At 75.0% G+C, this 44,963-nt stretch carries 26 protein-coding genes and 1 pseudogene; 19 read left to right on the forward strand and 8 right to left on the reverse strand.

Going from position 1 to position 44,963, the window contains the following annotated elements; translation table 11 throughout:
- The 3 genes from AB0399_RS30040 to AB0399_RS30050 form a co-directional block, all read right to left on the reverse strand.
- Window positions 1-752, reverse strand: a 752-nt coding sequence (locus AB0399_RS30040) for a (Fe-S)-binding protein (protein WP_366413495.1), incomplete at its 3' end; no start/stop codon positions are given.
- A 175-nt stretch (window positions 753-927) separates the two neighbouring features.
- A complete protein-coding gene (locus AB0399_RS30045; protein WP_366413487.1) occupies window positions 928-2,154 on the reverse strand; it encodes an NAD(P)-binding domain-containing protein in 1,227 nt (408 codons plus the stop codon).
- A 169-nt stretch (window positions 2,155-2,323) separates the two neighbouring features.
- Window positions 2,324-3,103 (reverse strand): glycoside hydrolase family 3 N-terminal domain-containing protein, encoded by a 780-nt coding sequence (locus tag AB0399_RS30050; protein WP_366413488.1) that lies wholly within the window; start codon window positions 3,101-3,103, stop codon window positions 2,324-2,326.
- A gap of 211 nt (window positions 3,104-3,314) precedes the next feature.
- On the opposite strand from AB0399_RS30050, the gene AB0399_RS30055 reads away from it, so the two are divergent.
- The 5 genes from AB0399_RS30055 to mftF all read left to right on the forward strand — a co-directional run bounded on the left by AB0399_RS30055 (window position 3,315) and on the right by mftF (window position 8,444).
- The gene (locus AB0399_RS30055; protein ID WP_329362550.1) at window positions 3,315-3,737 is read left to right on the forward strand and encodes a secondary thiamine-phosphate synthase enzyme YjbQ; all 423 of its coding nucleotides are present in this window, start codon (window positions 3,315-3,317) and stop codon (window positions 3,735-3,737) included.
- A gap of 420 nt (window positions 3,738-4,157) precedes the next feature.
- Window positions 4,158-5,351: a pre-mycofactocin synthase MftD gene (gene mftD, locus AB0399_RS30060; RefSeq protein ID WP_329362547.1), complete on the forward strand. Its 1,194-nt coding sequence runs from the start codon at window positions 4,158-4,160 to the stop codon at window positions 5,349-5,351.
- Window positions 5,348-6,091, forward strand: a complete 744-nt coding sequence (mftE, locus tag AB0399_RS30065; RefSeq protein WP_366413489.1) for a mycofactocin biosynthesis peptidyl-dipeptidase MftE — start codon at window positions 5,348-5,350, stop codon at window positions 6,089-6,091. Before mftD ends, mftE begins: the two co-directional genes overlap by 4 nt.
- Complete coding sequence (locus AB0399_RS30070) at window positions 6,088-6,891, forward strand: mycofactocin-coupled SDR family oxidoreductase (RefSeq protein WP_328472125.1); 804 nt, start codon at window positions 6,088-6,090, stop codon at window positions 6,889-6,891. The genes mftE and AB0399_RS30070 overlap by 4 nt, the downstream gene beginning before the upstream one ends.
- Window positions 6,888-8,444, forward strand: coding sequence for a mycofactocin biosynthesis glycosyltransferase MftF (gene mftF, locus AB0399_RS30075; protein WP_366413490.1), 1,557 nt, complete (start codon window positions 6,888-6,890; stop codon window positions 8,442-8,444). The genes AB0399_RS30070 and mftF overlap by 4 nt, the downstream gene beginning before the upstream one ends.
- 96 nt (window positions 8,445-8,540) lie before the next feature.
- Here the strand turns inward: mftF and mftC are convergent, their stop codons facing one another.
- From mftC to mftA, 3 genes are read right to left on the reverse strand one after another with little or no spacing between them, the layout of a single operon-like run.
- Window positions 8,541-9,707, reverse strand: a complete 1,167-nt coding sequence (gene mftC / locus AB0399_RS30080; protein ID WP_328472129.1) for a mycofactocin radical SAM maturase — start codon at window positions 9,705-9,707, stop codon at window positions 8,541-8,543.
- Window positions 9,704-10,051: a mycofactocin biosynthesis chaperone MftB gene (gene mftB, locus AB0399_RS30085; RefSeq protein WP_329362538.1), complete on the reverse strand. Its 348-nt coding sequence runs from the start codon at window positions 10,049-10,051 to the stop codon at window positions 9,704-9,706. The genes mftC and mftB overlap by 4 nt, the downstream gene beginning before the upstream one ends.
- 24 nt (window positions 10,052-10,075) lie before the next feature.
- On the reverse strand, window positions 10,076-10,255 hold the full coding sequence (gene mftA, locus AB0399_RS30090) for a mycofactocin precursor MftA (protein WP_329362536.1): 180 nt from the start codon (window positions 10,253-10,255) through the stop codon (window positions 10,076-10,078).
- A 534-nt stretch (window positions 10,256-10,789) separates the two neighbouring features.
- On the opposite strand from mftA, the gene AB0399_RS30095 reads away from it, so the two are divergent.
- From AB0399_RS30095 to AB0399_RS30110, 4 genes are all read left to right on the forward strand, one after another.
- Complete coding sequence (locus AB0399_RS30095) at window positions 10,790-11,638, forward strand: mycofactocin-coupled SDR family oxidoreductase (protein WP_328472135.1); 849 nt, start codon at window positions 10,790-10,792, stop codon at window positions 11,636-11,638.
- Window positions 11,639-11,640: 2 nt separating this feature from the next.
- Window positions 11,641-12,972 carry a lysine 2,3-aminomutase gene (locus AB0399_RS30100; protein WP_366413496.1) on the forward strand — a complete coding sequence of 444 codons (1,332 nt, stop codon included), beginning with the start codon at window positions 11,641-11,643 and terminating at the stop codon, window positions 12,970-12,972.
- 58 nt (window positions 12,973-13,030) lie between these two features.
- Window positions 13,031-14,287: a pyridoxal phosphate-dependent aminotransferase gene (locus AB0399_RS30105; RefSeq protein WP_366413491.1), complete on the forward strand. Its 1,257-nt coding sequence runs from the start codon at window positions 13,031-13,033 to the stop codon at window positions 14,285-14,287.
- A gap of 166 nt (window positions 14,288-14,453) precedes the next feature.
- Complete coding sequence (locus AB0399_RS30110) at window positions 14,454-15,320, forward strand: ACP S-malonyltransferase (RefSeq protein ID WP_328474771.1); 867 nt, start codon at window positions 14,454-14,456, stop codon at window positions 15,318-15,320.
- Window positions 15,321-15,418: 98 nt separating this feature from the next.
- Here the strand turns inward: AB0399_RS30110 and AB0399_RS30115 are convergent, their stop codons facing one another.
- Window positions 15,419-15,670 carry a phosphopantetheine-binding protein gene (locus AB0399_RS30115; protein WP_328472139.1) on the reverse strand — a complete coding sequence of 84 codons (252 nt, stop codon included), beginning with the start codon at window positions 15,668-15,670 and terminating at the stop codon, window positions 15,419-15,421.
- 123 nt (window positions 15,671-15,793) lie between these two features.
- Here AB0399_RS30115 and AB0399_RS30120 point away from each other — a divergent pair, with 123 nt between their 5' ends.
- Entirely contained in the window at window positions 15,794-17,308 is a 1,515-nt protein-coding gene (locus tag AB0399_RS30120) for an AMP-binding protein (protein WP_366413492.1), read from the forward strand.
- 115 nt (window positions 17,309-17,423) lie between these two features.
- Here the strand turns inward: AB0399_RS30120 and AB0399_RS30125 are convergent, their stop codons facing one another.
- On the reverse strand, window positions 17,424-18,980 hold the full coding sequence (locus AB0399_RS30125; protein WP_329362527.1) for an AMP-binding protein: 1,557 nt from the start codon (window positions 18,978-18,980) through the stop codon (window positions 17,424-17,426).
- Between the two features lie 212 nt (window positions 18,981-19,192).
- Between AB0399_RS30125 and AB0399_RS30130 the strand changes: the two genes are divergently transcribed.
- From AB0399_RS30130 to AB0399_RS30170, 9 genes and pseudogenes are all read left to right on the forward strand, one after another.
- On the forward strand, window positions 19,193-36,133 hold the full coding sequence (locus AB0399_RS30130; RefSeq protein ID WP_366413493.1) for an SDR family NAD(P)-dependent oxidoreductase: 16,941 nt from the start codon (window positions 19,193-19,195) through the stop codon (window positions 36,131-36,133).
- An 11-nt stretch (window positions 36,134-36,144) separates the two neighbouring features.
- Window positions 36,145-37,476 (forward strand): annotated as a pseudogene (locus AB0399_RS30135) (beta-ketoacyl synthase N-terminal-like domain-containing protein); the annotation flags it as partial.
- A gap of 59 nt (window positions 37,477-37,535) precedes the next feature.
- The gene (locus tag AB0399_RS30140) at window positions 37,536-38,126 is read left to right on the forward strand and encodes a flavin reductase family protein (RefSeq protein WP_366413494.1); all 591 of its coding nucleotides are present in this window, start codon (window positions 37,536-37,538) and stop codon (window positions 38,124-38,126) included.
- Window positions 38,127-38,216: 90 nt separating this feature from the next.
- On the forward strand, window positions 38,217-39,479 hold the full coding sequence (locus AB0399_RS30145; RefSeq protein WP_329362521.1) for an LLM class flavin-dependent oxidoreductase: 1,263 nt from the start codon (window positions 38,217-38,219) through the stop codon (window positions 39,477-39,479).
- Window positions 39,480-39,543: 64 nt separating this feature from the next.
- Window positions 39,544-40,314 carry an alpha/beta fold hydrolase gene (locus AB0399_RS30150; RefSeq protein ID WP_329362520.1) on the forward strand — a complete coding sequence of 257 codons (771 nt, stop codon included), beginning with the start codon at window positions 39,544-39,546 and terminating at the stop codon, window positions 40,312-40,314.
- Window positions 40,311-41,552, forward strand: a complete 1,242-nt coding sequence (locus AB0399_RS30155) for a cytochrome P450 (RefSeq protein ID WP_329362518.1) — start codon at window positions 40,311-40,313, stop codon at window positions 41,550-41,552. The genes AB0399_RS30150 and AB0399_RS30155 overlap by 4 nt, the downstream gene beginning before the upstream one ends.
- Before the next feature lie 14 nt (window positions 41,553-41,566).
- Window positions 41,567-41,764 (forward strand): ferredoxin, encoded by a 198-nt coding sequence (locus AB0399_RS30160; protein WP_328472155.1) that lies wholly within the window; start codon window positions 41,567-41,569, stop codon window positions 41,762-41,764.
- Window positions 41,765-41,843: 79 nt separating this feature from the next.
- Window positions 41,844-42,974, forward strand: coding sequence for a polysaccharide pyruvyl transferase family protein (locus AB0399_RS30165; RefSeq protein ID WP_329362516.1), 1,131 nt, complete (start codon window positions 41,844-41,846; stop codon window positions 42,972-42,974).
- Between the two features lie 245 nt (window positions 42,975-43,219).
- Complete coding sequence (locus tag AB0399_RS30170) at window positions 43,220-44,860, forward strand: MFS transporter (RefSeq protein ID WP_329362513.1); 1,641 nt, start codon at window positions 43,220-43,222, stop codon at window positions 44,858-44,860.
- The last annotated feature ends 103 nt before the right edge of the window (window positions 44,861-44,963 follow it).

A 44,963-nucleotide genomic window follows, 5' to 3' on the forward strand; every position in this document is an offset into this window, starting at 1 on the left:
CGGTAGGGGTGTTGTTCGGTGGAGGCGAGGATTTCGGCGAGGTGGAGGGTGTGGAGGGGGGCGTGGTCGCGGCGGAGGATGCCGTCGAGGTGGAGCAGGCAGGAGTTGTCGGCGCCGCACAGGACGCGGGCGCCGGTGTCGAGGGCGTGGCGGACTTTGTCCTGGCCCATGGCGACGGAGACGTCGGGGTTCTTGACGGCGAAGGTGCCGCCGAAGCCGCAGCATTCCTCGGCGCCTTCCAGCTCCCTGAGTTCCAGGCCCTTGACGGCTTGGAGGAGTTTGCGGGGGCGTTCGCCGAGGCCGAGCATGCGCAGGCCGTGGCAGGAGGGGTGGTAGGTGACGGTGTGGGGGAAGTAGGCGCCCACGTCGGTTACTTCGAGCACGTCCACCAGGAACTCGGTCAGTTCGTAGGTCTTCGGCACGGCCGCGGCCGCCGCGGCGGCCAGCCCGTCGTCCCGGCCCTCGGCGGCGGCCCGCTCCGCGATCCGCGGGTAGTTGTCGCGGACCATCGCCGCGCACGAGCCCGACGGGGTGACCACGTAGTCGTAGCCGTCGAAGGCGTCGGCGTACCGGCGGACCAGGGGTTCGGTCTCGTGGCGGTAGCCGGTGTTGAACTGGGGCTGCCCGCAACAGGTCTGGGCCGCGGGGAAGTCCACCTCCACGCCCAACCGCTCCAGCAGGGTCACCACGGCCCGGCCGGTGTCCGGGTAAAGGAGGTCGTTGACACAGGTCACGAAGAGGGCGACCCGCAGGGCGCCTTCGTGCCGCACCCCGCCGCCGCTCGGCTGTCGATCACGCATGCGCTCATACTGCCCCAAGCGTGCACAGCAGGGGAAGTATACATCCGATGTCTGTTGGGCGAGTTGGCGCTGAACTGGCCTGTGAGCTGCACCCGGACGCGGTTGCGGGTGACGCCGGCGGGCCGCGTCAGCGGGCGGCCACGGGCATCGGTGCGGGGGCGGGCGAGGCAGCTTCGGGCGACGTGGCGTCGGCGGACTCGGCTCCGGACGGCGGGCCGTCGGAGGACTCGGTGTCGGGCGCGGCGCCGGTGCCCGCGAGCAGCGCGCGGATCTCGCGGACCGCGCTGCGCCCGGCCCGGTTCGCGCCGATCGTGCTCGCCGAGGGCCCGTAGCCGAGCAGGTGCACCCGCGGGTCCTTCACCACGCGGGTGCCCTCCAGCCGGACCCCGCCGCCCGGTTCACGCAGCCGCAGCGGGGCGAGGTGGTCCAGGGCCGCCCGGAACCCGGTCGCCCACAGGATGACGTCGGCGTCCAGCGTGCGGCCGTCGGCCCAGGCGACGCCGTGCGGAGTGATCCGGTCGAACATCGGCTCGCGCCGCAGGATGCCGCGGGCCCGCGCGTCCCGGACCGCCTCGGTCGCCGCGAGACCGGTCACGCTCACCACGCTCTGCGGCGGCAGCCCCCGCCGTACCCTGTCCTCCACCCGGGCCACCACCGAGCGGCCCCACTCCTCGTCGAACGCCATGTCGCGGAAGACCGGCGGCCGACGGGTCACCCACGTGGTGCGCGCCGCGCCGCCCGCCTCGTGCAGCTCCATCAGCAGCTGCACCGCAGACGTGCCGCCGCCCACCACCACGACGTGCAGCCCCGCGAACTCCGCCGCCCCCCGGTAGCCCGCGGTGTGCAGCTGCCGCCCCAGGAAGCTCTCCTGACCCGGGTAGTACGGCAGGAAGGGCCGGTCCCACGTGCCCGTCGCGTTCAGCAGCGCCCGCACCGACCACGTGCCCCGGTCCGTCTCCACCCGCAGCCGCCCGCCGGCGCCCTCGCGTACCGCCGACACGTCCACCGGGCGCAGCACCCGCAGGTCGAACGCCTCCTCGTACCGGCGGAAGTACTCCCCGACGACCTGCGACGACGGCTGCTGCGGGTCGCCGCCCTCCAGCTCCATCCCCGGCAGCGCGTGCACCCGGTGCGCCTTCCCGTACGTCAGCGAGGGCCACCTGAACTGCCAGGCGCCCCCGGGGCCGGGGGAGTGGTCGAGCACCACGAAGTCCGTGCCGGCCCGCAGCCCCGCCCGGCCCAGGAAGTACGCCGCCGACAGCCCCGCCTGCCCCGCACCCACCACGGCGACGTCCGCGTCCACCACCGCGGATTCGCCTGCTTTCGGCCGTCGCCCCGCGCCCGAGTCCTTCATGCCTCTGCCAACCAGCGCCGCCGCCCATTGCTTCCCCCGCCGCCCCTGCTTCTCCCGTCGCGCCCGGCGGGGAAGGGGCGGGGGCGCCGTGACGGCACGCGTAGAGGTCGGCGGAGGAGGCGGGGTGCCCTGGGCCCCGGGTCGTGTCGGGCGGGTCGGGGCGGGCGGCTCAGGCCCCGCAGGGCTGGGCGAGCGGGTTGGAGGCCCACCGCCGCAAGCGGGCGACGCGTTCCGCCGCTTCTTCCAGGCGGGAAAGCGGGAGGTCGCCGTCGGAGACCGCACGGGCGGTGGCCGCGTGGATCGCGTCGCGCACCCCGGGCCCGCTGGCCGGGCCGAGCCGGATGAGGTCGACCCCGGCGATCCAGGCGAGGACGGCGGCGCCCGGCACCCCCCACCCGTCGACGATGGACGGCGCGTCGAGGGTGTCGCTCAGCACGACGCCGGTGTAGCCGAGTTCGCCGCGCAGCACCCCGGTGATCGCGTGGCTGTGGAGCGCCGCGGGCACGGCGGCCGAGATCGCCCGTACCCCCGCGGCCGTGCCCTCCGCGAAGGGAAGCAGGTTTCCGGCGCCGGTGAAGGGCCCCAACGCCGCCGCCACGCCGTATGTCTGAAGGTCCGTCACGAACGCTCGGGTCTCGCCGGGCCGCGCGCCCGGCCGCACCCCGAGGTGGAGATTCGCCCCGGCGGCCATCGACGCCGCGGCGGCGGCGCCACCTCCCACGGCGGCGCCGACCGGTCCGCAGTGGGCGGTCAGCGCGTCCGGCAGGGCGGCCCGTACCGCGTCGGCGGCGGCCCGGGCGGCGGCGGGCTCGTACGCGTGGACGGCGGCGCCCGGCGTGCCCCGTTCCAGCCCGCGCAGAATCCACTCCGGCAGAGGGGAGCCGCCGCCGTTCACGGACGGCAGCAGGCAGGAGTCGACCAGCACGGCGAGCCGGTGCAGCGTCTTCACGTCTGGGGTCCCCCTCCGGGGCGCGGCAGTCGGCGAACCCCCCGAATGGTACAGACCAATCTGCGGCCGGGGCAATGATCCCCATCACCCGCGACGTTCACCCGCGACGCTCGCCCGCAACGTTCCGCCCCGCGCCGCGGACCGCCGGTCGGCTCCTGAGGCCGGACGCGGCATCCGGACGGGCGGGCCGCCATGGGCCACCATGGAAGGCATGGCCGAACGCTTTGGAACCCGTGTCCTCGACATCCACACCGGCGACCGTGAGATCGTCCACGACCTGACCGACGCCTGCACCGGCTTCCTGCGGGGGACGGCGCAGGGGCGGGACGGGCTGCTCAACGTCTTCGTACCGCACGCCACCGCGGGCATCGCGGTCATCGAGACCGGCGCGGGCAGCGACGAGGACCTGCTCGCCCTGCTCGGCGACCTGCTGCCTGCCGACGACCGGTGGCGGCACCGGCACGGCCCGCGCGGCCACGGCCGCGACCACGTGCTGCCCGCGCTGGTGCCGCCGCACGCGACGCTGCCGGTGATCGGCGGCCGGCTGGAGCTGGGCACCTGGCAGTCCGTCGTGCTGGTGGACACCAACGTCTCCAACACCGACCGCCAGGTCCGCCTGAGCTTCCTGGGCTGAGCGAACCGCGGTCCGGACGGAGCCGCGGGCCCGACGAATCCGCGGTCCGGACGGAGCTGCGGGCCCGACGAATCCGCGGGCCCCCACTGAGCCGCGGGCCCCACGAATCCGAGGCCCCCACGAATCCGCGGTCCCGGCGAAGCCCTGCCGGCTCCGAACCGCGCCGGCCCGGCCGTACGCGCTGAGTGCGGCCGCGGGCAAGGGAGTTGGGCCGGCCCGGCGAGCCGGGGCAGTGATCGGCGACTTCGGCATGTGCCCTTCTTTTCCCCACCCGGCGCCACTATCGTCCAGATGCACGGCGGACGACCGCCTCCCCCCGGAGCCGTGGGGGCAGCCTCTCATGGGCCACACGCCGTGAGCTCCCGTGCCCGAGTCCCCATCGGCGGCGAGCGCGGCCTCCACCGAGTGAAGGGGTATGTCGTGGGCAGCAATTGGTTCGAGACCGTCGCACACGCCCAGCGACGAGCCGAGAAGCGCCTTCCGAAATCCGTCTACGGCGCGCTGCTCGCCGGGTCCGAGGCGGGGGTGTCCTACCGGGACAACACCGCGGCGTTCCGGGAGTTGGGAATGGCCCCGCACGTGGCCGGCCAGCCCCCGGAACAGGATCTGGCGACCACGGTCATGGGGCAGCCGATCGCGCTGCCGGTGGTCATCTCCCCGACCGGGGTCCAGGCCGTTCACCCCGACGGCGAGGTGGCCGTCGCCCGCGCCGCCGCGGCGCGGGGCACCGCGATGGGGCTCAGCTCCTTCGCGAGCAAACCGGTCGAGGAGGTGGTGGCGGCCAACCCGAAGACGTTCTTCCAGATGTACTGGATGGGGTCGAAGGACGCGATGGTCCGCATGATGGACCGGGCCCGTACCGCCGGGGCGGTGGGCCTGATCGTCACCCTCGACTGGTCCTTCTCGCACGGCCGCGACTGGGGCAGCCCCTGGATACCGGAGCGGCTGGACCTGCGGGCCATGGCGAAGCTCGCCCCGCAGGCGCTGACCCGGCCCTCCTGGCTGCTGGACTACGCCCGCTCCGGCAAGCTCCCCGACCTCACGACTCCCAACCTCACCGGCCCGGACGGCGTCACGCCGACGTTCTTCGGCGCCTACGGCGCGTGGATGCAGACCCCGCCGCCCAGTTGGGACGACATCCGCTGGCTGCGGGACGAATGGCGCGGCCCCTTCATGCTCAAGGGCGTCTCGCGGCTGGACGACGCCCGCCGCGCCGTGGACTGCGGGGTCACCGCGATCTCCGTCTCCAACCACGGCGGCAACAACCTCGACGGCACCCCCGCCCCCATCCGCATGCTGCCCGCGGTGGCCGAGGCGGTGGGCGGCGAGGTGGAGGTGCTGATGGACGGGGGCATCCGGCGCGGCAGCGACGTCGTCAAGGCCCTCGCGCTCGGCGCGCGCGCCGTGATGATCGGCCGCGCCTACCTGTGGGGGCTCGCCGCCGCGGGACAGGGCGGCGTGGAGAACGTCCTGGACGTCATGGCCGGCGGCATCCGCTCCGCGCTGCTCGGCCTCGGCCGGGCCGGCGTCGGGGAGCTGGTGCCCGACGACGTGATCGTGCCGGCCGGCTTCACCCGCACGCTCGGCGACACCGACCGCACGGGGCGGAAGTGAAGCCGGGCGCGCAGCCCGCGAACCTGGCCCACCGCACCTGGACCTCGCTGCCGCACCGCCCGGTGGTCCTGGTGCCGGTCGGCTCGATCGAGCAGCACGGCCCCCACCTGCCGCTGGACACCGACACCACGGTCGCCACCGCCGTGGCCGAGGGTGCGGCCCTGCGCCTGGCCGGCACCGGCCCCGCGGACCGGATACTGCTGGCGCCGCCGATCGTGTACGCGGCCAGTGGCGAACACCAGTCCTTCCCGGGCACGATGTCGATCGGCAACGAGGCGCTGCGGTTCATGCTCGTCGAACTCGTCCGCTCCCTGTCCCTGTGGTCCGGCCGGGTCGTGTTCGTCAACGGCCACGGCGGCAACCTCGCCTGCCTGACCGGCGCGGTCGGCCAACTGGTCGACGAGGGGCACGACGTGGGCTGGGTGGCCTGCGTACCGGAGGGCGGCGACGCGCACGCCGGCCGCTGCGAGACCTCGCTGATGCTCCATCTGGCCCCGGAGCGGGTCGACATGCTCCGGGCCGAGCCCGGAAACCCCGCGCCGCTCGCGGAGTTGCTGCCGACGATCATCGCCGGGGGCGTGGCCGCGGTCTCGCCGTCCGGCGTGCTCGGCGACCCGACCGGCGCGACCGCGCAGGAGGGCGCCCGACTCCTCGACGCCCTGGTGGCGGACGCGGCCGAGCGGATCGGCGGCAGCCCTGACGCCCGCGGCCGGCTGAGCCACGCCGGGGCCCGGGCATGACCGGCACCCGGCGGGTCGCGCTGGTCACGGGCGCCGCGCGCGGCATCGGCGCCGCGACCGTACGGGCGCTGTGCGCGGACGGGTACGCGGTCGTCGCCCTCGACGGCTGCGCGGGCGACGGTCCCGGGCGCGGCCCCGGCGTGGACTACCCGCTGGCGAGCCGTGCGGAGTTGGAGGCGCTCGGCGCGCGGTACCCCGGCCAGGTCGTCACCCGGGTCGCCGACGTCCGCGACGCCGACGCGCTGCGGGCCGCCGCGGCCGCCGCGGTCGAGGAGTTCGGCCGGCTCGACGCGGCGGTGGCGGCCGCGGCCGTCATCTGCGGCGGCCTGCCGGTGTGGGAGACCCCGCCGGAGCAGGTGCGGACCCTGTGGGAGGTCGACGTCATGGGGGTGTGGAACACCGCGGCGGCCTGCGTGCCGCACATGCTGAGCGGGCCCGACCCGGCCGGCTGCCGGTTCGTCGCCGTGGCCTCCGCCGCGGGCACCCGCGGCCTGTTCCACCTGGCCGGGTACGGCGCCGCCAAGCACGCCGTCGTCGGCCTGGTCCGCGGGCTGGCCGCCGACCTCGTGAACACCGGGGTGACCGCCGTCGCGGTGTCCCCCGGCTCGACCCGGACGGCCATGCTGGACGCCACCGCCGCGCTCTACGACGTCGGCACCGAGACGTTCGCCGGCTCGCAACTCGACGGCCGGCTGATCGAGCCCGAGGAGGTCGCCGACGTCGTCGCCTTCTGCTGCTCCCGGCCCGGCGGCGTCGCCAACGGGACGGTCGTCAGCGCCGAGGGCGGGTTCCGCGGATGACGCTTCCGGTCGGTTCCGTGGTGGAACTCGGCTCCAGGGTCAGGCGGTACGACCGCGGACGCGTCCTCGTCGGGGGAGCGCCGCCCCGCCTGCTGCGCCTGTCCGCGCCCGCCGTGGCGCTCCTGGCGGGCCGGCGGATACGGATCGACGGTCCGACCTCGCTGCGGCTCGCGACCCGGCTGGTGGCGCTGGGGATGGCGCACCCGGTCGTCACCGCGCTCCCGCCGGCCGACCTCGGGCAGCTCACCGTGGTCGTGCCGGCCCACGGCCGGCCCGACGCGCTGGAGCGGCTGCTGGCCGGCGTGGCCGGACGGGTCGAGGTGATCGTCGTGGACGACGCCTCCCCCGACCCGGACCCGGTGGCCCGCGTCGCCCACCGGCACGGCGCTCGCCTGATCCGCCACCCCGGCAACCGCGGGCCGGCCGCCGCCCGCAACACCGGGCTGCGGCAGGTCCGCACCCCCTTCGTGGCGTTCATCGACAGCGACATCACCGTCGAGCCCGACACCCTGCCGATGCTGCTGCGCCACTTCCACGACCCCGAACTCGCCGTCGTCGCCCCCCGGGTCCTCGGCCTGCACGGGCCGGGCACGCCGGAGCGGGGCAACTGGATCGTCCGCTACGAGGGGGCCCGTTCCTCGCTCGACCTCCAGGCGCACCCGGCCCTGGTCCATCCGCGCTCGCGCGTGTCGTGGGTGCCCAGCGCCTGCCTGGTGGCGCGCGTCGACGCGCTCGGGCCGGGGTTCACCGAGTCCATGCGGGTCGGCGAGGACGTCGACCTGGTCTGGCGGCTGGCCGCCGAGGGGCACCGGGTCCGCTACGAGCCGTCCGTCGCGGTCCGGCACGACCACCGCAGCGGCCTCGCCGACTGGCTGGGCCGCAAGGCGTACTACGGCACGGGGGCGCACACGCTCTCCGCGCGGCACGGCCCGGCGGTGGCCCCGGCGGTGCTCACGCCGTGGGCCGCGGCCGTCGGCGTAGCGGCGCTGGCGCAGCGGCGCTGGTCGCTGCCGGCGGCCGCGGTGGTGCTCACCGCGGTGACCCGCCGGAACCTGCGCAAGGTGCCGGCCGGGAGCGCCGGACGGCACCGGATCGCCGTTTCCCTGACCGGCCTGGGGGTGGCGGCCACCGCCGAGCAGGCGGCCGCGCTGCTGCTGCGGCACTGGTGGCCGCTGAGCCTCGCCGGCTGCGTGGTGTCGTCCCGGGCCCGCCGGGCGGTGGCGCTGGCCGCGGTCGCCGACGGGCTGCTGGAGTACCGCCTGCGCGCCCCCGACCTGGACCCGGTGCGTTTCGCGCTGGCCCGCCGGCTGGACGACCTCGCGTACGGCTCGGGGCTGTGGGCGGGGGCGGTCAGGGGGCGGTCGATCCGCTGCCTGCTGCCCGAGATCCGCCGCTCAGGGGCGGGGGCGGGGGCGGGTGTGCGTGCGCGTTCTGCCGCGGGTGCCGCGGGTGCCGCGGGTACTTCGGCCGCTGCTGGTGCTTCGGCCGCTGCTGCTGCGCGGCCGGGGGCCGGGACCCGGGGGGACCGGCCGTTCCCGCGCTCCGCACCGTGAACGCCCCGGGGGGACCGCGACGCCCGCCGCGATCCCCCCGGGCCACCCGAGATCCGAGGGCACCGGCGCCTGAACGGCCGCCGGTGCCCTCCGGGTTCACAACGGGCTCTCGTCGCAGGGCTTGGCCGGCATCCGCCGCCCGATGGTCACCGGGACCGGCCCGACGCCCGCGCGTACGGGCCGCGAGTGGTCCTGGGAGGGGCGCGGCGCGTGTCCCGCCGCCACCCCCTCCAGGGCGCGTTCGCCGAACCCCCGCACGCACTCGGGGTCGGGGCCGTCGAGCGGCAGTCCGGTGAAGAACTTGGCCGCCATGCAACCGCCCTGGCAGGCGTCGAAGTGGCCGCAGGACGCGCAGGCGCCCGCGGACTGCGGTTCACGCAACTGCTCGAACAGCTCGGAGGACCGCCACACCGAGGTGAAGCCGCCCGGCTCGCGGACGTTCCCGGCCCGGAAGGCGTCGTGGATGGCGAACGGGCACGCGTAGACGTCGCCGACCGGGTCGATCAGGCAGACCACCCTGCCGGCTCCGCACAGGTTGAGCCCGGGCATCGACTGCCCGAAGGCCGACAGGTGGAAGAACGAGTCGCCGGTGAGCACCTTCTCCCCGTGCGCCACCAGCCAGTCGTACAGCTCGCGTTGCTGTTCGGGCCGCGGGTGCAGCTCGTCCCAGGTGTCGGCTCCGCGCCCGGAGGGGCGCAGCCGGGTCAGCCGCAGTTGGGCGCCGTAGCGGTCGGCGAGTGCCGCGAAGTCGTCGAGCTGGCCGATGTTGTGCCGGGTCGCGACGACCGAGAGTTTGAAGCCGCGGAACCCGGCCGCCGCCAGGTTGCGCATCGCCCGGACCGCCGTGTCGTACGAACCCGGCCCGCGCACCCGGTCGTTGACCTCGGCGGTGGCGCCGTCCAGCGAGATCTGCACGTCCACGTAGTCGCTCCCGGCGAGCCGGGCCGCGACCTCCTCGGTGATGCGTACCCCGTTGGTCGAGAACTTGACGCCGACCTGGTGCGCGGTGGCGTAGTCGACGAGTTCCCAGAAGTCCGGGCGCACGGTGGGCTCGCCGCCGCCGATGTTCACGTAGAAGACCTGCATGCGCTGCAACTCGTCGATCACCGAACGGCATTCGGCGGTGGACAGCTCGCGCGGGTCGCGCCGCCCGGAGCTGGAAAGGCAGTGCACGCAGGCGAGGTTGCAGGCGTACGTCAGCTCCCACGTCAGGCAGATGGGGGCGTCCAGCCCCCGCTGGAAGTGTTCCACCAGGCGGGTCACGGAAGCCTCCTGTCCTCTCGGCCGGGCGCGGCAGAGGGCACCCTCGGCGCGTCCCCGGCGGTTTCGGTGCTCGCGGCGTGCCGCTCGACGATCATCCGGGTGCGGGCGAGCGTGGACAGCGCGGCCGTGAAGGCGGGCAGGCGGTCGCCCGCGACCACCTCGCACGCCCGGCGAGCACTGGGCTGCGCGTCCAACTCCCGTACCACGCTCAGAAGTTCGGGGTCCTTGAGGAATGACAGCCGCCGCGTGCCGAAGTGGTACAGCAGCGCGCCGAACGGCTCGGGGCGTACCGAGACCTGCGGATGCAGCGTCCAGGCGCGCTCGATGTCGAACTCCACGGGCATACGGTCCTCACTCCTCGTCGCCGGTCAGTACACGCCGCACATGCCGTCGATCGACACGTCCTCGACGAGCAGGTCCTCCTCGACCGGCTGCTCGGCGCCGCCGGGGGCCGGGGAACCGGCAGCGGTGGAGGCGGCGGTGGAAGCGGCGATGGAGGCGGTGGTCGAATCGGCGGTGGCGGGATCGGTGGTGGCGAGATCGCTCATGTGACGCTCCTTCATGGGGCACAGGCGGTGCGCGGAAGGATCGCCGGGAGCGCGGAGGGAGCCGCGAACCGGCGCCGACGGCACCACGTCGTGGGCACCGGACGCACGGATGATATGGCCCGGTCCGGCTGGGGCGGAAGAGGCGCCAGGGCCCGCCGGACCCGGGCCGGCAGCGCCTGGGGCCGCCTCCCGCGAACACCGCGCGAGCCCCCCGCGGCCTCCCGCAGGGCACCGGACCAGGGCCGGGAGCGGCGTGCGAGCGCGGCGGCCGGCCGCCGTCAGGGGAGCCGGACCGGTGCCGGTCGGCTCACCCCCCTAAAACCGTCCCTTCCCGCGATCCACGGAGGATAGGGGGACCCCTGAGGTGCGGTGACGGCGTGGGCTAGGGGTCATCGGCGGCCGTTCCGCCCGGGCCCGGGCGGTAGAAAAGCTGCGGGATCGCCGCTGCCGCCCCGCCTGCCGGCGGGCGCGGTTCGACTTCCCTGGTACGTCCAGGAGTTGAAGCACGTCCACAACGCATCAAGGAGGGCCTCGATGGGCCGGGTGGAAGGCAAAGTCGCCGTGGTGACGGGCGCCGCGCGCGGGCAGGGGCGCAGTCACGCAGTGCGACTGGCCGAGGAGGGCGCGGACATCATCGCGATCGACGCGTGCGAGGACAACGACGCGGCGACGTATCCAATGGCCACGCAGGCCGACTTGGACGAGACCGCGCGGCTGGTCGAGAAGGCCGGCCGCCGCGTCTTCGCCAGGCGCGCCGACGTGCGGGACGCGGCCGCGCTGCGCGCCGCGATCGACGCGGGAGTGGCCGAACTCGGCCGGCTCGACGTGGTCGTCCCGAACGCGGGCATCCTGCCGATGGGCGCCCAGCTTCCGGTCGGCTCGTTCACCGGCACCATCGACGTCAACCTCGTCGGCTCCATCAACACCGTGCACGCCGCGCTCCCGCACCTGGGAGAGGGCGGCTCGATCATCCTCGTCGGCTCGATCATGGGCTTCCTGCCGCCCGGCCCCGAGGACGCCATGGCCGGCCCCGGCATGGGCGGCTACAAGTTCGCCAAGCACGTCATGGTGGACTACGCGAACGCGCTCGCCAACCAGCTCGCCGCCTCCGGCCGCCGGGTCAACGCCGTCCACCCGACCAACGTGGACACCTCCATGCTCCTCAACGACGCCGTCTACCAGGCGTTCCGGCCCGACATGGAGAACCCCGGCCGGGCCGACGCCGAGCCGATCTTCACCACCATCCAGGCCATGCCGGTCCCGTACGTGCACGCCGAGGACGTCTCCAACGCCGTGGTGTACCTCGCCTCGGACGAGTCGCGGTACGTGACCGGGCTGCATCTGCGGATCGACGCCGGCGCGCTGGTCAAGCAGGGCCGGTGACCGTGTCCGCGGCCTTGCCGGACGCGGGGGTGTCCCGATTCCGTGCGTACGGCCCGCGCCAGATCGACACGATCGCGGCGCGGTACGGCCTGCCCGACGAGCTCAGGAAGACGGTGCGGCTGGTCTCCCAGGTGCTCCCCTTCCGGGTGAACGAGTACGTCCTGTCGAACCTCATCGACTGGCAGAACCTCCCGGACGACCCGATCTACCAGCTCGTCTTCCCCCAGCAGGGGATGCTCTCCAGCGAGGACGAGAAGCGGCTGTCGGTGCTGCTGGACGCCGACGACACCGTCTCGCGCCGCGAGCTGACCGAGACGGTGAACTCGATCCGCGCGCGGCTCAACCCGCACCCGTCGGGGCAGATGCAGCTCAACGTGCCACAGCAGGACGGCGTCGAACTCAAGGGCATGCAGCACAAGTACCGCGAGACGGTGCTGTACTTCCCCGGCCACGGCCAGAGCTGCCACGCCTACTGCACGTACTGCTTCCGCTGGGCGCAGTTCGTCGGCGAGGCCGACCTGCGCTTCGCCGCGCCCGACCCCGGGCACCTGCTGACGTACCTCGGCGACCACCCGGACGTCAGCGACGTGCTGGTCACCGGCGGCGACCCCGCGATCATGTCCACCGACCGGCTGCGCAGCCACCTCGAACCGCTGCTGACGGTGGACACGCTGCGCACCATCCGGATCGGCACCAAGGCCGTGGCCTACTGGCCGCAGCGGTTCGTCACCGACCAGGACGCGGACGACCTGCTCCGGCTCTTCGAGCAGGTCGTCGCCTCCGGCCGCAACCTCGCGGTGATGGCGCACTTCAGCCACCCCCGCGAGCTGGAGACCGACATCGCGCGGCGCGCGGTGTCGCGCATCCGGTCCACCGGGGCCCTGGTGTACTGCCAGGCACCGCTCATCGCACACGTCAACGACGACCCGCGGACCTGGGCGGAGCTGTGGCGCCGGGAACTGGCCGCCGACGCGGTGCCGTACTACATGTTCGTCGAGCGCGACACCGGCCCGCACGACTACTTCAAGGTCCCGCTGGCCCGTGCCGCCACCATCTTCCGCGAGGCGTACCGGACCCTGCCCGGCCTCGCCCGCACCGTGCGCGGCCCGGTGATGTCGGCGACCCCGGGGAAGGTCCTCGTCGACGGCGTCCAGGACACCCCCGAGGGGCGGTACTTCGCCCTGCGCATGGTGCAGGCCCGCGATCCCCAGCTGGTCGGGCGGCCGTTCCGGGCCCTGTACTCGCCGACCGCCTGCTGGATCGACGAGTTGGAGTGCGACCCCTCGACCCCGGAAGACATCGTCGCCGCCGTCGCGGGCCGGGTGCGGTACTAGGCGCGAGCCCCGACGGGCCGCGGGTGGCCCGCCCCGAACAGACTAAGGAGCCCGGAGCATGGCCGGTCGGAAAGTCTCGCCCAACCTGGAGCTCAACCGCATCGTGGACGAGCGGCGTGCCGTCGGCGAGTCACTCGTGCACCTGGGGTTCGGAGAGGCCCGCCTGCCCGTCTTCGCCCCCCTCGCGCGGCAGCTCGCCGCCGGGGCGGCGTACAACGCGTACGGCCCGGTGGCGGGCGGCTTGCCGGTACGGGAGGCGGTGGCGGGCTACTTCACCCGGCGCCGCCTGCCCACCGGGCCGGACCAGGTACTGGTGGCCCCCGGCAGCAAGCCGCTGCTGATGGGCCTTCAGCACGTGACCGGCGGCGAGGTGTACCTCCCCAAGCCGGCCTGGAACACCTACGCCCCGCAGGCCGCGCTCGCCGGCAAGCGGGCGATCGGGGTCCCCATCCCGCCGGAGAGCGGCGGCATACCGGACCCGGCCGTCCTGCGGGAGGAGTTGCGCGCCGCCCGCACGCGCGGCGCGACGCCCGGGATGGTGATCCTCACGCTGCCCGACAACCCCACGGGGACCATCGCCCCCGCCCGGCTGGTCCGGGAGGTGTGCGCCCTGGCGGAGGAGTACGACCTGCTCGTCGTCTCCGACGAGGTCTACCGCGACGTGATCCACGACCCGGCCACCGAGTTCCTCAGCCCCGCCGACGTGGTGCCGCACCGGACCGTGGTGACCACCGGCCTGAGCAAGAGCCTCGCCCTGGGCGGGTGGCGGATCGGCTGCGCCCGCTTCCCGGGCAACCCGCTCGGCCGGCGGCTGCGCGACGACGTGGTCGCCGTCGGCAGCGAGGTGTGGTCGACGCTGGCCGCCCCCATGCAGGAGGTCGCCGAGTACGCCTTCTCCGAACCGCCGGAGCTGCGGGCCTGGCTGGGCCGCGCCGCCCGTCTGCACGGGACGGTGGCCCGGGCGGTGCACGCCCTGCTCACCGACGCCGGCGCCTCCTGCCGGCCGCCGACCGGCGCGTTCTACGTCTACCCCGACTTCGAGCCGGTCCGGGACGCGCTGGCCCGGCGGGGCGTGACCGACTCGCCCTCGCTCTTCGCGCACCTGCTCGACGAGTACGGCATCGCCGTGCTGGCCGGTCACCAACTCGGCGACGACGAAGGGGCGTTGCGTTTCAAGGCGGCGACCAGCCTGCTGTACGGGCCGACCCGCGAGGAGCAGCAGGCGGCCCTCGACGCGGAAGACCCGCTGCGGCTGCCCCACGTGGACTCGGTACTGACCCGGCTGGCCGAGAGCTTCGCGAAACTCACCGCCTGAACCGCACGCCGGCACCCGCCGGCACCCGCCGGACCCGCCCGCACACCCCGGCAGACACCCCAAACCGTCAGGAGGACGAGCCGTGTCGGGAACCGACGAACGGACCGCGAACGCCGTGGCGTTCCCCGGCATGGGGCCCTCGCGCTACGCCGACGTGGCGAAGTTCATGCTGGTCAACCCCTGCGCCAGGGACCTGCTCGGGCGCGCGGAGAAGGTCCTCGACTACGACCTGCTCCAGCGCTACCGCGACGCCGACGACGACTACTCCGAGTACGCCCAGGTCGCCTTCCTCGTCAACTGCCTCGCGCTGGCCCAGTGGTCGGAGCGGACCATGGACGCGCCGCCCGTCGCCTGCGCCGGGGCGAGCTTCGGCGGGAAGGCCGCCGCCGTCCACGCGGGCGCCCTCGCCTTCGAGGACGCGGTGTGGATGACCGCCCGCATGGCCCGGTGCGAGACCGAGTACTTCGCCGAGCACCACCAGGACGTGGTCACCCACTCCTTCGCCCGCACCCCGTGGGAGACGCTCGATCCGATCCTGCGGGACCTGGCGGAGCAGGGGGAGTGGTACGACATCTCCTGCTACATCGACGCCGACTTCTACATGGTCTCGCTGCGCGAGGAGAAGGTCGCCTGGCTGGAGGAGCGGCTGCGCGCCGCCTCCGGGCTGCCCATCTACACCATGCGCCCGCCCATGCACTGCGCCGTGTTCGCCCCGCTGCGCGACCGGGTCGAGGAGGAGGTCGTCGGGCGGCTGGAGTTCCGCGACCCCGAACTGCCTTTCGTCGCCGACCAGGACGGCTCGGTGCTGACCACGGCCGCGCAGGTGCGCGCGACCCTGCTGGACGGCTACGTGCGGCCGGTGCGCTGGCCGGCCGTCATCGAGGGCCTGCGCGGGCTGGGGGTGGGCCGGCTGCACGTGTGCGGCCCGGACGCGCTCTTCGGCCGGGTCGGCTGCACCGTCGCCGCGTTCGAGGTGGTCAACGTGCTGCCGAGGAACGTCATGCGGCCGCGCGGAGGACGGCCGGCCGCCTGATGGCAGTGGCCGGTACGACGGTCCGTCCCCGCCCCCCGGTGAGCCGGGCGGCGGGGACGGACGTCGGTCGTCGGCGGTGGCCGCCGGGGTCGGAGAGGTCAGCCGGCGGTGGACCGGGTCAGCTCGCACAGCCCGGACCACAGGACGTCCGGCGTGGCGAAGGTCTCGACCCGCATCATGTCGTTCACGAACCGCACGTTATACGTGTTCTCCAGAGCGGCCATCAGGCCGACCATACTCAACGAGTCGAGACCGAGGTCGCGCAGATCGCTGTTCTTCTCGATCGGCTGCTCCGGCGAGAGGAACGGAAGATAGGTGCGCAGAATTTTCTCGAACCGATCGTCCCACATGACGACTCCGAATTGTCGTGGACCCGAGCCACCGGGCGATGGCTCTCCTGTTCCATGATGCAAAGCCCGGGACGACTGCGGGCAACCCTTGCCACCCCCTATTCCCTGTGACCGGGAGCGAGAATGGACTCCATCGCCGAGCACGCCCTGTACGCGCGATTCCTCCGTGGGCTGCGCGCATTTCCGCGGCGCCCCGCGCTGCGGGTCGGCACCCGGACCGTCAGCTACGAGGAGGCCCACGAGACGGCGCTGCGGTGGTCCGGCGCCGCGCTGGCCGCCGCCACGCCGCCGCCGCGCGCCGTCGGCGTGCTGACCGGCCGCAGCACCGACGCCTACCTCGCCGTCCTGGCCGCGCTCTACACCGGCGCCGCGGTCGTACCGCTGCACGCGGAGTTCCCGGTGGAGCGCACCCGCGAGATGCTGCGCGCCGCCGGGGTGTCGGTGGTCCTGGCCGACGAGCAGGGCCTGGCGACGCTGGCCGCCACCGGCCTGGACCTGCCGGCGGTGCCGGCCGCCGCGGCCCGCGGGCCGGCCGGCCGCGCGGCGGGCCTGGCCGCGCCGCGCCCGGTCGCCCCGGACGACACCGCGTACGTGCTGTTCACCTCGGGGTCGACGGGCCGGCCCAAGGGCGTGCCGATCACCCACGCCAACACCGCCCACTACTTCGGACTGATGGACCGGCGCTACGACTTCACCGAGACCGACGTCTTCTCGCAGACCTTCGACCTCAACTTCGACTGCGCGATGTTCGACCTGTTCTGCGCCTGGGGAGCCGGGGCCCGGGTGCAGGCCATCCCGCCGCTCGCCTACCGCGACCTGCCGGACTTCCTCACGGAGTGCGGGATGACCGTCTGGTTCTCCACACCGAGCGTGGTCGCCCTCAGCCGGCGGCTGAGCGGCCTCGTCGCGGACTCGATGCCGACGCTGCGCTGGAGCCTGTTCGCGGGCGAGGCCCTGCGCCAGGCGGACGCCGAGGAGTGGCAGCGGGCCGCCTCCCGTTCGACGCTGGAGAACATCTACGGACCGACCGAACTGACCATCACCATCGCCGGCCACCGCTGGGACCCCGAGCGCTCGCCGGCCCGCTGCGTCAACGGCCTGGTGCCGATCGGAGCGGTGCACGCCGGCCACGACCACCTGCTGCTCGGGCCCGACGGCGGCGTCGACCCGACCGAGGGCGAACTGTGCGTCTGCGGGCCGCAGACCACCCCCGGCTACCTCGATCCGCGGGACGGCGAGGGGCGGTTCCTGGAACGCGCCGGAGCCGTCTGGTACCGCACCGGCGACCGGGTGCGGCGGCTGGACGGCGGCGAACTGGCCTACCTCGGGCGGCTGGACGCCCAGGTGCAGGTGCAGGGCTGGCGGGTGGAGCTGGCCGAGGTGGAGGCCGCGGCACGCACCTGCGACGGCGTGGAGGACGCGGTCGTGGTGCCGAGGAGCACCGAGGACGGCACCGAACTGGTCGTCTTCTACACCGGAGTGCCCACCGCGCCGGCCGTGTTGGCCCGCCGGATGCGGGAGGTGCTGCCGAAGGGGATGCTGCCCCGGGAGTACCACCACCTGGCGGAGTTCCCGCTCAACGCCAACCGGAAGATCGACCGCAGGCACCTGGCGGGTCAGGCCGTACGCCCGGACTGACGCCCCGCGGGGCCCCGGCCGGCAGACCCGCCGCCACCCTCTCCACCCTCTCCGACAAGCCCGGCCCGCCCGATGTTCGTATCGGGCGGGCCGGGCGCGTTGCTCTGTCCTCTGCTCAGCGGACCGGCGCCGCCGCGTACCGCTCGGCCAGCGCCGCCTTGTCGACCTTGCCGTTGGCGGTGATCGGCAGCCGGTCCACGATCCGGATGCGCGCGGGGGCCATGTAGGCGGGCAGGGCCTGCTTGCAGAAGACCGCGACCTCCGTCTCGCCGAACGGCGCCGCGTCCGAGGCGGCGACCACGAACGCGTGCAGCGCGAGTTCCCCGCCGTCCAGCGGATGCGCCAGCACCGTGGCCGCGGTGATGCCGGGGAACTCCAGAATCCGGCGCTCGACCTCGTCCAGCTCGACCCGGTTGCCGCGGATCTGCACCTGCGAGTCCTTGCGCCCGCAGAAGTGCACCTCGCCCCCGGGCCCGAGGTAGCCCAGGTCGCCGGTGCGCAACACGAGCCTGCCGGAGGCCGGTTCGAGCGGGTCGGGCACGAGCGCGGCGCGGGTGGCCTGCGGGTCATCCCAGTAGCCGGTGAACAGCGCCGGGCTGTAGAGGTGGATCTCGCCCAGCACGCCGGGCCCGTCCACCGGCTGCCCCGACTCGTCGAGGACGAGCATCTCGGCACCGGGGTGGGCGAATCCGATCGACAGCTCCCGCGTGTCCTCCGGGAGCGGGTTGGGCACGTCGGCGAAGGACGACGCCATCGACTCGGTGGCGCCGTAGCAGTTGATGATCCGGATGGTGGGCCGCAGCCGCTGGAGCGCGCGCAGCTCGGGCAGCGGGAACATCTCACCGCAGAACAGGATGCTCGCCAGGTGCTCCAACGCGGCCAGTTCCTCGGGCTCGTGGGTGAGCACGGGCCGCCAGATCGACGGCACGCCGTCGACGTGGGTGACCTCGGCCTCCCGCAGCAGCCCCAGGAACCGCCGGGGGAAGTGCAGTACCGCCCGCGGCACCGGCACCAGGGTCGCCCCGGTGCCGAGCGCCAGACCGATGTCCAGCAGCGAGAAGTCGAACTGCAGCGGCGAGGTGGTGGCCACGCGGTCGTCAGCGGTGATCAGCCGCTCCGCCAGCATGCCGCGGTAGAAGGAGGTGACGCCGCGGTGGCTCATCACCACGCCCTTCGGGCGCCCGGTGGTGCCCGACGTGAAGATCATGTAGGCGGTGTCGGTCTCCACCGCCACCTGGCGTCGGCGCGGGCGCCGGGCCGGCATCCGCTCGACGACCAGCCCGCCGGGCCCGAACCTGGCGGTGCCGAGATCGGCCGGCAGCCCCTCCCGCGGAGCGGGCGCCGCCCGCAGGTGCAGGGCGGGCCGCGCGGTGTCGATGATGGCGGCGAGCCGCGCCGGCGGGGTCTGCGGGCTCACCGGGATGAACGCGGCGCCCACCGTCGAACAGGCGAGGAAGGCCGCGATGGCGGCGGCGGAGGTATCGGACTCCAGCACCACCCGGTCCCCGACACCGATGGACAGATCAGCCAGGGAATTCGCGTATTCCCTTACCAGGGACTCCAGTCGGCGAAATGAGGTGGTAACCGCACCGTCCGGCCCGTCGAATTCCATGACGGCGGGTCGGTCCGGAGTCGACCGCGCGGCGCTCAACATGAATTCATGAAGCAGCATTGCGGCAGCGTAGGCCAGGGCGGTTCCGAGCCGTCCCGGCCCGGCGGAAAGCTAGGGGTGCGTCCGGGCGGTCCGCCGAACCCGGCGGGCGGCTAGGGGGACCGAATAGGGGTGGGGACGGCAATGGTCGGCGCAGTACGCTCAAGCGCGTTTTGGGTCCCACCGTGCTCATGAATACGGCCGCATTGCACATATTGGGTGAGGGGAAACGAATGGCGTTCGCCCGCGCGCTGGAGGGGCTGCCCGCGACGGAGCAGACCAGGATGCTGCTCGACGTGGTGTCCGAGCAGATGCTGACGGTGCTGCGGCGGTCCGACGCCGAGGCGCCGGCCACCGTGGCGGCGCAGCGCCCGTTCCGCGAGCAGGGCCTGGACTCGCTCGGCCTGGTCGCACTCCATCTGCTGGTCAACACGGCCACCGGTCTCTCCCTGCCGCCGACCGCCGTCTTCGACCATCCGACGCCGGACGCCCTCGCCGCGCACCTGCGCCGCGAACTCCTCGGGCTCGGCGACGACCCGGCCGCCGCCACGAGCCCGTCGGCCGCGGCCCGTTCGGCCGCGACCGGGCCGGTCACGTCGGGGCCGGGGGAGGCCGTCGCCATCGTCGGCATCGGCTGCCGCTTCCCGGGCGGGGTGCGCTCCCCGGAGGACCTGTGGCGGCTGGTGGACGACGGCCGGCACGTGCTGACCCCGTTCCCCGAGGACCGCGGCTGGGACCTGGCGGCCCTGTACGACCCGGACCCCGACGCCCCCGGCACCACCTACGTCCGGCACGGCGGATTCCTCGCCGACGCCGCCCACTTCGACGCGGAGTTCTTCGGGATCGGGCCGCGCGAGGCGTCGGCGATGGACCCGCAGCAGCGGCTGGTGCTCCAGACCGCGTGGGAGGCGCTGGAGCACGCCGGCATCGACGCGCTGGGACTGCGCGGCGACGACTGCGGCGTCTTCGTCGCGGCCGAACCGCAGGAGTACGGCACGCGGCTGCACGAAGCGCCCGACGGGCTCGACGGATACCTGCTGACCGGCAACTCGCCCAGCGTCGTGTCCGGCCGGGTCGCGTACGCGCTCGGCCTGCAAGGGCCCACCCTCACCGTCGACACCGCCTGCTCCGGCTCCCTGGTCGCCCTCCACCTCGCACTGTCCGCCCTGCAACGCGGCGAGTGCTCGATGGCGCTGAGCGGCGGGGTGGCCGTCATGGGCAGCCCCGGCGTCTTCACCGCCTTCAGCCGGCAGCGCGGCCTGGCGCCCGACGGCGTGTGCAAGCCCTTCGCCGCCGCGGCCGACGGCACCGCCTGGGCCGAGGGCGTCGGCATCCTGGTGCTGGAGCGGCTTTCCGACGCCGTCCGCCTCGGCCACCCGGTGCGTGCCGTGATCCGCGGCTCGGCCGTCAACCAGGACGGCGCGAGCAACGGCCTGACCGCCCCCAACGGCCTGGCGCAGCAGCGCGTCATCCGGCAGGCGCTGGCCGCCGCCGGGCTCGACGCCGGCCAGGTCGACGCCGTGGAGGCGCACGGCACCGGCACCACGCTCGGCGACCCCATCGAGGCGCACGCGCTGCTGGCCGCCTACGGCCGGGACCGCGCCGCCGACCGCCCGGCGTGGCTCGGCTCGATCAAGTCCAACTTCGGCCACACCCAGGCGGCCGCGGGCACCGCCGGCGTCATCAAGATGGTGATGGCCATGCGGCACGGGCGGCTGCCCGCCACCCTGCACGTGGACCGGCCCAGCCCGCACGTCGACTGGTCCGCCGGAGGCGTCCGCCTGCTCACCGAGGCCCGGCCGTGGGACACCGGCGACGCCCCGCGCCGGGCCGCGGTCTCCGCGTTCGGCGTCAGCGGCACCAACGCCCACGTCATCCTCGAGCAGCCGCCCGCCGGGACCTTCGGCACGCGGGAGGAACGGCCCGCCGCCCCCGGGCAGACCGGCGCCGACAGCGCCCGCGCGGACGCGCCGCTCGTACCGGCCACCGCGGCGCGGCCGCCACTGCCGGTGGTGCTGTCCGCCAAGAGCACGCCGGCCCTGCGGGAGCACGCCGGCCGGCTGCTGGAGCACCTCGCGCGGCAACCCGCGGACAGGCTCGCCGACATCGGGCTCTCCCTCGCCGCCGGCCGCGCCGCGCTCTCCCACCGGTCGGTCGTCGTCGCCGAGGACCGCGACGCCCTGGCCGACGCCCTGCGGGCGCTCGCCGCCGGCGAGGACGCCCCCGGCACGGTGCGCGCGCAGCCGCAACACGGGCGGCTCGCCTTCCTGTTCACCGGACAGGGCAGCCAGCGGCCGGCCATGGGCCGCACGCTCTACAGGGAGTACCCGGTCTTCGCCGACGCGCTGGCCGACGCCATCGGCCACCTCGACCTCCAGCTCGAACACTCGCTGTGGGACGTCCTGTTCGCCGCGCCGGACTCCCCGCACGCAGCGCTCCTCGACCACACCTCCTACGCCCAGGCGGCCCTGTTCGCCGTCGAGGTGGCGCTCTTCCGGCTGCTGGAGTCCTGGGGGGTGCGCCCGGACTACCTGGCCGGGCACTCCGTCGGCGAACTGGCCGCCGCCCACGTGGCGGGCGTGCTGTCGCTGGAGGACGCCGCCACCCTGGTGGCCGCGCGCGGCCGGCTGATGGGGGCGCTGCCCGCGGGCGGCGCGATGGCCGCGGTGGAGGCCACCGAGGAGGAGGCGCTGCGGCTGGTCGCCGAACTGCCCGGTGCCGCCGACCGGGTGGGCCTGGCCGCCGTCAACGGCCCTCGGGCAGTGGTGCTTTCCGGCGAGGAGGACACTGTCCAGGCCCTCGTGCGGCAACTCGCCGACCAGGGCCGGCGCACCCGGCGGCTGCGGGTCAGCCACGCCTTCCACTCGCCGCTCATGGAGCCCGTGCTCGCGGAGTTCCGGCGCGTCGCCGGCGTCCTGTCCTACCACCCGCCGGCTACGCCCGTCGTCTCCGCGGTCCACGGCCGCCTGGCCACCGCCGAGGAGCTGTGCGACCCGGAGTACTGGGTCGAGCACGTCCGGCGCACGGTCCGCTTCGACGACGTGCTCGGCTCCCTCGACGGCGCCGGGGTGCGCACCTGCCTCGAACTCGGCCCGGACGGCGTGCTGTCGGCGATGGCACGGGACCGCGCGGCGGACGCCGACGACGACGCCGCCGACGATGGCAGCGACGGCGACGGTGCCGCGCCGGTCTTCGCGCCGGTGCTGCGCCGTGACCGCGACGAGGCGCGCGAGGTGCTGTCGGCGGTCGCGCTGGCCCACACCCGCGGCGTCCCGGTGGACTGGGCCGCCTGCTACGCCGGGCGCGACGCGCGGCGGGTGGACCTTCCGACCTACCCGTTCCAGACCCGCCCGTACTGGCTGACCGATGCCGCCCGGCACGGCACCGACGCCTCGGGCCTGGGCCAGATCCCCGCCGGGCACCCGCTGCTCGGCGCGGTGCTGCGGCTGGCCGGCGGCACGGGCACCGTGCTGACCGGACGGGTGTCCCCGCACTCGCACCCCTGGCTCGCCGACCACGTGATCGGCGGTGTCCGCCTCGTCCCCGGCACGGCCTTCGTGGAGCTCGCGGTCCGGGCCGGCGACGAGGCCGGCTGCGGGACGGTCGAGGAACTGACGCTGCACAGCCCGCTGGTGCTGCCCGACAGCGGCGCCGCCGCGTTGCAGGTCGTGGTCGGCGAACCCGACGCGGCCGGCCGCCGCGCGGTCGCGGTCCACTCGCGCCCGGAGCACGCGCCGCCGGACGCCCCATGGGTCCGGCACGCCGAAGGCGTCCTGGCCCCCGGGTCGTCGGCGACCGACTCCCCGGCACCTGACTCCCCGGCGCCCGACTCCCCGGCGCTCAGCTCCCGCACGCCCGCCGGAGCAACGGCCGCCGGAACACCCGCCGCGGCGCCATGGCCCCCTGAGGGCGCGCGACCGCTCGACGTGAGCGGCCTCTACGACGACCTGGCCGACCACGGGTACGCCTACGGGCCCGCGTTCCAGGCGGTGCGCGCCGCCTGGCAGCACGGCGCGGAGATCCTCGCCGAGGTCGTACTCCCCGAAGCCGCGGGCGACGCGGCGGTGTTCGGGCTGCACCCGGCCCTGCTCGACGCGGCCCTGCACACCGCCGACCTGCTCGCGCCGGAGGAGGAGAAGGCGCGGCTCCGGCTGCCGTTCGCCTGGTCCGGAGTGACGCTGCACGCCGCCGGCGCGTCCTTCCTGCGGGTGCGGATCACGCCCGCCGGCACCGACACGCTGTCGCTGCGGCTCTCCGACGCGCAGGGGCGGCCCGTCGCCACCGTCGAGGGTTTCGCCCAACGGGCCGTCGACTCCGCGCAGTTGGCCGGGGCGGGCGCCGACGTGCCGCTGCGCGTCGAGTGGACCGCCGTCCCCGCCGGCCCGTCGCGGGCGACCCCCGGGTGGGTGTGCGCCGGGCCCGACCCGCTCGGGCTGGCAGCCGCGCTCGGCGCGCGACCCGCCGACGGCCCGGACGGGCTGTCCGGCGAGGCGGCCGGGGCGGTGTCCGGGGCGGTGCCCGGGGCGGTGCCCGGGGCGGTGCCCGGGGCGGTGGTGTTCGCGGTCCCCGCGACGCCGCCGGGTCCGGTCCCGCAGGCCGTACGGGCGGTCACCTCCTGGGCGCTGGAGCGGATCGGCCCGTGGCTTGCGGCCGATCACCCCGCCGCGTCCCGCCTGGTGGTGGTCACCCGCGGCGCGACCGCCGCCGGCCCGGGGGAGGAGGCCGACCTCGCCCAGGCGTCGCTGTGGGGGCTGCTGCGCTCCGCGCAGGCCGAACACCCCGGCCGGATCGTGCTGCTCGACCTCGGCGAGGACACCGGGCCCGAGGCCATACCCGGCGCCGTCGCCACCGGCGAACCCGAACTCGCCCTGCGCGGCGACCTCCTGCTGGCGCCGCGGCTCGCCGCCGGGCCGCGGCCCGACCCGGACGCGCCCTCGCCCTGGCCGGCCGACGGCACCGTGCTCATCACCGGCGGCACCGGCGGGCTCGGCGCGCTGGCCGCCCGCAGCCTGGTCACCGAGCACGGCGTGCGCCACCTGCTGCTCGCCGGCCGCCGCGGCGAACAGGCCCCCGGTGCAAAGGAGTTGAGCGAGGAACTGACCGCGGCCGGCGCGACCGTCACGATCCGCGCCTGCGACGTGGGCGACCGGCGGGCCCTCGCCGACCTGCTGGCCGCCATCCCGGCGGACCGTCCGCTCAGGGCCGTGCTGCACACCGCGGGCGTCATCGACGACGGCCTGTTCGCCGCCATGACCCCCGAGCGCGTGGACACCGTGCTGCGCCCCAAAGCGGACGCGGCCTGGCACCTGCACGAACTCACCCGTGACCTCGACCTGTCCGCCTTCGTGCTCTACTCCTCGGCGGCCGGTTTCCTCGACGGCGCCGGACAGGCCAACTACGCGGCCGCCAACGTCTTCCTCGACGCCCTGGCCGCCCACCGCCGGGCAGCCGGCCTGCCCGCCACCGCCATCGCCTGGGGCCTGTGGCCCGGCGACGCCGGCATGGGCGCCGCGCTGGACGCCGCCGCCCTGCGGCGCATCGCCCGGCTCGGCGTCGAACCCCTGACGGTGGCGGAGAACCTGGCCCGGCTCGACACCGCGGTCCGCACCGGCGAGCCGTACGCCGTGCCGCTGCGGGTGAACTCCCGCGCGCTGCGCGAGCGGCCGGACGGCGTGCCGCACGTGCTGCGCGGCCTGGTACGGGCACCGGCCCGGCGCACCGCGGCGGCCGAGGGCGGGCCGGGCGAGGGCGGCGCGGTCGCCGCCGAGCGGTCACTGGCCCGCCAGATCGCCGCCCTGCCCGAGGCCGACCGGGTCGCCGCCCTGCTGGACCTGGTGCGCGCCCAGGCGGCCGACGTCCTGGGGCACAGCGGGCCGCAGGACATCGACGCCAAGCGGGCCTTCAACGAGATCGGCTTCGACTCGCTGGCCGCGGTCGAACTGCGCAACCGGCTCAACGCGGCGACCGGGCTGCGGCTGACCGCCACGCTCGTCTTCGACCACCCGACACCGCGGGCCGTGGCCGAGCACATGGTGGCCAAGCTCTTCGACGGCGCCGCCACCGCGGCCACCGTCCTTCCCGGCGCCCCCGCCGACCCCGAAGAGCCGATCGCCATCATCGCCATGAGCTGCCGCTACCCCGGCGGCGTCCGCTCCCCTGAGGAGCTGTGGCGGCTGGTGGCCGACGGCGCCGACGCCGTGTCGTCCTTCCCCGACGACCGCGGCTGGGACGTCGAGGCGCTCTACGACCCCGAGCCGGGCAAGCCCGGCAGGACCTCCACCCGCGAGGGCGGGTTCCTCTACGACGCCGCCGACTTCGACCCGGACTTCTTCGGCGTCAGCCCGCGCGAGGCGCAGGCGATGGACCCGCAGCAGCGGCTGCTGCTGGAGCTGTCCTGGGAGGTCTTCGAGCGGGCCGGCATCGACCCGCACGCCGCGCAAGGCACGCCGACCGGGGTCTTCGCCGGCGTCATGTACCACGACTGGGCGGCCCGGATGGGCGACGTGCCCGAGGACGTCGCCGGGTACCTGGGCAACGGCGGCCTGGCGAGCGTCGTCTCCGGCCGGGTCGCCTACACCCTCGGCCTGGAGGGCCCCGCGGTGACCGTGGACACCGCCTGCTCCTCCTCGCTCGTGGCGCTGCACTGGGCGGCCCAAGCACTCCACCAGGGCGAGTGCACCCTCGCCCTGGCCGGCGGGGTCACCGTGATGTCGACACCGGACACCTTCGTCGACATGAACCGGCAGCGCGGCCTGGCGCCCGACGGCCGCTGCAAGTCCTTCGCCGCCGCGGCCGACGGCACCGGGTGGGGCGAGGGCGCCGGCGTGCTCCTGCTGGAACGGCTGTCGGACGCGCGGGCCAACGGGCACCGGGTGCTGGCAGTCGTCCGCGGCTCGGCGGTCAACCAGGACGGCGCGAGCAACGGCCTGACCGCCCCCAACGGCCCCTCGCAGCAGCGCGTCATCCACCAGGCGCTCGCCAAGGCCGGACTGTCGCCGGCCGACATCGACGCCGTGGAGGCGCACGGCACCGGCACCACCCTCGGCGACCCGATCGAGGCCCAGGCGCTGATCGCCACCTACGGCGAGCAGCGTCCCGAGGACGGCACGCCGCTGCTGGTCGGCTCGGTGAAGTCCAACCTCGGCCACACGCAGGCCGCCGCGGGCGTGGCAGGCGTCATCAAGACGGTGATGGCGATGCGCCACGCCGAACTGCCCAGGACCCTGCACGTCGACGCGCCCTCGCCGCAGGTCGACTGGTCGGCCGGCACCGTGGAACTGCTCACCGAGTCCCGCCCGTGGCCGGAACACCGCCGGCCCCGCCGGGCCGGCGTCTCCTCCTTCGGCATCAGCGGCACCAACGCGCACGTGATCCTCGAACACGTCCCGGCGGCCGAGGACGTGGCCGCGGCCGTCGCGGCTCCCGACGGAGGCGGCGACACGGACGGCACATCCCGTGCCGCGGGCGGCGCGCTTCCCTGGCTGCTGTCCGGCCACACCCCGCAGGCGCTGCGGGCGCAGGCCGCCCACCTGCTCTCCTGGCTCGACACGAACACCGGGCCGGGCGAGGACCCGACCCCGGGCGAGACCCCGGACACGAACGCGGGCGAGGTCCCGGACACGACCACGGGCGAGACCCCGGACCCGACCACGGGCGAGGTCCCGTACACCGGGGCCGACGACCTGCTCGGCCCGATCGCCCGCACTCTGGCCACCGGCCGCGCCGCCCTGGAACACCGCGCCGCGGTCGTCGGCGCGGACCGCGCGCAGATCGTCAGCGGCCTGCGCGCCGTGGCGGACGGCGCCACGGCGCCGCACACGGCCACCGCCACACCCGTCACCGGCAAGGTCGCCTTCCTGTTCACCGGCCAGGGCGCCCAACACGCGGGCATGGGACGGGAGTTGTATGAACGCCACCCCGTCTTCGCCGCAGCCTTCGACGAGATCGCCGCCGCCCTCGACGAGCACCTGGAACGCCCGCTGGCGGAGGTCCTCCGGGACACCGACGCCACCGACCTGAACACGACCGCGTACGCCCAACCCGCCCTGTTCGCCGTCGAGGTGGCCCTCTTCCGGCTGCTGGAGTCCTGGGGGGTGCGGCCGGACTACCTCGCCGGGCACTCCGTCGGCGAGCTGGCCGCCGCCTACGTCGCCGGCGTGTGGACGCCGGCCGACGCCGCGCGGCTGGTCGCGGCGCGCGGCCGGCTGATGCAGGCCCTGCCGGTGGGCGGGGTGATGGTCGCCGTACAGGCCGGCGAGCGGGACGTGCGCCCGCTGCTCACGCCGGGCGTGGGGCTCGCCGCGGTGAACGCGCCGGCCTCGGTGGTGCTCTCCGGCGTCGAGCAGGAGGTCGCGGCCATCACCGCCCGCCTGGCCGCCGACGGCCGCAGGATCACCGGGCTGCACGTCAGCCACGCCTTCCACTCGCCGCTGATGGAACCGGTGGTGGCGGAGTTCGCCCGGATCGCCGGCAGCCTGGCGTACGCCCCCGCCACGGTGCCGATCGTCTCCACCGTGACCGGCGCCCCCACCGACGACCTCGCCACGCCCGGGTACTGGGTGCGCCACGTCCGCGAGACCGTACGGTTCGCCGACGCGGTGCGCCACCTGCGGTCCCGAGGGGTGACGACGTTCGTCGAGATCGGCCCGGACGCGGTGCTCAGCGTCCTCGGCCCGCAGAACACCGGCGACGACCCCGACACCGACTTCGTGCCGCTCCTGCACCGCGGCCGTCCCGAGGCCGCCGAACTGGCCCTCGGAGTCGGCCGCCTCCACTCCCGCGGCACGACGGTCGACTGGCACGCCTTCTTCGCCGGGGTCCGGGACCGCCCGCTCGACCTGCCCACCTACGCCTTCCAGCGGCGCCGCTTCTGGCTGGACGCCGGCCGGCCCGCCGGCGACGTGTCGTCGGTCGGGCTCGGCACGGTGGACCACCCGCTGCTGGGCGCGGTGCTCACCGCCCCCGACGGGGACGGCGCGGTGCTCACCGGCCGGCTGTCGACCGCCACGCACCCCTGGCTGGCCGACCACGGAGTGCTGGGCGGCTGCCTGCTGCCGGGCACCGCCTTCGTGGAGATGGCGGTCCGCGCCGGCGACGAGTTCGGCTGCGGCCGCGTCGAGGAACTGACGCTGCACGCCCCGCTGCTCCTGCCGGAAAGCGGCGGCGTCGCGGTCCAGGTGGTCGTCGGCGCCCGCCAGGACTCCGGCGGCCGGACGGTGCGGGTCCACGCCCGCCCCGAAGGCCCGGACGGTGACGCGCCGTGGGTGCTGCACGCCGAGGGGACCGTCGTACCGGCGCTGCCCGCCCCCGCCCCCGAGGCCGGGCCGTGGCCGCCCGCCGGAGCCGTGCCGGTGGACGTCGCCGGCCTCTACGAACGCCTCGTGGACCGCGGTTACGCCTACGGCCCGGCCTTCCAGGGGCTCAAGGCTGCCTGGCGCGCGGACGACACGTGGTACGCCGAGGTGGAACCGCCCCAGGACGCGCTGGCCGACGCCGCCCGCTTCGGCCTCCACCCGGCGCTGCTGGACGCCGCCTCGCACGTGGACTTCCTTCCCCGCGACGGCGAGGCGGACGGCGACGGCACCCTCATGCCGTTCTCCTGGCGCGGCGTCACCCTGCACGCCTCGGGTGCCCGCGCGCTGAGGGTGCGGCTGCGCCCGGCCGGCGGCGCGGACGCCACGGCCCTGGACCTCGCGGACGCCGCCGGGCAGCCGGTCGCCACGGTCGAGTCCCTGGTGGCCCGGCCGGTCACCGCGGACCGGCTCGGCGCCCGCGGCACGGACGCGCCGGACCCCGTGCTGCGCGTGGAGTGGACACCGCTCACGGTCGCGGCGGGCCCGACCGCCCCCCGCGTCGCGCTCCTCGGCGACGCGCCGTTCGCCGCCACGGCCGAGCGGTACGCCGACATCGCGGCGCTGCTGGCCGCACTCGACGCGGGGGCGCCCGCACCGGACCTCGCCGTGCTGCCGACGCAAGCGTCGATACCGGTGCCGGCCGGCCCCGGGCCGGTGGCGGTGACCGAGGCACTGCGGGCGACCTGCGGGACCGCGCTGGACGCGGTGAACGCCTGGCTCGCCGACGACCGGCTCACCTCGACACGGCTGGCCGTGACGACCTCCGCGGCGGTGACCATAGGCGCGGGCGACGCCCCCGGCGACCTCGTCCAGGCCCCGGTGTGGGGCCTGGTGCGGGCCGCGCAGGCCGAACACCCGGGCCGGTTCGTCCTGGTGGACACCGACGGCACGGCGGCCTCGGACCGGGCGCTCGCCGCCGCGGCCGTCTCGGGCGAGCCCGAGACGGCGCTGCGCGACGGCGCCGTCCACGTGCCGCGGCTCGCCCGGGCCGCGGCCGGCGCGGGCGACGAGACCGCCGGCGTGGTCCTCGACCCGCGGGGGACCGTCCTGGTCACCGGCGGCACCGGCGGGCTCGGCGCCCTCCTCGCCCGGCACCTGGTCGCCGAACACGGCGTGCGCCACCTGCTGCTGGCCGGCCGGCGTGGCGCCGCCGCCCCCGGAGCCACCGCGCTGCACGAGGAACTGGCCGGGCTGGGCGCGCACGTCACCGTCGCCGCCTGCGACGTGTCGGACCGCCGGGCCCTGGCCGGTCTGCTCGCCGCCGTCCCCGCCGAGCACCCGCTGACCGCCGTGGTGCACGCCGCCGGGGTGCTCGACGACGGCCTGGTCGGCACGCTGACGCCCGCGCGCCTCGACCGGGTGCTCGCCGCGAAGGCCGACGCCGCCTGGCACCTGCACGAGCTGACCCGGGACACCCCGCTGCGCGCGTTCGTCCTGTTCTCCTCCGCCGCCGGCACCCTCGGCGCCGCCGGCCAGGCCAACTACGCCGCCGCCAACGTCTTCCTGGACGCGCTCGCCCGGCAGCGCGCCGCCGCGGGACTGCCCGCCGTGTCGATGGCGTGGGGCCTGTGGGCCCACGCGGCCGGGATGGGCGGGCGGCTGGCCGAGGCCGAGGTCCGGCGGATGCGCAGGGAGGGCTTTCCGCCGCTCGCCGACACCGACGGCCTCGACCTCTTCGACCGGGCCCTGCGGGCCGGCGAGCCGGCCCCGCTGCTGGTGCGCCTGGACCTGCCCGCGCTGCGGGCCCGCGCCGCGGCGCCCACCGGTTCCGTACCGCACCTGCTGCGCGGCCTGGTCCGGGGACCGGCGAGGCGCGCCGCCGGCGACGCCCCGGCGGGCGCGGCGGGGCCCGCCGACCGGATCGCCGCCATGCCGCCCGAGGCCCGCGCCCGCTTCGTGCTCGGCCTGGTGCGCGCCGAGGTCGCCGACGTGCTCGGGCACGACTCCGCGGCGGCGGTCGAACCGTCCCGGGCCTTCACCGAGTTGGGCTTCGACTCGCTGGCCGCGGTCGAACTGCGCAACCGCCTCGGCACGCGCACCGGGCTCGCCCTGCCCGCCACCCTCGTCTTCGACCACCCCAACGTGCGGGCCCTCGCGGACCACCTGCTCGCCCGGCTGACCGGCACCGGCACCGACGCCGAACCCGTGGCCGCGGACACCGCGGACCGGCCCGGCGACGAGCCGATCGCGATCGTCTCGATGGCCTGCCGCTTCCCCGGCGGCGTGGAGACCCCGGAGGACCTGTGGCGGCTGGTCGCCGACGGCGTGGACGCGATCGGCGACTTCCCGTCCGACCGCGGCTGGGACACCGACGCGATCTACGACCCCGAACCCGGGCTGCCCGGGAAGACCTACGTGCGGCGCGGCGGCTTCCTGCGCGACGCGACCGGGTTCGACCCCGAACTCTTCGGCATCATGCCCCGCGAGGCCGTCGCGATGGACCCGCAGCAGCGCCTGCTGCTGCACGGCGCGTGGGAGGCGTTCGAACGGGCCGGCATCGACCCGTCGTCCGTCCGCGGCAGCCGCACCGGGGTCTACGTCGGCGTGATGTACCACGAGTACGCCAGCCGGCTGCGCGACGTGCCCGACGACCTCTTCCCGTACCTGGGCAACGGCAGCGCCGGCAGCGTCGCCTCCGGCCGGATCGCCTACGCGCTCGGCCTGGAGGGGCCGGCGGTCACCGTCGACACGGCGTGCTCCTCCTCCCTCGTCGCCTTGCACACCGCCTGCCAGGCGCTGCGCCAGGGCGAGGTGGGCATGGCGCTGGTCGGCGGGGTCACCGTGCTGCCCACGCCGGAGGTCTTCGTGGAGTTCAGCCGCCAGCGCGGGCTCGCCGCCGACGGCCGCTGCAAGCCCTTCGCCGCCGCCGCCGACGGCACCGCGTGGTCCGAGGGCCTCGGCCTGCTGCTGGTCGAGCGCCTCTCCGACGCCCGGCGCCACGGCCACCCCGTCCTGGCCGTGGTCCGCGGCTCCGCGGTCAACCAGGACGGCGCGAGCAACGGCCTGACCGCGCCGAGCGGACCGTCGCAGCAGCGGGTGATCCGGCAGGCGCTGGCCGCGTCCGGTGTGGCCGCCGCCGACGTGGACCTGATCGAGGGCCACGGCACCGGCACCCGGCTGGGCGACCCGATCGAGGCGCAGGCCCTGCTGGCCACCTACGGCAAGGACCGCGCAGCGGACCGCCCGGCGTGGCTCGGCTCCGTCAAGTCCAACATCGGGCACGCCCAGGCCGCCGCCGGCGTCAGCGGCGTCATCAAGTCGGTGATGGCGCTGCGGCACCGCCTGATGCCCAGGACCCTGCACGTCGACCGGTCCACCCCGCAGGTGGACTGGGCCGGCGGCGTCGAGCTGCTGACCGAGGCCCGCGCGTGGCCCGGGACGGACCACCCGCGCCGCGCCGCCGTCTCCTCCTTCGGGCTGAGCGGCACCAACGCGCACGTCATCCTCGAAGAGGCCGCCGCCACCGACACGGCCGCCGTCATCGCACCGGAGGACCCGGCCGACCGGGACGTCCCGCCGCCCGGCGAGGGCTCCGCGCGGCCGTGGACCGCGCCGGTCCCGCTGCTGCTGTCCGCCCGGACCGCCGACGCCCTGCCGGGCCAGGCCCGCCGCCTCGCCGCGCACCTCGCGGACCCCGCCGCCCCCTCGCTGCTGGACGCGGGCTTCTCCCTCGCCACGTCGAGGGCCGCGCTGGACCACCGGCTGCTGCTGCCCGCCACCGACCCGGACGCGGCGCTGCGCGCGCTGGCCGCCGTCGCCGCGGGCGAGGCGCCGGCCGAGGCGATCACCGGCGCGGTGCGGACCGCGGGCGCCACCGCCTTCGTCTTCACCGGCCAGGGCGCCCAGCACCTCGGCATGGGCCGCCGCGCCCACCAGGCGTTCCCCGTGTTCGCGGCGGCGCTCGACGCGGTCTGCGCGGAACTGGACCGGCACCTGGACCGGCCGCTGCGCGAGGTCATGTGGGGCGACGACGAGGAGGCGCTGAACGCGACCGGCCACGCCCAGCCCGCGCTGTTCGCCGTCGAGGTGGCGCTGTTCCGGCTGTGGGAGTCGTGGGGGGTGCGCCCGGACTTCCTGGCCGGCCACTCCGTCGGCGAACTGGCCGCCGCCCACGTCGCCGGGGTGCTGTCCCTCGCCGACGCGGCGACGCTGGTCGCCGCCCGCGGACGGCTCATGCAGGCGCTGCCGCCCGGCGGGGCGATGGCCGCGATCCAGGCCACCGAGGAGGAGGTGGCGGCGGTCCTGTCCGGCCCGGCCGGCATCGCCGCCGTCAACGACCCGGCGTCGGTGGTCGTGTCCGGGCCGGAGCAGGCGGTCGCCGACGTCGTCGGCCACTTCGCGGCCGCCGGGCGCAGGACGAGCCGCCTGCGCGTCAGCCACGCCTTCCACTCGCCGCTGATGGAGCCCATGCTGGCCGAGTTCGGCGCCGTCGCCGCCGGCCTGACCTACGCCGCCCCGGCCGTCCCGGTCGTCTCGAACGTGACCGGGGAACTCGCCACCTCCCTGGACACCCCCGCGTACTGGGTGCGCCATGTACGGGAGGCGGTGCGCTTCGCCGACGGGGTGCGCTGCCTGCGCGCCCAGGGCGTGGACCGGTACCTCGAACTGGGCCCGCGCGGGGTGCTGTCGGCGATGGCCGCGGCCACCCTCGCGGACGGCGCGGACACCGATACCCGTACCGGCACCGACCCGGAGCCGGTCGTCGTGGCGGCGCTGCGCAAGGACACCGACGAGGCGCACAGTCTCGTCGCCGCGCTCGCCCGGCTGCACGCGGCCGGCACCCCCGTCGACTGGCGCTCCTTCTACGCCGGTTCCGGCGCCCGCCGGGTCGACCTGCCCACGTACGCCTTCCACTCCCGGCGGTTCTGGCTCGACGCCGGACCGGAGGCCGCGCCCCCGGCGACCGGCGGCCCGGCGACCGCCGACCCGGCACGGCTCGGGCAGGCCGCCGGCGGGCATCCGCTGCTCAGCGCGGTGCTGGAGACGCCGGAGGACGGGGGAGCGGTCCTCACCGGCCGGGTCTCGCTCGCCTCGCACGCCTGGCTCGCCGACCACGACGTGCTGGGCACGCCCCTGATGCCGGGCACCGCCTTCGTGGAGATGGCGTTGCGGGCCGGGCGCGCGGTGGGCTGCGCGACGCTGGACGAACTCGTCGTCGAGCGGCTGCTCCCGCTGCCGGCGAGCGGCGGCGTGGCCGTACAGGTCGCGGTCGGCGCGGCCGAGGAGGACGGCACGCGCCGGCTGACGGTCCACTCCCTCGCCGAGAGCGCCGCCCCGGGCAGCGGCTGGACCCGGCACGCCCAGGGACGGCTGTCGGCTCGCGACGCGGCGGCCGGCGATCAGGACCTCGCGGTGTGGCCGCCGGTCGGCGCCCAACCGGTCGACATCGCCCGCCTCTACCCCGCGCTGGCCGAACGCGGCTACCGCTACGGGCCGATGTTCCGCTGCCTGCGCGCGGTGTGGCGGCAGGACAAGGAGGTCTACGCCGAGGTCGCGCTGCCGGCCGAAGCCGCCGCGGACGCCGCCGGGTTCGGCCTGCATCCGGCGCTGCTGGACGCCGCGCTGGGCGCCACGGACTTCCTCGCCGGACGCACCCCGTGGGACACCGCCGGCTCCCCGCTGCCCTTCGCCTGGAGCGGGGTCGGCCTTCGGGCGCACGGCACGGACCGGCTGCGGGTCCGCCTGACCTGGCTCTCCTCGGACGAGGCGGCCGGCTCGGAGTCCGTCGCGCTGCGACTGGCCGACGGCGCCGGCCGGCCGGTGGCCACGGTGGAGTCGCTGGCCGTCCGCGCGGTGACCGCGGAGCAGGTCGCCGCCGCCTCGGGCGTGGCCGAACCCGGGCCGGCCGACCAGGTCTTCCGGCCCGGCTGGGCGGAGACGGAGCCGGCCGCCGGGTCCGAGCCGTCCGGCCGCTGGGCGGTGCTCGGCGGCGACGGGACGTGGACGGACGCGCTCGGCGCGGCGGTGACCTCGTACGCCGACGTGTCCGCGCTGGCCGCCGCCGTAACGGCGGGTGCGCCGCTGCCCCGGGCCGTGGTCGCGCCGTGTGCCGCGTCCGCCGGCGACACCCCGCAGGCGGTGCGGGAGGCGGCCGAAGGCACCCTGACCCTCCTTCAGGAGTGGTTCGGGCACGCGGTCCTGGCCGACGCGGTCCTGGTGGTCGCCACCCGGCACGCGGCCGCGTTCGACGGCGGCGCCGTCGATCCGGCGCAGGCGTCGCTGGGCGGCCTGGTGCGCGCCGCGCAGGCGGAGCACCCCGGCCGGGTCGTCCTCGCCGACCTCGACGGCTCGCACCGGGCGGTTCGGGCGCTGGTCGGGGCCGTCGCCGGCGGCGAACCGGAGGTGGCGGTGCGCGGCAGCCGGGTGTTCGTGCCGCGGCTGGAGCCGGTGCCGGCGCCCCCGACGGGAGCCGGGTCGCCGTGGGACGCGGACGGGACCGTGCTGGTCACCGGCGCGACCGGCGGCCTGGGGCCGCTCTTCGCCCGGCACCTGGTCGCCGAACACGGCGTGCGGCACCTGCTGCTGACCAGCCGGCGCGGGCCCGACGCCCCCGGCGCGGACGCCCTGCGGGCCGAACTGGCCGCGCTGGGAGCCGACGTGACGGTGACCGCGTGCGACGCCGCCGACCGCGACGCGCTCGCGGCGCTGCTGGCGGCGGTGCCCGCCGACCACCCGCTGACGGCCGTGGTCCACGCGGCCGGCGTCCTGGACGACGCCCTGCTCGGCTCGATGACGCCGCGGAAGCTTGCGGCCGTGCTGCGGCCGAAGGTCGACGCGGCCTGGAACCTGCACGAACTGACCCGTGACCTGCCCCTGTCGGCGTTCGTGCTGTTCTCCTCCGCGGCCGGCTTCCTGGACTCCGCGGGCCAGGGCAACTACGCCGTCGGCAACCTCTTCCTCGACGCGCTGGCCCGGCGCCGCAGGGCCGCACGGCTCCCGGCGACGTCCCTGGTGTGGAACCTGTGGGAGTCCGACGGCGGCGGCATGGCGGCCCGCACGGACGAGTCCGTCGGCCGCCGCCTGCTGCGGATGGGCATGCCGCCGATCCGCCCCGCCGAGGGCCTGGCCCTGTTCGACGCGGCGATGCGGCTGGCCGAACCGGTGCTGGTGCCCCTGCCGGTGGCCCGGGCCGGCAGCGGCCTCTCACCCGACGACGTGCCCCGCGCGCTGCGTGCCGTCCTTCCCGCGCCGGCCCGTGCGCTGCCGTCCGCGGACGGCGTCCGGTCCGCCGCGGCATCGCCGGCGGCGGGCGAACCGGCCGCCGAGGGGCCCTCGCTGCCGGAGCGGCTGGCCGGCGCCACCGACACGGAGCGGCAGCGCCACCTGCTGGACCTGGTCCGCGAGCACGTCGCCGTGGTGCGGCACGACGAGCCCGCCGCGGTCGAACCCGGCAAGGGCTTCACCGAGATGGGCCTGGACTCGCTCGCCGCGATCGAACTGCGCAACCGGCTCGCCACCGCGACCGGCCTGCGGCTGCCGGCCACCTTGATGTTCGACTACCCGACACCGACGGAGCTGGCCGAGTTCCTGCTCGCCGAACTCCTCCCCGACATCCCGCAGGCCCCGGCCGAGTCCGCCCTCGACGACGAGGCGGTCCGTACGGCCCTGCTCGCCATCCCGGTGGGACGGCTGCGCGAGTCCGGGCTGCTGGAGCGGCTGCTCACCCTCACCGGGCCGCCGCAGCCGGGGGCCGCGGCCGAGGCCGCGCCGGGAGACGGCGCCGGCGCCGCGCCGGACGCCGACGCCCTCAAGACCATGGCGGTCGACGACCTGGTCCGCACCGCACTCGCCGCAGCCGAGTCGAACCGAGCCGGAGGCTGACCCAGATGGAAGTGGACCGGATAGTCGAAGCGCTGCGCAAGTCGCTGATCGACAACGAGCGCCTGCGCGAGCACAACGAGGAACTGGCGAGGGCCGCCGCCGAACCGATCGCGGTCATCGGCATGGCCTGCCGCTACCCGGGCGGCGCCGACTCCCCCGAGGGGCTGTGGCGGCTGGTCGCCGAAGGCCGGGACGCCGTCACCCTCTTCCCGGGCGACCGCGGCTGGGACACCGCCGGCATCTACGACCCCGAGCCCGGGGCGCCGGGCAAGAGCGTCACCCGTGAGGGCGGGTTCCTGCACCAGGCGGGCGACTTCGACGCCGACCTGTTCGGCATCTCCCCGCGCGAGGCCCAGGAGATGGACCCGCAGCAACGGGTGCTGCTGGAAGTGACCTGGGAGGCCGTCGAGAACGCCCGGATCGACCCGCTGTCGCTCAAGGGCAGCCGGACGGGGGTCTTCGCCGGGCTGATGTACCACGACTACGACGGCGCCGACGGCAGCGGCAGCCTGGTCAGCGGCCGGGTCGCGTTCACCCTCGGCCTGGAGGGGCCGGCCGTCACCGTGGACACCGCCTGCTCCTCCTCGCTGGTCACCGCGCACCTGGCCGGCCACGCGCTGCGCACCGGGGAGTGCTCGCTGGCGCTGGCGGGCGGCGTGACGGTGATGTCGACGCCGGAGACGTTCGTCTACTTCAGCAAGCAGCGCGGGCTGTCCCCGGACGGGCGCTGCAAGTCCTTCGCCGCCTCCGCGGACGGCACCGGCTGGGGCGAGGGCGCCGGCGTCCTGGTGCTGGAGCGGCTGTCGGACGCGCTGCGCAACAACCGGCGGATACTGTCGGTGATCCGCGCCTCGGCGACCAACCAGGACGGCGCCTCCAGCGGCATCACCGTCCCCAACGGCCCGTCGCAGCAGCGCCTGATCCGGCAGACCCTGACCGCCGCCGGCCTGCGGCCCGACGACGTGGACGCCGTCGAGGCGCACGGCACCGGCACCCGGCTGGGCGACCCGATCGAGGCGCAGGCCCTGCTGGCCACCTACGGCCGCGACCGGCCCGAGGACCGGCCGCTGTGGCTCGGCTCGGTCAAGTCCAACATCGGCCACACCCAGGCCGCCGCCGGGGTCGCCGGCATCATCAAGATGACCCAGGCGATCCGGCACGGCCTGCTGCCGATGACGCTGCACGTCGACGAGCCCACCCCGCAGGTCGACTGGGGCGCCGGCGCGGTACGGCTGCTGACCCGGCCCGAGCCGTGGCCCGAGACCGGCCGGCCGCGCCGCGCCGCCGTCTCCTCGTTCGGCATCAGCGGCACCAACGCGCACCTGATCGTGGAGCAACCGCCGCCCGACAACGCCCACCTGACCGTGGAGCAGCCGCCCGCCGGCAGCGCGGAGGTGGCGCGGTGACGACAGCGCGCACCTCCGTGCAGCGCCCCGGGCCGACCGCCGCGACGCAGCCGGACCCCGCCGTGTTCCGGCAGGTCCTGGGCTTCTTCTGCACCGGCGTCACCGTCATCACCGCCGCCGACCGCGGCCGGCCGGCCCCGGTCGGCCGGACGGCCGTCGAACCGGTCGGGTTCACCTGCCAGTCCTTCGGATCGCTCTCCCTCGACCCGCCCCTGGTGGTCTTCTCCGCCTCGCGCGACTCCACCTCCTGGTCGCGTATCCGCTCCTCCGGCGCCTTCTGCGTCAACGTCCTCGGCCGGGACCAGGAGGCGCTGTGCCGGGCCTTCGCCGTGAGCGGCGCCGACAAGTTCGCCGGCGTCGAGTGGAGCCCGGGCCCGGCCACCGGCTCGCCCCGGATCGCCGGGTCGGTGGCCTGGGTGGAGTGCGTCATCGAGGCCGTCCACCCGGGCGGCGACCACAGCATCGTGGTGGGCGGGGTACGGGCCCTGGACATCGCCGATTCGCCCGTGGAACCCCTGCTCTTCTACCGCTCCGCCTTCCGCGGTATGGCCCCTAGCGGACCAGGGGTCACCCCGGCACCCCCCTGATGCGGCCGCGGCCACCCCAGAGCGCCGCCGGGTCCGGCCGGAGCCGGTGCGGGCCCCCCTACCGTGTCAACGCCGACGAGAGGAATGGACATGCGATTCGGTCTCAGCTATCACCACCAACTTCCCAGGCCCTGGGCCGAGGACAGCGAGGAACGGCTGCTCAAGGAGTCCCTGGAACAGATCGAACTGGCCGACCGGATCGGTATCGACTGCGTCTGGGCGACCGAGCACCACTTCCTGGAGGAGTACTCGCACGGCTCGGCTCCCGAGGTGTTCCTCGCCGCCGCCGCGGCCCGGACGAAGAACATCCGGCTCGGCCACGGCATCGTCTCGCTGCCCCCGGCGGTGAACCCGCCGGCCCGCGTCGCGGAGCGGCTGGCCACCTTGGACCTGATCTCCGGCGGCCGGGTGGAGTTCGGCTCGGGACAGGGCAGTTCGCAGCTGGAGCTCGGCGCGTTCAACGTCGAGCGGGCGACCAAGCGCGAGCAGTGGCGCGAGGCGCTGGGCGTCATCGTCAGGCTGCTCACCGAGACGCCGTTCACCGGCCACAAGGGCCAGTGGATCGACATGCCGCCGCGCAACCTGGTGCCCAAGCCCAAGCAGAAGCCGCACCCGCCGCTGTGGGTGGCCTGCAGCGTCCGCGAGACCATCGAGACGGCCGCCCGCAACGGGCTCGGCGCGCTGTCGTTCTCCTTCGCCTCCCCCGAGCAGGCCAAGGAACGCGCGGACGCCTACTACGCCATCATCAACTCCGAGGAGTGCGTGCCGGCCGGACTGAGCGTCAACCCCAACTTCGCCGTCGTCATGCCGCTGATGTGCCACCACGACGAGGAGACGGCCGTCGACCGGGGCCTGGAGGGCGCCCACTTCTTCGCCTACACGCTGATGCACTACTTCGTCTTCGGCCAGCACCACCCCGGCACCACCGACATCTGGCAGACGTTCCAGCAGACGAAGGAGGCGATGGGCTTCACCCGCAACCCGGCGCCCATCGACCCCTCCGCCGAGCCGGACCCGATGGCCCAGCAGATGATCGACCAGCTCACCGCGCTGCGCCGGGGGATCGGCACCCCGGACCAGATCGCCGCCATGCTCACCGAGTACGAGGCGGCCGGCGTGGACCAGGTCGTCTTCCAGGTACAGCTCGGCAAGACCAAGCACGAGCACGTCATGGAGTCCTTGCAGCTCTTCGCCGACGAGGTGCTGCCGCGGTTCGTCGAGGGCCGCGAGGAGCGCGAGGCGGCCAAGCGCGAGCGGCTGTCCGTCCCGGTCAAGGAGGCCCTCGCCCGGGTCGAGCCGGCCTCCGTCGACGTCTCCGACTACGTCATCGGGAACGAGCTGTCCACGTCCTGACGCGACGCCGACACGTCAACTCCCCCCTGCCCCAGCCTCGTCCCGAAACGGAGGCCGACCCGACATGCCCGTGACCCCGGTCGACAGCGGCACCTGGATTCGCCGGTTCCACCCGGTGCCGGAGCCGGCACCGCGCCTGGTGTGCTTCCCGCACGCGGGCGGATCGGCGTCGTACTTCTTCCCGGTCTCGCGGGCGCTCGCCCCCCGCGTCGAGGTGCTGGCCGTGCAGTACCCGGGCCGGCAGGACCGCCGTACCGACCCGCTCATCGACGACGCCGAGCAGCTCGCCGACCGGGTCACGGCCGCCCTGGGCCCGTGGACCGACCGGCCGCTGACGTTCTTCGGCCACAGCCTGGGCGCCGTCGTGGCGTTCGAGGTGGCTCGGCGGCTCCAGGACGCCGGACGCCCCGTCGACGGCCTGATCGCCTCCGGCCGCCGCGCCCCGTCCCGCTTCCGCGAGGAGCGGGTGCACCTCGGCACCGACGCGCAGGTGCGCGACGAGCTCAGCCGGCTGAACGGCACCGACGCCAGGGTGCTGGCCGACCGGGAACTGCTCGCGTCGCTGCTGCCCGCGGTCCGCAGCGACTACAAGGCCGTGGAGACCTACCGGTACCGGCCCGGCCCCGCGCTGGGCTGCCCGCTGCTCGTCCTCACCGGCGCGGACGACCCGCACGTCACCGCCGACGAGGCCGAGGCATGGCGGGAGCACACCACCGGCCCGTACGAGGTGCGGGTGTACCCCGGCGGCCACTTCTTCCTGACCACCCACGCGACCGCGGTGACGGAACTGATCGCCGCGCGCATCACGCGATCCGAGAGGGACAACGCCCCATGACCGACGTCGAACCCGAGGTGGACCCGGCGGCCGAGCCGCTGCTCTTCCCGCTGCCCCGCAAGGACCCGCTGGCCATGCCGCCGGAGTACGCCGGCCTGGTGGGCGGCGGCTGCCCCGTACGGGGGGTGATGCGCCAGGGCGGCCGCAAGGTGTGGGCGCTGTCCCAGCACGAGCACGTACAGCAGGTGCTCGCCGACGCCACGCTCAGCTCCAACGGCAAGCACCCGGCGTACCCGATCGTCTTCCCCATCCCGGAGGAGTTCATCGACATCGTCGAACTCCCGCTGGTGGCGATGGACCCGCCCGGGCACACCGTGCAGCGCCGGCTGCTGATCCCCGAGTTCACCGCGAAGCGGATACAGACGCTGCGCCCGCGCATCCAGCAGCTGGTCGACGAGCGGATCACCGCGATGCTGGAGAAGGGCGGCCCGGTCGACCTGGTCCGCGAGCTGGCGGTCCCGCTGCCGTGCGGGCTGTTCTGCGAACTGCTCGGCGTACCCGGCACCGACGCCGACTTCTTCCGCCGGTTCGCCGAGGCCACCACCAACCGCAACGCCACCCCCGAAGAGGCCGGCGCCCTGCACCTGGAGATGGACGCCTACCTGGAACGCGTGGTCACCGAGAAGACCAAGAACCCCGGCGACGACCTGCTCAGCCGGGTGATCCGGAAGAACGCCGAGGAGCCCGACGAGGCCAAGCGCCTGAAGCACTCCAGCCTCGTCACCGTGGCGAAGATGCTGGTCTACGGCGGCTTCGACACCACCGCCAACATGATCTCGCTCGGCACGGTCGTGCTCCTGCAGCACCCCGAGCAGCTCGCCGAGATCCGCGAGAACCCGGAGCTGACCTGGAACGCCATCGACGAACTGCTGCGCTTCCTCAGCATCGAGGACGCGGCCACCGTCCGGGTGGCGACCAGGGACCTGGAGATCGGCGGCGTCCTCATCCGCGAGGGCGAGGGCATGGTCGCCCTCAACGGCGCCGCCAACTGGGACGAGAAGGTCTTCCCCGACCCGGGTGCCTTCGACATCCACCGAGAGACCAAGGGCCACCTCGCCTTCGGCTACGGCATGCACCAGTGCCTGGGTGCCAACCTCGCCCGGGTCGAGCTGGAGATCGTCTTCAACACGCTGCTCACCCGCATCCCCGGCCTGCGGCTGGCCGAGCCCGTCGAGCAGTTGCCCTTCAAGCACGACGCGCACATCTACGGCATCTACGAGCTGCCGGTCACCTGGTGACGGGAGACCGACAGATGCGCGTGCACGTCGACCACGAACGCTGTGTCGGCTCCGGGTCCTGTGTCTTCAGCGATCCGTCCGTCTTCAGCCAGGACGACGAGGACGGCCGTGTCGTCCTTCTGATCGATCCGCACGTGGACCCCGACCGCCGGCAGTCCGTCCGGGACGCGGCCTTCCGCTGCCCGGTGGGCGCCATCACCGTCGCCGAGTGATGTCGCCGGCTCGTCCACCCGCCCGGCCAGTCAACCACCGCTGCGCACCTGGGTGTGCGCGAAACCATAGGAGCCCCGCGTGACTGCACGCACCCGGCACTACCTCGTCACTCCCGCCGGAGTCGGGAACTACGGCGACGAGCTGATCGCCAAGATGTGGCTGCGCCACCTCGCCAAGGTCGCCCCCGACGCGGAGGTCGTCATCGACTGCGCCGGCCCCGACGTGGTCGCCCGACGGTTGCAGGGCATCCACCCGAGGGTCCGCTTCGTGGCCACCCTGTGGCGGCTGTGCGCCTTCATGTGCATGGACAAGAACGTCGAGGAGTCCGTCGCCTTCGTCGAGCGCTCCGTCGCCGACCCGGCCTCGGTCCCCGACCTGACCGAGGGCATTGAGGAGCTGCGGCGGGCCGACACCATCCACATCGTCGGCGGCGGCTTCATCAACAGCCACTTCGCCCGGCTGCTGAGCATGCTCGCCGCCGCGCCCGCGGCCGCCGCCCACTCCGGGGCGCTCACCGCCTTCACCGGCCAGGGCCTGTGGCCGCTGGCCCCGGGCACCGAGGACCTGGCCCGTCGGCTCATCTCCCGGTTCGGCATCGCGGACGTGCGCGACTCGGTGACCTACGACTTCCTCAAGGGCATCGACGCCGCCGTGCAGAGCCCGGACGACATGTTCCTGAACATCTCGCCGGACCTGTTCCGTGCCGACGCGGACGCCCCCGAGGTGATGGTCAGCCTGCAGACGAAGTTCTCCGAGGTCGACACCTCCGACCTGGTCGACTACGTGGCCGGCATGGTCAAGGCGTGGGGAGTCGACCGGGTCGGGCTGATCGAGTCCTCGCCCGACTTCGACAAGGAGGTGATGGAGCTCGCCGAGCAGCGCATGCCGGTGGCCCGCCGCTACACGATGGACGAGCTGCTGGAGTCCGGCCTGCCGGCCAGCCCCGGGCAGACCTGGATCGCCACCCGCTTCCACCCGCACCTGTTCGCCGCGGCACGGGGTGCCTCGGGCGTGGCGGTCAGCATCGCGCCGGACTACCTGGGGGTCAAGCACCGCTCCCTGCTGGAGTGCGGCTCGCGCTGGACGCTGGTGGAGAAGCTGGAGGGAGTGCCGGAGCGGCCCACGCAGGGCGGGTTCACCCCGGCCGAGCTGGAGGGCCTGCGCGTGGCCAAGGCGAAGATCGCGGACAGGATCTACCCGGCTTCCTGACGGCTGCCGCCGCACCACCAGTACCGCCGGCACTACCGGCAGTACCAGCACTACCGGCACCACCAGAACCACCAGAACCACCAGAACCACCAGAACCACCCACGGACCTCCCGGGCGCGCCCGCGGTTCCCCTGTCGGGAGCCGGGCGGCAGGCCGGGAGGTCCGCGCGTCGTTCTAGACGGCCGTATGTATTGGTCGCTCGTCCGTCCTGTACAAGCGACTTACACGGACGTATGATTGACGGCATGACAGAAACCCGCACGCGAGCCGGGGGCCGGGAGTGGACCGCCCTCGTCGTGCTCCTGCTGCCGCTCCTGCTGGTCTCCATGGACGTCTCGGTGCTGTTCTTCGCAGTGCCCTACATCACCCGCCAACTCCAGCCGAGCAGCACCCAGCAGCTGTGGATCTTCGACATCTACGGCTTCGTGCTGGCCGGCATGCTGATCACGATGGGCTCCCTCGGGGACCGGATCGGTCAGCGGCGGCTGTTGCTGACCGGCGCGGTGGCGTTCAGCGCGGCGTCGTTCATGGCCGCCTACGCCTCCAGCGCCGGCATGCTGATCGCGGCTCGCGGCATCCTCGGCATCGCCGGTGCCACGCTGACGCCGACCACGGCCGGGCTGATCCGCAACATGTTCAACGACGAGAAGCAGCGGCAGACGGCCATCGCCATCTGGGCCGGCGGCCTGGCCACCGGCGTCTCGTTCGGGCCGGTGATCAGCGGCCTGCTGCTCGCGCACTTCTGGTGGGGCTCGGTCTTCCTGATCAACATCCCGTTCATGGTGCTGCTCCTGGTCGCGGCGCCGCTCCTGGTCCCGGAGGCGCGGCCGCGGAAGACCGGCGGGATGGACTTCGTCAGCTCCGTCCTGTCCCTGCTGGCCATCCTGCCGATCATCTACGGCGCCAAGGAGATGGCCACCTCGGGAGTGAACACGCTGCGGGTGGCCAGCCTCGTGGTCGGTCTGGTCTTCGGCGTGCTGTTCGTGCTGCGGCAGCGCCGGCCCGACCCGATGATCGACCTCAACCTGCTGCGCAGCCGAGCGGTCAAGGGCCCGATCCTCACCAAGTTCATCGCCAACCTGACCATGTCCGGCACGGCGATCCTCACCGCCCAGTACCTCCAACTGGTGCACGGCCTCAGCCCGCTGGCGGCCGGCCTGTGGAGCCTGGTGCCGTCGATCGGGGTGGGCGTCACCACGCCGGTGAGCACCATCCTCCTCAAGCGCGGGGTCGATCGCAGCCACCTGATCAGCGGCGCGTTCGTGCTCGGGGTCGCCGCCTTCGGGGTGATGACCCAGGTGCAGAGCGACTCGCAGCTGTGGGTCGTGCTGCTCGCCTCCACGCTGCTGGCCGGCGGCATGGTCGTGGTGATGACGCTCGGCACCGAACTGCTGATCGGCGCCGCCCCGCGCGAACGCGCCGGCACCGCCTCGGCGATCCTGGCCACCGGCACCCAGTTCGGCGGCGCGATGGGCATGGCCGTCCTGGGCACCATCACCACCGCCGTCTACCGGCGCCACATCACCGGCAGGCTGCCCGCCTCCGTGGACGCCGACAAGGTGCACGCCGCCCGGCAGACGCTCGGCGGGGCGACCGTCGTCGCCCAGTCCGTTCCCGGCCGGGCCGGCGCCGCGGTGCTGGCCGCCGCCCGGGACTCCTTCACCGCGGGCATCCACGTCGCGGCCGTCACCGCCGCCGTCCTGATGGCCCTGTCCGCGCTGCTGTCCGCGCTCTTCCTGCGGCGGGTCCGGCCCCAGGAGGCGCAACAGGGCGGCGCCGCGCCGAAGGCGCGCGAGAAGTCCCGTGGCGCCGCTCCGGCGGGCGCGCCCGCCGCCATGGAGGAGGACCGCGGGCCGTCGCAGGCGCCCCGGCCGTCGCACGGCTGACCCCTTGACCGCCGTTCGCCCACGCGCCCCCGTCGCGGACGAACGGCTCACCCAGAAGGCTCCCGCCGGTCCTGCGGGCGGGTGCCTTCGCCGTGCGCGGTGC

The sequence above is a fragment of the Streptomyces sp. NPDC088194 genome (genome assembly GCF_040702025.1).
GTDB lineage: Bacteria > Actinomycetota > Actinomycetes > Streptomycetales > Streptomycetaceae > Actinacidiphila.

Bases quoted from the DNA above. Each gene is read 5' to 3' on its own strand.
- AB0399_RS30145 (WP_329362521.1), top strand. From the start codon at position 38,217: ATGCGATTCGGTCTCAGCTATCACCACCAACTTCCCAGGCCCTGGGCC.
- AB0399_RS30055 (WP_329362550.1), top strand. From the start codon at position 3,315: ATGGCCGAACGCTTTGGAACCCGTGTCCTCGACATCCACACCGGCGAC.
- AB0399_RS30160 (WP_328472155.1), top strand. From the start codon at position 41,567: ATGCGCGTGCACGTCGACCACGAACGCTGTGTCGGCTCCGGGTCCTGT.
- mftB (WP_329362538.1), bottom strand. From the start codon at position 10,051: ATGCCCGTGGAGTTCGACATCGAGCGCGCCTGGACGCTGCATCCGCAG.
- AB0399_RS30130 (WP_366413493.1), top strand. From the start codon at position 19,193: ATGGCGTTCGCCCGCGCGCTGGAGGGGCTGCCCGCGACGGAGCAGACC.
- AB0399_RS30070 (WP_328472125.1), top strand. From the start codon at position 6,088: ATGACCGGCACCCGGCGGGTCGCGCTGGTCACGGGCGCCGCGCGCGGC.
- AB0399_RS30150 (WP_329362520.1), top strand. From the start codon at position 39,544: ATGCCCGTGACCCCGGTCGACAGCGGCACCTGGATTCGCCGGTTCCAC.
- AB0399_RS30115 (WP_328472139.1), bottom strand. From the start codon at position 15,670: ATGTGGGACGATCGGTTCGAGAAAATTCTGCGCACCTATCTTCCGTTC.
- mftF (WP_366413490.1), top strand. From the start codon at position 6,888: ATGACGCTTCCGGTCGGTTCCGTGGTGGAACTCGGCTCCAGGGTCAGG.
- AB0399_RS30170 (WP_329362513.1), top strand. From the start codon at position 43,220: ATGACAGAAACCCGCACGCGAGCCGGGGGCCGGGAGTGGACCGCCCTC.
- AB0399_RS30120 (WP_366413492.1), top strand. From the start codon at position 15,794: ATGGACTCCATCGCCGAGCACGCCCTGTACGCGCGATTCCTCCGTGGG.
- AB0399_RS30110 (WP_328474771.1), top strand. From the start codon at position 14,454: ATGCTGGTCAACCCCTGCGCCAGGGACCTGCTCGGGCGCGCGGAGAAG.
- AB0399_RS30105 (WP_366413491.1), top strand. From the start codon at position 13,031: ATGGCCGGTCGGAAAGTCTCGCCCAACCTGGAGCTCAACCGCATCGTG.
- AB0399_RS30125 (WP_329362527.1), bottom strand. From the start codon at position 18,980: ATGCTGCTTCATGAATTCATGTTGAGCGCCGCGCGGTCGACTCCGGAC.
- AB0399_RS30045 (WP_366413487.1), bottom strand. From the start codon at position 2,154: ATGAAGGACTCGGGCGCGGGGCGACGGCCGAAAGCAGGCGAATCCGCG.
- AB0399_RS30095 (WP_328472135.1), top strand. From the start codon at position 10,790: ATGGGCCGGGTGGAAGGCAAAGTCGCCGTGGTGACGGGCGCCGCGCGC.
- AB0399_RS30155 (WP_329362518.1), top strand. From the start codon at position 40,311: ATGACCGACGTCGAACCCGAGGTGGACCCGGCGGCCGAGCCGCTGCTC.
- mftA (WP_329362536.1), bottom strand. From the start codon at position 10,255: ATGAGCGATCTCGCCACCACCGATCCCGCCACCGCCGATTCGACCACC.